The organism is Gemmatimonadaceae bacterium, assembly GCA_016720905.1.
In the GTDB taxonomy this organism is placed as follows: Bacteria; Gemmatimonadota; Gemmatimonadetes; order Gemmatimonadales; family Gemmatimonadaceae; genus Gemmatimonas.
Window position 1 is genome coordinate 1 of the sequence record JADKJT010000005.1, and the last position, 56,541, is coordinate 56,541.

Annotated in this window: 57 protein-coding genes (1 of these 57 only partly in view); 34 read left to right on the top strand and 23 right to left on the bottom strand. The window is 65.0% G+C overall.

The annotated features are described in order from the left end of the window. Both IPP90_06080 and IPP90_06085 read right to left on the bottom strand, forming a co-directional pair. The coding region (locus IPP90_06080; protein ID MBL0170290.1) for a hypothetical protein at window positions 1-585 on the bottom strand (585 nt) is incomplete at its 3' end. A 152-nt stretch (window positions 586-737) separates the two neighbouring features. Further along, a complete protein-coding gene (locus IPP90_06085) occupies window positions 738-2,129 on the bottom strand; it encodes a nitronate monooxygenase (protein MBL0170291.1) in 1,392 nt (463 codons plus the stop codon). Between the two features lie 257 nt (window positions 2,130-2,386). On the opposite strand from IPP90_06085, the gene IPP90_06090 reads away from it, so the two are divergent. From IPP90_06090 to IPP90_06115, 6 genes are read left to right on the top strand one after another with little or no spacing between them, the layout of a single operon-like run. Beyond that, window positions 2,387-3,250 carry a hypothetical protein gene (locus tag IPP90_06090; protein ID MBL0170292.1) on the top strand — a complete coding sequence of 288 codons (864 nt, stop codon included), beginning with the start codon at window positions 2,387-2,389 and terminating at the stop codon, window positions 3,248-3,250. A 32-nt stretch (window positions 3,251-3,282) separates the two neighbouring features. Then, entirely contained in the window at window positions 3,283-4,104 is an 822-nt protein-coding gene (locus tag IPP90_06095) for a methyltransferase domain-containing protein (protein ID MBL0170293.1), read from the top strand. Window positions 4,105-4,131: 27 nt separating this feature from the next. Further along, window positions 4,132-4,557 carry a nuclear transport factor 2 family protein gene (locus IPP90_06100; GenBank protein MBL0170294.1) on the top strand — a complete coding sequence of 142 codons (426 nt, stop codon included), beginning with the start codon at window positions 4,132-4,134 and terminating at the stop codon, window positions 4,555-4,557. Between the two features lie 37 nt (window positions 4,558-4,594). After that, window positions 4,595-6,382, top strand: coding sequence for a hypothetical protein (locus tag IPP90_06105; protein MBL0170295.1), 1,788 nt, complete (start codon window positions 4,595-4,597; stop codon window positions 6,380-6,382). Window positions 6,383-6,384: 2 nt separating this feature from the next. Beyond that, window positions 6,385-6,762: a hypothetical protein gene (locus tag IPP90_06110; GenBank protein ID MBL0170296.1), complete on the top strand. Its 378-nt coding sequence runs from the start codon at window positions 6,385-6,387 to the stop codon at window positions 6,760-6,762. A gap of 46 nt (window positions 6,763-6,808) precedes the next feature. Then, on the top strand, window positions 6,809-7,198 hold the full coding sequence (locus IPP90_06115; protein ID MBL0170297.1) for a nuclear transport factor 2 family protein: 390 nt from the start codon (window positions 6,809-6,811) through the stop codon (window positions 7,196-7,198). 2 nt (window positions 7,199-7,200) lie between these two features. Here IPP90_06115 and IPP90_06120 read toward each other — a convergent pair whose 3' ends face one another. From IPP90_06120 to IPP90_06130, 3 genes are all read right to left on the bottom strand, one after another. Next, complete coding sequence (locus IPP90_06120; protein MBL0170298.1) at window positions 7,201-7,764, bottom strand: fasciclin domain-containing protein; 564 nt, start codon at window positions 7,762-7,764, stop codon at window positions 7,201-7,203. A 104-nt stretch (window positions 7,765-7,868) separates the two neighbouring features. Beyond that, window positions 7,869-8,120, bottom strand: a complete 252-nt coding sequence (locus IPP90_06125) for a helix-turn-helix transcriptional regulator (GenBank protein ID MBL0170299.1) — start codon at window positions 8,118-8,120, stop codon at window positions 7,869-7,871. 2 nt (window positions 8,121-8,122) lie between these two features. Next, window positions 8,123-8,680 carry a hypothetical protein gene (locus IPP90_06130; GenBank protein MBL0170300.1) on the bottom strand — a complete coding sequence of 186 codons (558 nt, stop codon included), beginning with the start codon at window positions 8,678-8,680 and terminating at the stop codon, window positions 8,123-8,125. 150 nt (window positions 8,681-8,830) lie between these two features. Between IPP90_06130 and IPP90_06135 the strand changes: the two genes are divergently transcribed. The 4 genes from IPP90_06135 (at window position 8,831) to IPP90_06150 (ending at window position 12,521) form a co-directional block, all read left to right on the top strand. Continuing rightward, complete coding sequence (locus IPP90_06135; GenBank protein MBL0170301.1) at window positions 8,831-9,109, top strand: DUF3303 family protein; 279 nt, start codon at window positions 8,831-8,833, stop codon at window positions 9,107-9,109. A gap of 4 nt (window positions 9,110-9,113) precedes the next feature. Next, on the top strand, window positions 9,114-10,526 hold the full coding sequence (locus IPP90_06140; GenBank protein MBL0170302.1) for an amidohydrolase family protein: 1,413 nt from the start codon (window positions 9,114-9,116) through the stop codon (window positions 10,524-10,526). A 158-nt stretch (window positions 10,527-10,684) separates the two neighbouring features. Continuing rightward, window positions 10,685-11,350 carry a nitroreductase family protein gene (locus tag IPP90_06145; protein MBL0170303.1) on the top strand — a complete coding sequence of 222 codons (666 nt, stop codon included), beginning with the start codon at window positions 10,685-10,687 and terminating at the stop codon, window positions 11,348-11,350. A 25-nt stretch (window positions 11,351-11,375) separates the two neighbouring features. After that, a complete protein-coding gene (locus tag IPP90_06150) occupies window positions 11,376-12,521 on the top strand; it encodes a hypothetical protein (protein ID MBL0170304.1) in 1,146 nt (381 codons plus the stop codon). Here the strand turns inward: IPP90_06150 and IPP90_06155 are convergent. Together IPP90_06155 and IPP90_06160 are read right to left on the bottom strand one after the other, a co-directional pair. Then, window positions 12,512-14,923: an ABC transporter permease gene (locus IPP90_06155; GenBank protein ID MBL0170305.1), complete on the bottom strand. Its 2,412-nt coding sequence runs from the start codon at window positions 14,921-14,923 to the stop codon at window positions 12,512-12,514. The two genes, IPP90_06150 and IPP90_06155, sit on opposite strands and share 10 nt — an antisense overlap. Then, window positions 14,916-15,626 (bottom strand): ABC transporter ATP-binding protein, encoded by a 711-nt coding sequence (locus IPP90_06160; GenBank protein MBL0170306.1) that lies wholly within the window; start codon window positions 15,624-15,626, stop codon window positions 14,916-14,918. Before IPP90_06160 ends, IPP90_06155 begins: the two co-directional genes overlap by 8 nt. 171 nt (window positions 15,627-15,797) lie before the next feature. On the opposite strand from IPP90_06160, the gene IPP90_06165 reads away from it, so the two are divergent. The 5 genes from IPP90_06165 (at window position 15,798) to IPP90_06185 (ending at window position 21,544) form a co-directional block, all read left to right on the top strand. Continuing rightward, window positions 15,798-16,421, top strand: a complete 624-nt coding sequence (locus IPP90_06165) for a hypothetical protein (GenBank protein ID MBL0170307.1) — start codon at window positions 15,798-15,800, stop codon at window positions 16,419-16,421. 65 nt (window positions 16,422-16,486) lie between these two features. Then, window positions 16,487-17,530 carry a histidine kinase gene (locus IPP90_06170; GenBank protein ID MBL0170308.1) on the top strand — a complete coding sequence of 348 codons (1,044 nt, stop codon included), beginning with the start codon at window positions 16,487-16,489 and terminating at the stop codon, window positions 17,528-17,530. Continuing rightward, complete coding sequence (locus IPP90_06175; protein ID MBL0170309.1) at window positions 17,527-18,276, top strand: response regulator transcription factor; 750 nt, start codon at window positions 17,527-17,529, stop codon at window positions 18,274-18,276. The genes IPP90_06170 and IPP90_06175 overlap by 4 nt, the downstream gene beginning before the upstream one ends. A 161-nt stretch (window positions 18,277-18,437) precedes the next feature. Beyond that, window positions 18,438-19,013, top strand: coding sequence for a sigma-70 family RNA polymerase sigma factor (locus IPP90_06180; protein MBL0170310.1), 576 nt, complete (start codon window positions 18,438-18,440; stop codon window positions 19,011-19,013). Continuing rightward, a complete protein-coding gene (locus IPP90_06185) occupies window positions 19,010-21,544 on the top strand; it encodes a serine/threonine protein kinase (protein ID MBL0170311.1) in 2,535 nt (844 codons plus the stop codon). Before IPP90_06180 ends, IPP90_06185 begins: the two co-directional genes overlap by 4 nt. Here IPP90_06185 and IPP90_06190 read toward each other — a convergent pair. The 6 genes from IPP90_06190 to IPP90_06215 form a co-directional block, all read right to left on the bottom strand. Then, window positions 21,524-23,245: an FG-GAP repeat protein gene (locus IPP90_06190; protein ID MBL0170312.1), complete on the bottom strand. Its 1,722-nt coding sequence runs from the start codon at window positions 23,243-23,245 to the stop codon at window positions 21,524-21,526. The two genes, IPP90_06185 and IPP90_06190, sit on opposite strands and share 21 nt — an antisense overlap. A 167-nt stretch (window positions 23,246-23,412) precedes the next feature. Continuing rightward, window positions 23,413-24,372, bottom strand: coding sequence for a carbon-nitrogen hydrolase family protein (locus tag IPP90_06195; GenBank protein MBL0170313.1), 960 nt, complete (start codon window positions 24,370-24,372; stop codon window positions 23,413-23,415). Window positions 24,373-24,430: 58 nt separating this feature from the next. Continuing rightward, window positions 24,431-25,594 (bottom strand): HlyD family efflux transporter periplasmic adaptor subunit, encoded by a 1,164-nt coding sequence (locus IPP90_06200; protein ID MBL0170314.1) that lies wholly within the window; start codon window positions 25,592-25,594, stop codon window positions 24,431-24,433. A 12-nt stretch (window positions 25,595-25,606) separates the two neighbouring features. Further along, window positions 25,607-27,979 (bottom strand): FtsX-like permease family protein, encoded by a 2,373-nt coding sequence (locus IPP90_06205; GenBank protein ID MBL0170315.1) that lies wholly within the window; start codon window positions 27,977-27,979, stop codon window positions 25,607-25,609. Window positions 27,980-27,986: 7 nt separating this feature from the next. Then, a complete protein-coding gene (locus IPP90_06210) occupies window positions 27,987-28,733 on the bottom strand; it encodes an ABC transporter ATP-binding protein (GenBank protein MBL0170316.1) in 747 nt (248 codons plus the stop codon). A 23-nt stretch (window positions 28,734-28,756) separates the two neighbouring features. Next, on the bottom strand, window positions 28,757-30,049 hold the full coding sequence (locus IPP90_06215) for a universal stress protein (GenBank protein MBL0170317.1): 1,293 nt from the start codon (window positions 30,047-30,049) through the stop codon (window positions 28,757-28,759). A 185-nt stretch (window positions 30,050-30,234) separates the two neighbouring features. Between IPP90_06215 and IPP90_06220 the strand changes: the two genes are divergently transcribed. Next, window positions 30,235-30,732, top strand: a complete 498-nt coding sequence (locus tag IPP90_06220; GenBank protein ID MBL0170318.1) for a hypothetical protein — start codon at window positions 30,235-30,237, stop codon at window positions 30,730-30,732. Window positions 30,733-30,741: 9 nt separating this feature from the next. Here IPP90_06220 and IPP90_06225 read toward each other — a convergent pair whose 3' ends face one another. Together IPP90_06225 and IPP90_06230 are read right to left on the bottom strand one after the other, a co-directional pair. Continuing rightward, the gene (locus IPP90_06225) at window positions 30,742-31,179 is read right to left on the bottom strand and encodes a CBS domain-containing protein (GenBank protein ID MBL0170319.1); all 438 of its coding nucleotides are present in this window, start codon (window positions 31,177-31,179) and stop codon (window positions 30,742-30,744) included. Window positions 31,180-31,284: 105 nt separating this feature from the next. Further along, a complete protein-coding gene (locus IPP90_06230) occupies window positions 31,285-32,547 on the bottom strand; it encodes a serine hydrolase (protein MBL0170320.1) in 1,263 nt (420 codons plus the stop codon). A 94-nt stretch (window positions 32,548-32,641) separates the two neighbouring features. Between IPP90_06230 and solA the strand changes: the two genes are divergently transcribed. Then, window positions 32,642-33,775, top strand: a complete 1,134-nt coding sequence (gene solA / locus IPP90_06235) for an N-methyl-L-tryptophan oxidase (protein MBL0170321.1) — start codon at window positions 32,642-32,644, stop codon at window positions 33,773-33,775. Window positions 33,776-33,808: 33 nt separating this feature from the next. Here solA and IPP90_06240 read toward each other — a convergent pair whose 3' ends face one another. After that, entirely contained in the window at window positions 33,809-33,970 is a 162-nt protein-coding gene (locus IPP90_06240) for a hypothetical protein (GenBank protein MBL0170322.1), read from the bottom strand. A gap of 121 nt (window positions 33,971-34,091) precedes the next feature. On the opposite strand from IPP90_06240, the gene IPP90_06245 reads away from it, so the two are divergent. The 3 genes from IPP90_06245 to IPP90_06255 all read left to right on the top strand — a co-directional run bounded on the left by IPP90_06245 (window position 34,092) and on the right by IPP90_06255 (window position 37,104). Beyond that, the gene (locus tag IPP90_06245; protein MBL0170323.1) at window positions 34,092-34,499 is read left to right on the top strand and encodes a hypothetical protein; all 408 of its coding nucleotides are present in this window, start codon (window positions 34,092-34,094) and stop codon (window positions 34,497-34,499) included. A gap of 80 nt (window positions 34,500-34,579) precedes the next feature. Next, window positions 34,580-36,562 (top strand): multicopper oxidase domain-containing protein, encoded by a 1,983-nt coding sequence (locus IPP90_06250; GenBank protein ID MBL0170324.1) that lies wholly within the window; start codon window positions 34,580-34,582, stop codon window positions 36,560-36,562. Window positions 36,563-36,573: 11 nt separating this feature from the next. Next, the gene (locus IPP90_06255) at window positions 36,574-37,104 is read left to right on the top strand and encodes a nuclear transport factor 2 family protein (protein MBL0170325.1); all 531 of its coding nucleotides are present in this window, start codon (window positions 36,574-36,576) and stop codon (window positions 37,102-37,104) included. 9 nt (window positions 37,105-37,113) lie between these two features. On the opposite strand, the gene IPP90_06260 is transcribed toward IPP90_06255, so the two are convergent. Next, on the bottom strand, window positions 37,114-38,241 hold the full coding sequence (locus IPP90_06260; GenBank protein ID MBL0170326.1) for a DUF4185 domain-containing protein: 1,128 nt from the start codon (window positions 38,239-38,241) through the stop codon (window positions 37,114-37,116). Window positions 38,242-38,337: 96 nt separating this feature from the next. On the opposite strand from IPP90_06260, the gene IPP90_06265 reads away from it, so the two are divergent. Further along, window positions 38,338-39,489, top strand: a complete 1,152-nt coding sequence (locus IPP90_06265) for a beta-lactamase family protein (GenBank protein ID MBL0170327.1) — start codon at window positions 38,338-38,340, stop codon at window positions 39,487-39,489. 100 nt (window positions 39,490-39,589) lie between these two features. Here IPP90_06265 and IPP90_06270 read toward each other — a convergent pair whose 3' ends face one another. Together IPP90_06270 and IPP90_06275 are read right to left on the bottom strand one after the other, a co-directional pair. Next, a complete protein-coding gene (locus tag IPP90_06270; GenBank protein MBL0170328.1) occupies window positions 39,590-42,187 on the bottom strand; it encodes a protein kinase in 2,598 nt (865 codons plus the stop codon). A 76-nt stretch (window positions 42,188-42,263) separates the two neighbouring features. Continuing rightward, a complete protein-coding gene (locus IPP90_06275; GenBank protein ID MBL0170329.1) occupies window positions 42,264-42,713 on the bottom strand; it encodes an acyl-CoA thioesterase in 450 nt (149 codons plus the stop codon). Between the two features lie 48 nt (window positions 42,714-42,761). Between IPP90_06275 and IPP90_06280 the strand changes: the two genes are divergently transcribed. From IPP90_06280 to IPP90_06320, 9 genes are all read left to right on the top strand, one after another. Further along, window positions 42,762-43,040: a DUF1905 domain-containing protein gene (locus IPP90_06280; GenBank protein ID MBL0170330.1), complete on the top strand. Its 279-nt coding sequence runs from the start codon at window positions 42,762-42,764 to the stop codon at window positions 43,038-43,040. A gap of 2 nt (window positions 43,041-43,042) precedes the next feature. After that, window positions 43,043-43,600 carry a GNAT family N-acetyltransferase gene (locus IPP90_06285; GenBank protein MBL0170331.1) on the top strand — a complete coding sequence of 186 codons (558 nt, stop codon included), beginning with the start codon at window positions 43,043-43,045 and terminating at the stop codon, window positions 43,598-43,600. A 54-nt stretch (window positions 43,601-43,654) separates the two neighbouring features. Further along, entirely contained in the window at window positions 43,655-44,230 is a 576-nt protein-coding gene (locus IPP90_06290) for a DUF1211 domain-containing protein (protein ID MBL0170332.1), read from the top strand. Beyond that, window positions 44,227-44,976 carry a hypothetical protein gene (locus tag IPP90_06295; protein ID MBL0170333.1) on the top strand — a complete coding sequence of 250 codons (750 nt, stop codon included), beginning with the start codon at window positions 44,227-44,229 and terminating at the stop codon, window positions 44,974-44,976. The genes IPP90_06290 and IPP90_06295 overlap by 4 nt, the downstream gene beginning before the upstream one ends. Continuing rightward, entirely contained in the window at window positions 44,973-45,416 is a 444-nt protein-coding gene (locus tag IPP90_06300; GenBank protein ID MBL0170334.1) for a DUF393 domain-containing protein, read from the top strand. Before IPP90_06295 ends, IPP90_06300 begins: the two co-directional genes overlap by 4 nt. 81 nt (window positions 45,417-45,497) lie before the next feature. Continuing rightward, window positions 45,498-46,148 (top strand): YidC/Oxa1 family membrane protein insertase, encoded by a 651-nt coding sequence (locus tag IPP90_06305; GenBank protein ID MBL0170335.1) that lies wholly within the window; start codon window positions 45,498-45,500, stop codon window positions 46,146-46,148. A 65-nt stretch (window positions 46,149-46,213) separates the two neighbouring features. Continuing rightward, window positions 46,214-46,741 carry an SRPBCC family protein gene (locus IPP90_06310; GenBank protein MBL0170336.1) on the top strand — a complete coding sequence of 176 codons (528 nt, stop codon included), beginning with the start codon at window positions 46,214-46,216 and terminating at the stop codon, window positions 46,739-46,741. Window positions 46,742-46,770: 29 nt separating this feature from the next. After that, complete coding sequence (locus IPP90_06315) at window positions 46,771-47,322, top strand: CbrC family protein (protein MBL0170337.1); 552 nt, start codon at window positions 46,771-46,773, stop codon at window positions 47,320-47,322. A 166-nt stretch (window positions 47,323-47,488) separates the two neighbouring features. After that, complete coding sequence (locus IPP90_06320; protein ID MBL0170338.1) at window positions 47,489-47,983, top strand: hypothetical protein; 495 nt, start codon at window positions 47,489-47,491, stop codon at window positions 47,981-47,983. A gap of 9 nt (window positions 47,984-47,992) precedes the next feature. On the opposite strand, the gene IPP90_06325 is transcribed toward IPP90_06320, so the two are convergent. The 4 genes from IPP90_06325 to IPP90_06340 all read right to left on the bottom strand — a co-directional run bounded on the left by IPP90_06325 (window position 47,993) and on the right by IPP90_06340 (window position 52,327). Then, window positions 47,993-48,412 (bottom strand): group II truncated hemoglobin, encoded by a 420-nt coding sequence (locus IPP90_06325; GenBank protein ID MBL0170339.1) that lies wholly within the window; start codon window positions 48,410-48,412, stop codon window positions 47,993-47,995. A 38-nt stretch (window positions 48,413-48,450) separates the two neighbouring features. Beyond that, the gene (locus IPP90_06330; protein MBL0170340.1) at window positions 48,451-48,960 is read right to left on the bottom strand and encodes a PorT family protein; all 510 of its coding nucleotides are present in this window, start codon (window positions 48,958-48,960) and stop codon (window positions 48,451-48,453) included. Window positions 48,961-49,173: 213 nt separating this feature from the next. Further along, the gene (locus tag IPP90_06335) at window positions 49,174-49,467 is read right to left on the bottom strand and encodes an Hsp20/alpha crystallin family protein (protein ID MBL0170341.1); all 294 of its coding nucleotides are present in this window, start codon (window positions 49,465-49,467) and stop codon (window positions 49,174-49,176) included. After that, entirely contained in the window at window positions 49,436-52,327 is a 2,892-nt protein-coding gene (locus IPP90_06340) for a M28 family peptidase (GenBank protein ID MBL0170342.1), read from the bottom strand. Before IPP90_06340 ends, IPP90_06335 begins: the two co-directional genes overlap by 32 nt. A 218-nt stretch (window positions 52,328-52,545) precedes the next feature. On the opposite strand from IPP90_06340, the gene IPP90_06345 reads away from it, so the two are divergent. The 4 genes in view from IPP90_06345 to IPP90_06360 are tightly spaced (at most 13 nt apart) and all read left to right on the top strand, a layout consistent with a single transcriptional unit that may run on beyond the window. Then, window positions 52,546-54,264 (top strand): GMC family oxidoreductase, encoded by a 1,719-nt coding sequence (locus IPP90_06345; GenBank protein ID MBL0170343.1) that lies wholly within the window; start codon window positions 52,546-52,548, stop codon window positions 54,262-54,264. Then, complete coding sequence (locus tag IPP90_06350) at window positions 54,264-54,989, top strand: gluconate 2-dehydrogenase subunit 3 family protein (GenBank protein MBL0170344.1); 726 nt, start codon at window positions 54,264-54,266, stop codon at window positions 54,987-54,989. Before IPP90_06345 ends, IPP90_06350 begins: the two co-directional genes overlap by 1 nt. Before the next feature lie 13 nt (window positions 54,990-55,002). Next, on the top strand, window positions 55,003-56,283 hold the full coding sequence (locus tag IPP90_06355; protein ID MBL0170345.1) for an MFS transporter: 1,281 nt from the start codon (window positions 55,003-55,005) through the stop codon (window positions 56,281-56,283). Beyond that, window positions 56,283-56,541, top strand: the 5' portion of a protein-coding gene (locus IPP90_06360; protein MBL0170346.1) for a hypothetical protein. Its footprint extends 560 nt past the window's final position; the window shows 259 of its 819 coding nt (coding positions 1-259); it begins with the start codon at window positions 56,283-56,285; its stop codon lies off the right edge, out of view. Before IPP90_06355 ends, IPP90_06360 begins: the two co-directional genes overlap by 1 nt.

The window sequence follows — 56,541 nt, forward strand, 5'->3', positions numbered from 1 at the left end:
GTATTCCACGGCGGAGAACGTGAAATCGTCCAGCGCAAAGTTGAATACCTGGCTATCGCCGCCGATGACTACGCTGGTGATGTTCTGCGCGCCGCTGACAAACCCGAAAAACTGGTTGCCCGTGGATAGCGCGATCTGATTGGTATAGCTGCCGCCCACATAATTGATGGTGATGTCGAAAAACGTGCCCATCAACTGATTGGTCAGGAAACCGAAGCCTGAGACCGGGCCAGCAAAGGTCGCGGTGAGCGGACCGACCGTATTGCGATTGTAGAGGCCGTCCAGAAAGCCGCCGGTGAAGTTCCCGCCCGCGTCGATCACCAGCGGACCGCCCGATACCGAATACGTGACCCCAGCCTTGATGTCGCCGGGGGCGATTGGAGTCCCCGAGCCGGGGGTGTACGCCGACAGGGAGTTGAGCGTGGACCCCAGATCGAAGTGGTAGTCGCTGGTGAAGTCTTCAATGGTGACCGGACCCACCGCACCGAGGAATGCCAGGTTGGTGTTGTACACGGTGATCTGCGCCTGCAGCGATACGCTGGACAGGACGACGGCGGCGAACGCCACGACGAGACGGCGGAACATGACGGGACCTCTGTGCGACAGCACGGGCGGAGTGACACAAATATTCTCGCGCCGATCTTGGCCCGGACGGATGAGTGCCGCAAGGCCCGCATGCAAGTCGAGCTCGCCATCTACCATGGCGAGCTCGACCGTGACCACTAACTACGCCGTCTTCAGACCGAGACGGCGACCTCGCGGGTCAGGTACGCCAGTACGTCGGCCGCGCCGTAGTGCGTCCGGCCTTCCAGAAACCGCGCCAGATTCACCACATCGTCACCGCTGGTGATAATGGAGGGTTCCTGCCATCCGTTTTCGCGCGCCTGCGGCATGCCGATACCGGCCACCAGGGCGTTGCAGAGGCACTGCCGATCGACCGCATCTTCAGACGTACCGCCCTTCTTGATATACGTGTCGACAGGTTCGGATGAACACCGATAGTCCAGCCGCCCGTCAGCACGCCGATACGTCTCGCGCAGATACCCCAGATCGCAGCACCGCTCGCGCGGCTGAAAGATCGGTGCCTTCTCATCGACAATCACGATCTTGAACGGATAGCCGGTCGGCGAGGCGCGCGCGTCTGTTCGAATGTGCAGGGAGTGGTTCAACGCGCCCGCAATCACGCGACGCTTGATGTCGGCGGTGAACCCCGATTCGTCGGTGTAGGCGAAGAGCGTGCCCACCTGCACGCCGGCGGCACCTTCCGACAACGCATGCTCTAGCGCTTCGGGTGACCCACCACCACCCGCGAGATAGAACGGCAGACCGATCTCACGCATCGCGGAGAGATCGACAATGTCGCGCTCACCATAAATCGGCTCGCCATTGTCATTGAGCTTCATCGGACCGCGCGGCGGCGCATTGTGCCCGCCGGCCGTTGGACCTTCCACGATGAATCCATCCACGCGGCCGTTGGACTTCCGCGCCAGCGTCAGGGCCAGGGTTGCGGCGGAAACGATCGGGAAGAAACGGGGGCGGACGAGCGATGCGGTGGCGTCGGGGAACCGCGTGCGCGGATCAAACGTCAGGAACGACGTTTCGCCGGACAGCTGACCGACCACATCCAGCTTGATTGACGCGGTCTCGTGGTTGGCCATCGCATCCAGCGCCCCGGGGATTTCGCGGGGAATGCCGGCACCCATCAGTACCACATGCACGCCAGCCATCATCGCGCCGTACAGCGCCGGCAACGTGGGCATCTGGATCTTGGTGAGCAGGTTGATGCCCACCAGACCGTCGTGTCCTTCCTTGGCCAGCGTCACTTCGACATAAGAACCCAGCATCGTGATCTGATCACGCAGTGCCGTGACGGTCTGCTTATACATGGGCAGCAGGCGATACGGCTGATCCGCTGAGCGCCCTTCAGGTTCGAAAAAGCGCTTCATCACATAGGCCACGACGTCAGGCATCGGGAAGCTCTGCATCGCGCGCCGCACATGACCGCCGGGATCGCCGTCCTGCAATCGACGTACGAGGACCACATCGAGGGCCGTGCCTGAGACGACGCCCAGATGCCCTGCCTGCGAGACGGCGCGCGCCAGTTTCCAGTTGGAGACGGCGACGCCCATACCGCCTTGGATGATGCGCGGGAGGCGAGCGAAATCGCTCATAAAGGCCCTTGGGATGGAGCGACCGCCAACGGAGCGGTCGTGAAGCTACGCGGACACATCGTGGGTCACTGGCGTTTCGGCCAATCTCAAATATAACCGAAAAACCGTACTGGGCAGTTTTCGGTCGATTTTCGCTGGCCTTGCGCCCCGACCTTCTACCATCAACCTTATGCGGGATATGGTCTTAAGACCCCCTCGACGATCCGGAAATGCTCATGCTTGCGGCACGTTCTCGTGTAGTTCGGCGCGCCGTCGGCGTGGCCGCATTGTCGTTGGTCGCCGTGCACGCGCCGGCTCAGGGTAGACCGCTCGGCGTGTGGCGTGTCGAGCGCGGCGTGAGCGCTCCCTGGGTGCGTCAAGGTGTCGACCGCGCCGATACCAAGGCGTGGGTTGGCCGCACGGTGCGATTTGAGGCGAGCCGCGTGCGTGGCCCCGGCGTGCTGAACTGTGGTCGTGCCCGGTTCGAGTCGGCGTCGCAGCCGGCCGAGGGGTTGTTTCAAGGAGGATTGCCCGCCCCGGCTCGATCAGCGGCTGAACAACTGGGCATCGTGCGATTCCCTGTTCCCGGCGTACTGCTCACCTGCGATGCCGGATCGTTCGACTTTCATCGGGTGGATGGCACCACGATGCTGATCGCCGTGGACAACGTCATCTGGACCTTGTCGCGGTCGGCCGGTGCACTCTTGCCGGCCACCTCACCCAGTGGTGTCGTGCAAGTATTTCTGGAACGCCATTTTGCCGGCGACATGGGGTTTGACACGGCCAGCGTGGCGGACAAGCAAGGCTGGCTCACCGCCTCATTGCGCGCGGCGATCGCCGCGTACCTTGCGCGCCCCGGTTCACCCAATGAGGTGCCGGTGATCGATGGCGACCCGTTCACCGATTCGCAGGAGTATCCGACGCGTTTTGCCGTGAGTCCTGCCGTGGTGCGCGGATCGTCGGCGACCGTCGCCGTGCGTTTCGGCGATGGCTATCGCGACCGCACCATTCGGTATGCGCTGCGAAGCACCGGCGCCACATGGCGAATCGACGATGTGCACTACGAAGCCGGCTCGACCCTGCGCGCCTTACTGCGCTGAATGGCAAGCAGGACGATGCAGTAGTTTGCGGCATGAGCACACCGAATCCTGATCAGGTTCCTGAAAACTGGGGCGCCATCGCGGCCGACTATGAACAGTCGTTCGAGGCGCTGAGCACGCAGTTCGCCGCGCACGCGCTGGAACTGCTGCGGCTTTCGCGCGGTGATCGCGTAATAGATGTGGCGGCGGGCACGGGCGCGTTCAGTTTGCTGGCGGCCCGCGCCGGTGCGGACGTGCTGGCCACCGATTTTGCCCCCGGCATGGTGACGCGCCTGCGCGCACGCATCGCGGAACGACGACTGTCGAATATCACCGCCGAAGTCATGAACGGCGAAGCGTTGGGCGTCCCTGATGCCTCGTTCGATGCCAGCGTCTCGGTGCTCGGACTGATCTTCTTTCCGGATATCGCCAAGGGGTTGGACGAGTTGCGGCGCGTGCTCCGTCCTGGTGGTCGCGCCGCGGTGGTCTGTTGGAGCGATCCGGCCAAGCTGGAACTGATGACGGGCGTCATGCGCGCCATACGGACCGTAGCCCCGGGATTCGAACCGCCGCCAACGGCGCCGGTCTGGGCACGCCTGGCCGGGGCCCCCGCGCTGCGCGAACAGATGCAGCGGGCGGGATTCCATCGCGTGGAGATCACGGAATCCACCCGTACGCTGCGGGTGGAGTCGCCCGAGACGTTCTGGACGAATTTCACCAGGTCGGCGCCGCCATTGGCGTATCTGTTCGCGCAGTTGGGTCCCGAGCAGACGGCGGCAGCAGGACGCGCCTATCTGGACGCGCTTCGGGCGCAGACCAGCGACGGGGTGCCGGCCGTGCGGGTCGAGGCGTGCATCGGAATCGGCCACGTATAGCACGTTCCCCTCTCATCCACACCGACCATGAGCCAGCCGCTTGTTCCCCCGTTCACGCTGGAAACGGCCACCGCCAAAGTGCAGGCGGCGCAAGACGCCTGGAATAGCCGCGATCCGCAGCGCGTGTCCATGGCCTACACCGAAGACTCGGAATGGCGCAACCGCTCGGAATTCCTGCGTGGACGTGAGCAGATTCGCGCCTTCCTGACGCGTAAGTGGGAGCGAGAACTGGACTATCGACTCAAGAAGGACCTGTGGGCCTTCACGGACAACCGGTTGGCCGTGCGCTTCGAATACGAATGGCATGACGCGAACGGTCAGTGGTGGCGCTCGTATGGCAACGAGAATTGGGAGTTCACGCCGGAGGGTCTCATGGCGCGTCGCTTTGCCAGTATCAACGACCTTGCCATACACGAACACGAGCGCCGCATTCACGAACCGCTGCGACGCTGAACCTCGCGGGCAGCCGATCGCGCCGTAGATTGGCCGCATGACTTGGATACTGTCGCTCGTCGTCGCCGCGCTCTCCGCCGCGACGGGCCTCGTCCTGGCGGGTTTCATCGCCAGTCTGGCCACCAGTTGGTATCGCATCTCGTCGTTTGAAGGCGGCGCCGGCTACTTCGTCATCGTCATCGCCATCGGTGGCGCACTCGTTGGTGGCGTGGTCGGTCTGGTGGTGGCGCGCGCCGTCGCCGCCGGGACGAATCCGGGTTTCCTCAAGGCGATGGGATTGGCCCTTGGCGCCGTGACGCTGATTGCGGTGACGATTGGCGGCGTGGCACGCATGCGGGCCGACGTGGCGCCTGAGGCCGACGGAGACGGACTGTTGATGGCGGTGGAGTTTCGCTGGCCTGCCGCAGACACCGTCAGTCCGGCTTCGTATGCGGGAGCGGGCTGGACGCGACTGGGTACCAGTGAAGGCCGGGTGACGCGAAAGAGCGAGGATGGCCCGCTGTTCGTCGACCTGGCTCGGTACGAAGATGGACACTGGGTCGTGCCCGGTGCGGCGCGCCTCTTCACCACCCGCGGCGACCGCGTGCTTGACGTGGGCATTGGCGAGAAGCGATTCGGCGGCTTTCTCCTGTCGTCCAAGGGCAATTCCAACGCGCCGGACACCGCGTGGAGCGCGTGGTTCCCGCACGCGAAGCCGGGCGCCCCCCCACTCCCCGATCAGTTCTCGTATCGCTTTCGCGTGATGCGCGCGACGGAGCCGGTGCGTACTGATGCCGTGGGACCATTCACCATCGAGACGCTGGCGGGAAGTTTCTCGCACAGCGGGGTCGACGAGCCGGTCAGCGCGCACTCGACGTTTCGTCTGGCCTATCGAGGCCAACCCATGCCGTCGTATCAGGCGGTCGGCGCCGTGGCGGTCGTTGGTGGTGCGCGTACGGCACTGCTGGTGCAGTCCACCAATGACGCTGGTGACGCGCACTGTGTGATGCTCACCGAGGATGGATCGACCGTGCGGTCGCAACCGATCGGCACGTGTTACGGTGACATCACTGGCGAACCACTGACGGCGGATGCCACGGTGTATCACGCGGCGCGTACGCGCCATTCCGTGAGCGGTTGGGTGGACCGCGCCACGTTGGCGACGCCGGGACTCTATCTGGTCAATAACACCGTCCTCGATACGCGAACGCTGTCATTCCAGGAGTTGGTTGACGACCCCGACGCGAGACGCATGGGCAGCATCCCGCCGGTGTCGCTCGCACCCGACGAACGGAGCTTTGTCTGGTTCTCCATGGACGGGTCCGATCATCCGCCCATGGTGGGTGTCACCGAATGGAAGACGGGTGCCTCGTACACGTTTCCGATTGATGCGAGCCGGATGCGTATTCGCGATCGCGATGATGTCGATCCGCAGTGGGTAGCGCATCACTTTTCCTGGGTGCGTGGCGCAGATGGCGCCGATCGGTTGGTGGAGCGTCCGCACTTTGTCCCGCTGCCGTACCGCGGGCTGTTCCTGCGCGGCGGCCCGGGCGACATCACGCAGTACACGCTCTCACCCGGCGGCAGCGCTCTCCGCAAGGCGATGGTGGACGTGTTGATCGCGACACTGGGCGCGCGGCGGGAGCCCGACGAATTGGACGGCTTCTATATCGTGCTCACGATCGACGGCAAGACCGTGAAAGGGACGATCGGCGGCGGCGTGTCGTTCTCGATGGGGAAGGGCGAGGGCGACCCGGTGCTGATGACGAAAGTGGCATCGACGCTGGATGCCGCCGTGGCCACCGGGAAGTTCGATGCGCTGTTTGTGACGGACAAGGAAGAGTGATGGTGGCGCGGCGTCCAGCAGCGATTGCCACTCTGCTCGCTGGCCTCGTCGCGTGCGGGGATGCCATACAACCACGCGCCACCGAAGCGTGGACGGCGGACCTCGTGGTCACGCGTCAGGTGCTGTTCATGACGCTCACGCGGGAGTCGTCAACCGTGAAAGGCACTGGCAGTCTCACCGCGCTGTTGGTGCCCGGCAGCGGCGACCCGCTCACCATTGCCGGCACGCGACGTGGTGACACGCTCGATATCACCTACCGTCGCGCTGACGGCGGATCATTTCGATTCGTGGGTTCGTACGTTGCCAACAATGCCGGCCTTCAGGGTTCAGTCAACGGCGGCGAATTCACCAATCTCCGAGTGTCATTCCGAAAACGCTGATGCGTGCAGGCTGCGACAGGCGGTTCTCACCTTTTCCCGAAGGCCCATGAGTATCGAAACCGTCAGCGCGTGGCATCACCTGGTGGCGTCACGGGATCCGGCCGCACTGGAGAGGCTGCTGGCCGACGACGTCGTGTTTCACTCGCCCATCGTGCATACGCCGCAAGTGGGCAAGGTTGTCGCCACGCGCTACCTGACCGCCGCCTTCCACGTGTTCTTCAACGAGACATTCCGCTACGTGCGCGAACTCGTTGGCACGCGTGATGCCGTGCTGGAATTCCAGGTCGACATCGACGGCATCACCGTCAACGGCGTGGACATGATTCGCTGGAACGAGGACGGCCGCATCGTGGATTTCAAGGTGATGGTGCGACCCCTCAAAGCCATCACCTTGATCCACGAGCGAATGGCGGCGCTGCTGCAGCGGCCGCGGTAACGCTATTTCTTGGCGGTCGGCACGATGACCCCGTCGATCACATGCACCCACCCGTTGGACGCGCGCACCGAAGCCACAATCTTGGCGCCGCCGAAGTAGGTATCCGCCCCCTGCTTCGTGATCGCGGCCGTGGTGCCATCGACCATCATCAGGTCGCCCGCCGGCAGGTCTTCCACGGCGAGCGCCGACGTGATCACGTGATGATAGAGAATGTTGACCAGCGTCGCCTTGTTTTCGGGTTTCACGAGCGTCTCGACCGTGCCCTTGGGCAACTTGTCGAACGCGCCGTTGGTGGGCGCGAACACGGTGAACGGACCGGCGTTGGCGAGGGCGTTCACAAGGTTCGCCGCCTGCAACGCCGCCACCAGTGTCGTGTGGTCTTTCGACCCGACCGCCACCTTGACGACGTCGGGCATGGATTCGTTGTCCTGCACGGACGCCTGTCCACCCACTGCCGGTGTCGCGTCACTGGACGCCGCAGCGGCTGGCGTATCACCGCCCTTGGGAGCGCACGCGACAACGATTGCGATCAGCGCGGAGTACGCGAGCCATCGGGTCGGAATCATCGGGCCGGACCTCTTCTGAAGGAATACCTGAAAGTTGTATCTGGTATCCAACATTGTGGGGTGCGCTGGACCCGGTCGCAGTCGGGTATTCCCTGCCAGCGGTGTCAGGCGTTTCTCTGTACGCCAGGCATCTGATCGTCGCGGGCATCGTCCAGCGTGAAGATCGCCTCCACGGTCGTGCCGAACACCTTGGCGATCTGAAGGGCCAGCAGCAGCGACGGCACATAGCGGCCCTGTTCGAGCATCATGATGGTCTGTCGTGTGCATCCGACGCGATCGGCCAGCGCCTGCTGCGTCATCTCGTCGTGCGCGAAGCGCAGTCGTCGAATGTCGTTGCGTATCGTGGCTTTGGGCATGGCTACTGCCTCCGGTAGCCGAGCATGACACCGGCAAGTTGCGCCAGCACGTTCACCATCAGGCACGACCAGAAGATGAGGTAGAGGTACACCGACGGAACCAGGTGCGTGCTTTGGTACGCTTCGGTGAGCCCGATCATCCAGACGGCCAACGTGACGAGCATGGCCGGTCCCGTTCCAGCGGGCGCCGTAGCGAGAATGGCGCGGTCGCGCTCATCGAGGGTGCCATCGTCCCGCGTCATCCACATGGACACGCGCCCCATATAGACGGTGAACACCGCCAAGGCAGCAATCAACAGGCCGGTCACGGTGAGTCGCACCGAGTCATTGTCCCAGAATACCTGCGCGCCGTGGGTGGCGACAACGCCCGCCGCGACGACGGTGATGAGCGATGCAAGCAGCAGCGTGTTCCGCGCCGATCGCTGGAGCGCGGTGGTTGGCATCGATTCGCCAGGTGCCAGCTGGAGTGGCGGCATGCGACGCTGCGCTCGACGAACCGTGAAGAAGACGACCCCAAACGCTGCCCCGACCGCGATAATGCCCAACAGAATGACGTTCATAAACCCACCGGAAGAAGGTTAAGGGAGAAGTAATATATTTCTTACATATTGTCAAGCATTTCTTATAACAGGAGCTAGCTCGGGCCGATTGGGTGGTGCATGATCCCCGCAGTCACCCTCTGCCACCCCTTTCGCGACGGTCCCTGATCAATGCGTTTCCTGATAGTCGAGCATTTTCGCGAGGGGAATCCACGCCCGGTGTACCAGCGGTTCGCTGAGCGAGGGCGCCTGGCGCCGGTCGGGCTCGGGTACGTGGCGAGTTGGGTGACCACCGATCTCACGCGGTGCTATCAGGTCATGGAGTGCGACGACTCGGCGTTGTTGGAGGAGTGGATGTCGCAGTGGCGGGACCTGGTGGAGTTCGAGGTGTTTCCGGTGCTCACGTCACCGGAGGCGGCCGACGCCGTCGCCGCACTGGATGCGGCGTAGGCCCATGCGAATCCGCACCGTTGCGATCCGGGCCATGGTGGTGGCGTGTCTGCCATTGGCTCACATATCAGGGCAGCGACCAGCGGTCGATCTGCTCATCACCAATGCCCGTGTGATCGACGTCGAGACCGGAGCCATCACGGCCGGCCGCACGATCGCCATTCGTGGAGACACCATCGTTGCTGTCGGAGATGTACGCGGCGCGGCGGGCTACCGCGCGAAACAGACCATAAACGCGCGCGGGCGATACGTGATCCCCGGTTTGTGGGACATGCACATGCACTTCGGTGGTGGCCCGGCGCTGATTGCCGAGAATCGCGCGCTGATGCCGCTGTTCATCGCGCATGGCATCGTCGCGGTGCGCGACGCGGCGGGCGACCTGTCGGAGAGCGTGCTGGCGTGGCGCGACTCGGTCGCGCACGGCACGATCACTGGCCCGACCATCTTCACGTCGGGTCCGAAAATCGAAGGGATCAACTCTATTTGGCCGGGCGACCAGGAAGTGGACACCAAGGCCGGCGTAGACAGCGCGCTCGACAAACTGCAGGCCATGCGCGTGGACTTCGTGAAGCTCACGGACAATACGCTCAAGCCCGATCTGTTCCGCTATGCGCTGGGCGAGATTCGCCAGCGTGGACTCAAGAGTTCGGCGCACATCCCTGTTGCCGTGCCGGTGCGCGAGGCCGTGGAATTGGGATTGAGTTCCATCGAACATCTGTCGTACGCAGTGCGTGCGGGCAGTGAGCGGCCCGGCCAACCACCGGCGCGTGACATGATTGCCGCGTTCGATTCGGCGACCGCCATGGCCACGTACCGACTGATGGCGCAACAGGGCACCGCCATCACGCCCACCCTGAATATCAGCCGCACGTTGGCCTGGCTGGATACCGACACGCATGCCAACGATGAGTACCTCAAGTACATCGGTCCGGGTTTGCGTGCCACCTATCAAGGTCGCGTTGATCGGGCCGCCACCGCCGATGCGGCCGCGATCGCACGTCGTCACCAGATGTTCGATTTCACCAGCGCGCGCCTGCCCATGCTGGCGCAGGCCGGCGTGATGATCCTGGCCGGCACCGACGCCGGGTTTCTCAACTCGTTCGACTACCCCGGCGTTGGGCTGCATGACGAATTGCAGTTGCTGGTCGAGTCGGGATTGACGCCGCTGCAGGCGCTGCAGGGCGCAACTATCAATGGCGCGCGATTTCTCAACCGCACCGCTCGGCACGGGACCATTGCCCGCGGCCACGCGGCCGATCTGGTGCTCCTCGACCGCAATCCGTTGCGGGACATCAGGGCCACGCGGGCGATCTCCGGCGTGGTGTTGCGGGGGGAGTATCACAGTCGGGCGGCACTCGATGCCATGCTCCGCGCCACCGCCGAGCAGGTGGCGCGGATGCTGACTCCGGTGCCCTAGAGTTTTCGGACGATTCCGATTTCGCGCGGTTCACGGGATTGCGTTGGCGCCGACCGGAATAGCGGCGGGCCAGGCCAGGCCGGGCATTGACCGGACCATCATGAGGCGACTGTTTACGGGTGTCGTTGGTTGTTTCCGTCAACTGCAGGACCGCCGCCATGCCTGAGCATCCGTTCGTTCCGCTGGAGTTCGAGCGCGTCTCGCTCGACGAGTCACAGTCGCGCGCCCACGCGTTTTACGAGCGCATGAAGCTCCGTCGCACTACTCGCCATTTCTCCAGCGAGCCCGTGCCGCGGCAGCTCATCGAGTACGCGATTCGCACCGCCGGCACGGCGCCCAGCGGGGCGCACCAGCAGCCGTGGACCTTCGTGGCCGTGTCCGATCCGGCGCTCAAGGCGGAGATTCGTCGCGCGGCGGAGGAGGAAGAGCGCGAGTTCTACAGTGGCCGCGCGCCGGCGGAATGGCTGGAAGCGTTGGCGCCGCTGGGCACCGATCAGCACAAGCCGCATCTCGTTGACGCGTCGTGGCTGGTGGTGCTGTTTCGTCAATCGTATGGGATGCAGCCGGATGGCAGCAAGCGTACCTACTACTACACGCAGGAGTCGTGCGGTATCGCGGCCGGGTTGTTCATCGCGGCCGTGCACAAGATGGGACTGGTGACGCTCACGCACACGCCCAACCCGATGGCGTTTCTGTCCGAATTGCTGGGTCGGCCCGCGAACGAGAAGGCCATGCTGGTGATGCCGGTGGGGTATCCCGCAACAGATGCGAAAGTGCCGGATATCGTTCGGAAGCCGCTCGACGAAATCTGCGTGTGGAAGTAGGGACACGGTCCACCCGCAAGAAGGCGTGCTGGTGATTCGTACGCGCTGGCGGGCCGTGGCCCTCGCGGTAGGGCTGAGTGTAAGTGGCTTTGGAGCGAACGCGCAGGCAGACCCTGCACGCCTCGACACGACACACTTGACCACCAATGCCCGTGCCGTGTATCGCACCTGGCAGGCCTACCTGGCATCCCGCGTGGGCCGGTTCTCGGCCACCGCCAGAACACCATCACCGTACTGGTCAGCCGCAGAGCAAACGCGTTGGCCCGTGTACGATCTGGCCGACTTCTATCTCGACGACGCGGCGGTTCCGGAAATTGTCGCTGTTGAACCGGTCCGCGAAGGCGCGCGCGATGCCTATCGCATCACCACGCGCTTTCACACCGGCAATCAGGCGTCACGCAGTGCCACCTGGTGGACGGCGATGACGGTGACCGTGTTCGCGGCGCGAGAAGGCGGTGCGTGGAAACTTTCCAACGCACTGCCGCGCCTGACCGCCAAATGGCATCGCGACACCGTTGGTCCTATCACCTATGTGTACGCACCAGACTACCCCTACGATCACGCACGGGCGAAACGCGCGGTCGCTTTCACCGACTCACTGGCCGCCGCCTTCGGCGTGCCGACGCTTGCGCCGCTCACGTACTTCCTCACGCCAACGGTCGATGAGGTATACCGGATCATGGGCCTCGAATCGGATGTGAAGTTCGGACCGACTGGCGGAGCGGCGCAGCCGGTGAATCGTATGCTGTTCTCGGGAAACCCCGCGCTGGGAGAGGAGTACCGCCATGAATTGGTGCATCTCGTTCTGGCCCCTCTGGTCACGGGGAATACGAGCTATTTGGTCTCCGAAGGTGTCCCCACGTGGATTGGCGGCACCGCTGGTGCCACTTTCTCCGCATCCGTTCGATCGCTCGCCGATTTCTTGAAACAACGCCCCACGGTATCGCTCGATGCGATCATGTCCGGTTCGTTCTCCAATGCCCAGTTCTATCCCGCCGGAGCGGTGCTCGTTGACATGGTGTTCCGACAGGGTGGCGTCGCGGCGGTGAAGGAACTCTTCAACAGCGACGGACGCGGCGGCGACACGAAGAGCATTGTCGCCCGGCTGCTGAAACGCCCCTGGCCGGACGTCGCCCGCATCTGGCGCGCACGCGTGATGACCTACTCGTAGGCGAGAGCCGCGCGCGTCGTAATCCGCGTTGCCCGCCACGCCGGCCACGCGCAGGCAACAACCGACACGACCAACACCACGCCCAGCCACTGCACCACGCCGGCCACATCAGGCATCCAGGTCACCGCCAGCGGCAGCATGATGCGCCCAAACGCTCGGCCCAGTACCACGCTCATGGGCAGCGACAGCGGGATGGCCAACGCCCAACCGAGCAGCGCAATTACCAGTCCTTCGATTTGCACCATGGTCATAATTGCGCCATGGCGCGCGCCAATGGCGCGCAACACACCGATCTCTCGCGTACGTTCCAGAACGGCCATGCCCATAGTGGACGCGAGCGCGAGTCCGCCCACGACGATCATCAGTTGACCCATGATGCCCAGAAACCCGGCCACCATCAACAGGTGATCTTCAGTGACCTTGCGCGACTCGACCATCATCTGGCCGGTTTGTACCGGGTAGCCGCTCTGCGCGAGCGCGGCACGGAGCCGTTGCATGAGGTCCAGTTGTGATGCCGGGCCGCGCAACGACGACGCCACGACCATGCGATCGACCCGACCGCCGGCGGTGATTGCCGCGATGGTCGCCCGCGGCGCATAGGACGCGGGCGACGGGCCGGATTCCACGATACCGACCACGTGCCACGGCTGCGTTCGACCGGCAATCACGAGATTCACCGTCGCGCCAACGCGCATGGACGGCTCATCGCCCGACAGGCGACGATTCACCACGATCGCGCGTTCGTCGCTGTCGTTGAGCCATCGTCCCGCTGTGATATCGTGCTTGAGCATGGCGGTGCCAGGCGTCGGCGCGCTGACGGGAAACGCATTGCCCGGCAGGCCGTCGCCGCGGTCCAGTGTCGCGCGCGCTGCACTCCACGCTTCTGCGTCACCCACGCCGCCGATGGCACGCACAACCGCTTCGAGCGAGTCGGCCGGCCAGGCGTTGGCCGTGCGTAACGCCATGTCGTACCGTTGCGTGTCAAACAGCAGCCCCACCGCGCCGCGCACCGAGGTGCGCAGGTTGAGCGCGCCAATGTACACCGCGCCGCCCATCGCCAGCGTCAGCAGCGTCAATGACATGCGCAGTCGCTTGCGAAACGCGTTGCGTAACGAGAGCAGCAGCGGTCGCGCCATGCCACCCATTGCATCGAGGCGCTTGCCGAAGTCGCCCAATGCGGCGCGCGAGCCCGTGGCCGTGATGCCAACGTCCCGAAGCGCTTCTCCCACCGAAATTCGACAACCGCGTGAAACCGGAATTGCCGCCGCGGCCACGGGGAAGATCAACCCGACTGCCAGCTGAACGAGAAACGCCGAGGACGGAATCGCGAACCCCTTCGTGCTGAAATTCAGCAGGTCGGCGGTGAAGTCGGCATACCAGCGTCCGACAAATGCCGCCAGCGGAATGGCAATGGCGCAGGCTACGAGTCCAAGGAGAAACGCCAGCAGCAGATACATCTGTGCGATCTGTCGAGGTGTCGCACCAATCGCTTTCATCACGCCAATTTCGCGCACCTGTCCGGTGAGCATGGCGCCAATGAGATTGACCACCAGAATGCCACTGAGCAGCAGCGCGATCGCGCCGAACGCGCCTTGCGTGAACAACAGCGAGTCGATTTGCGCGGCGTGGATGTGTCGTCCGGGCACCGGAACGTCCACCGCGGTTACGGTGCGTCCATTGCGCTGAAGCAGTTGCTGCACCTGCTGTGCCACGCGACGAATGCCGTCGCGATCGAGCGTGCTGTCACGCACCACGAACTGCAGTTCGTTGAACGTCGCGGATAGGCCGAGGGAGCGCAGCGACGACGGCGACGCGAAGGTGTACACCACGTGCTCCATCCAGCCCGGCGCGAGACCGACATCCCGCGCGATGCCAGTGATGGCCATCGTGATCGGCGCGTTGTCGCCCACCTGAACCAGCAGTGAGTCACCAATGGAGGCGCCCGCATAATCCACCGACGAACGTTCGATCACGAGTTCGCCGTCGCGCGGAGGCCACTGGCCCGCTTCGCTCAGCACCTTGCCAATCGCGCTGCTCTCAAAGTCGTCGAGCGCGAACACCACCAATGATCGCGGAGACGCCGCACCGGCCACCCGCACGCCACCATTCACGGTGCGGCGCGCCTGGACTGCGGCAATGCCCGTCATGGCCCGTACTTGTGCCACGATCGCCGCGCTGACCGAGTCGACACGCAGCGTCGCTGACGCCGGCCGACTGGCACGATACTCCTCTCGCGTGACCTGACGCATAAGCGACCAGGTGTCCAGCACGGAACCCGCGCCAGCCAACCCAACCACCATGGCCAGCACCACCAGTGCCGTACGCGATGGATGCAGTTGCAGGTCGCGCAGCACCTTTCGCCACCGCGGACTCAATGCCCGCTCAACCATTCGACTAAACATGCTCAGCCAGCAATCGACCATCGGCCAGTGTCAGCACGCGGGTGGCATGCTGAATGGCTCGGTGCTCGTGGGTGACCATGACAATCGTCTGCCCATCGCGCGCGAGCTGCGCGAGGATCGCCAACATGGCGTCAGAGGTCCGCGAGTCGAGATTGCCCGTGGGCTCGTCGGCCAGCAACAGCGCTGGTGCGTTGGCCAACGCCCGCGCCACCGCCACGCGCTGTTGCTGACCACCAGACAGCGTGGACGGCAGCTTGTCGCACTGATCGGCCACGCCCAACCGATCGAGCAGTGACTCGGCGCGAGCCCGTCGTGCTCTCGGCGCAAATGTACCGCAGAAGTCCATGGGCAGCATCACGTTCTCGGCGGCCGTCAGCGTGGGCAGCAATTGAAAGAACTGGAACACGATGCCGACGGCGCGTCCGCGCCATGGTGACAGTTCGTGTTCGGCCAGCGCATGCACCGGCGTGCCGTCGATGATGACTTCGCCGTGTGTCGGCCGGTCGATCCCGGCGAGGAGCGAAAGCAGGGTAGACTTGCCACTGCCAGACTCGCCAACGACGGCCACGAACTCGCCGGCCTTGATGGACAGCGAGACGTCGTCGAGCGCGGTGAAGGGACCGGCGGGGGTGTCGTATTGTCGGGAGACGCCACGCAGTGAGAGCAGCGGCGAGTCGGTGTGGGTGGCGGTGGTGTTAGTCATGCGGAGGACGATACGGTGGGCCACCGCGCCGTCGCTACCGTGTGCGTTGCCGTTCAACCGCCTCGTGCGACCGTTCAGCGAATCGTACCTGTTCGTGCCCCGGTCGCCGCGTCATGGTTCACTCGTCCAGTCAGTCACCTGCTGACCCATCGCGATCAACCCGGAGTTTTCATGACCCATACCACACTCGCCCGCCGTCGCCCAACGTCTCACGCCCTGGTCGCGATGTTCGCGCTGCTACTGCCTGCCGTCGCGATTGCGCAGCACAGCGGTACGGCCGCACCGCCGCCGCCGATTGCACCCAAGGAAGGCGTGCAATTCGATTTTCTGGTTGGCCAGTGGGAGCTCGTTGGCCAGCCACAGGCGACCACGCTGGCCCAGCGGCTGCACGGCGTCGGGAAACTTCCCGGCACCTGGAAAGCATGGCGGGCACTCGACGGCTGGGGCATCGAGGACGAACTGCGTCTCACCGATGCCTCCGGCAATCCGCTGCTGCTGGCGCACACCGTACGCTACTTCGACTCGGCCGCTCGTCGGTGGAGTCTCTCCGCTGTGGACGTCTACAAGGGCATTGTGTCGTCGTCTGCCGCTGAATGGAAAGGCGGGGAGATGATCGTGACGGGGAGCGGCAAGGATGCTGAGGGGAAGGCCTACATTTCGCGGGCCACATTTTCCAAGATCACGCCGACGAGCTTCACGTACCGGCTCGATCGCTCGTATGACAACGGGACGAAATGGACCGAAGGTGTCACGCGAATCGATGCCAAGCGCGTGGCCGCCGCCGCACCGCGCTAAGCCGCCTTCGGACGACGATGTCGATGGCCCCTGCCGCTTCGTCAACACCGCGTGCACGTTGGTGGATGCCGAAGATCTGGGTCTGGCTGCAGCTGGTGATTGGATGGCTCCCAGTGTGGGCACTCTACTCCACGCTTATCGTCACCGCGCATCCCGGCACGACGGTGCATTCGGCCGTGTTCGCCGGGATGCGCGCCGTGGCCTGCGCGGCGGTCTTGGGACTCGGCGTGAACCGGCTCACGCAGCGCTTTCCGTGGCCGGTGCCCATGCACCCGCGTTTCATCGCGCTTCATGTGGCTGCCGCGCCACTCTATGCCATTGCCTGGATGGTACTGGCCGCACTGCTTGAATCGACCCTGCTGACGGTGCACTCGGGTGGTCTGCAACTGGCCATGCGGGCACCATTGGTGCCGTTCCTCGTCATGGGCGTGTGGTTCTACGTTATGGTGGCGGGTGTGACCTATGCGTCGCAAGCGGCGCAGCGTGCGGCAATTGCCGAAGCGCTGGCGGTGACGTCCCGAATGGCCACGCTACGGTCGCAACTCAATCCGCATTTCCTATTCAATGCACTCCATACAGTGGTGCAGCTCATTCCGCTTGAGCCACATCGCGCAACACAGGCAACGGAGCAGCTGGCGGGACTCCTACGCACCAGCCTGGAGGAAGACCGCGACCTCATTCGGCTTGACGACGAGTGGGCGTTTGTCGAGCGCTACCTCGCTTTGGAGCGTCTCCGATTTGGTGATCGGCTGCAGGTCACGATGGACATGGCTGACGATGCGCGTGACGCACTGATTCCATCATTTGCGCTTCAGACGCTGGTTGAGAATGCCGTACGCCATGGTGCGGCACCGCAGGTCGAGGCCACGTCGCTGCACATTCAAGCGCGCGTCGATGGCACCACACTTACCGTCGTCGTGCATGACACGGGGGTCGGTGCCGACTCGACAGCGCTCGCGAACGGCGGTACCGGGCTGGCGCGCTTGCGAGACCGATTGCGCGTGCTGTTCGCCGATCGCGGCGTCCTGCGTGTCGACACGCGGTCAGGGCACGGCTTCACAGCCACCATTGCGGTTCCGCGAAACGCCAACGCCGAGCGCGACTCGTGACCGTCGAGCATCGCGTCACCGCGTTGATAGCCGACGACGAACCTCTGGCCCGCGCCGGTATGCGGGCCATGCTGGCGCCCATCGAATGGATCACCTGCGTCGGCGAGGCGGCCAATGGTCCCGCGGCCCTCGACGCGATCGACACGCTACGCCCGGAACTGGTGTTCCTCGATATCCAGATGCCTGGAATGCTGGGCACCGAGGTCGCGCGACGAGCCACGCATGATCCGTATGTGATTTTCACGACGGCGTGGGCGCAACACGCCGCCGAGGCGTTTGAACTGGGTGCGCTGGATTACCTGCTCAAGCCATTCGGCGCCGACCGATTGGCATTAACACTCGAACGGGTTCGCGCCTCGATGAGTGAACCCGTGGTGGCGCCGGCACTGGATCGTTATCGAGAAACGTCGCGCGGCGGACCGATCAGTCGCGTGTTCGTGCGCTCAGGTCGCGCCATCATTCCCGTTGCCGTCGACAGCGTGTCATGGTTTGAGGCGGACGGTGATTACGTCGCGGTGCATGTGGGGCGCGCCCGTCATCTGGTGCATGTGGCACTGTCACGCCTCGAGACAAGACTGGATCCAGCGCGATTCGCGCGCATTCACCGCACGTCGATTGTCAACCTCGACCATGTGAAGGCGTTCAAGCGCTTGGGCAAGGGACGACTGGTGGCCGAATTGACCGACGGGACGCTACTCGATGTGAGCCGCAGCAAGGCCCGGGAACTCCGCGCCCTGGGCGAATAGCGCGCGGCCGGCGGGTGGGCGTCCGGTGGATGCGACGCGTCGTGAGCCAGTTCGGCGCCACCCGTCGCCTGTGTGAGTGCCGCCATGACAGACCCAACACGACTTGCCGACGGAACGTGCTGCGCCGTAGCATTGGCGCATCATGAACTCGTTCCGATCACATGTCTGACGCCGCACACCAGTCGCCGATCACCGCCCTGCTGTCGGACGTGCAGGGTGGCGTGCCGGGCGCCGCTGACCGACTCGCCCGCGCCGTCATGGCGGACGTCCGGCGACTGGCGGAGCGTGCCATGCGACACGAAGCGCCCGGGCACACGCTGCAGCCCACGGAACTGGCCGACGAAACACTGTTGCGCTTGCTGGGCATGACGCAGATCACCTGGCAGAATCGCGCGCAGTTCTTCGCGGTGGCCGCGCAGACCATTCGCCGGGTGCTGGTCGACCACGCGCGGTTCCGTCGTCGCCTCAAGCGCGATCATGGCGTGCGCGTCACCCTGGACGATGCCATGGCCATCGCCGCCGGCGGTGATGTGGATGTGCTGTCCCTGGAGGACGCATTGGTCCGGCTGGACACGCTGGCGCCGCGACAGGCGCGAGTGGTGGAACTGCGATTCTTTGGCGGGCTCGACATTGAGGAAACCGCGCGGGTCCTGGACCTTTCGCCAGCCACCGTGAAGCGCGATTGGACGTTTGCCCGCGCGTTCCTGCTCCGCGCGCTCACTGAAGATCCCGCGTGACGGATATCGGCGACGAACTGACGGCGCGCCGTTTCGAACGACTGGAGTCGCTCTTTGCCGAAGCGCTCGAGCTGGCGCCAGCGGCGCGTGACGCGCTGGTGTTATCGCAAACGCAAGGCGATGCGGTGCTGGCGCGCGAGCTGCGCGCCCTGCTGCTGGCGCATGAACGATCCGAGTCGCTGAGCGGCATCGCCCAGCCCATGCCATTCGACGCCGAGACCGGCGCCGGGACGAGACTGGGCGCGTTTGTCGTGGGACGTCGCATTGGCATGGGGGGCATGGGCGCGGTGCACGAAGGCACGCGCGCCGATGCGCAGTATCAGCAGCGCGTGGCCGTCAAGTTTCTGCGACGGAGCGCTGACGACGCGATGGCGGTCGCGCGGTTTCGCGCCGAGCAGCAGTTCCTGGCGTCGCTGCAACACCCGAACATCGCCGCGCTGCTGGACGGCGGCGTCACGCCAACGGGCACGCCGTACTTCGTGATGGAGTATGTCGATGGGGCACCGCTCACGACGTGGTGTGATGAGCGTGTGCTCCGCGTACGTGAACGATTGCTGCTGTTCCGGCAAGTGTGCCTGGCGGTGCGCGCCGCGCACCAGCGGTTGGTGGTGCATCGGGATCTCAAGCCCGGCAACATCTTCGTGACGGCAGACGGGACGGTCAAGCTGCTGGACTTTGGCATCGCCAAATTGCTGGACGAATCGGATACGGAGTTGCGGGTGGATGTGCCGATCACGGCCATTGGGCAGCAGGCATTCACGCCGGAGTATGCGGCCCCCGAGCAAATCTGGGGCGAAGCCGTTGACACCCGGGCGGATATCTACGCGCTTGGGGTGGTGCTGTATGAGTTGCTGGCGGGCCGACGTCCGTTGGCGTTCACCAGCGCGTCGCCGATGACCATGGCGCAGCAGATCCGGACTGCGACCGTGCCTCGATTGGGCGATGCCATGGACTCCGATCGGTGGCGCGTGTTGGGGGAACGCTCGCCAGAGCGGGCGCGTCGTCGGCTGGCCGGTGATCTGGACGCCATCGCCGGTGTGGCACTGCGCATCGAGCCGGCGCGCCGCTACGCCTCGGTGGATGCATTGCTGGACGATCTGGATCGCTATCTGGACGGTCGTCCCGTCGCGGCACGTCCCGATGGCGCCTGGTATCGGGTGCGCAAGTTTGTCGCGCGACATGCGCTGGAGACGGTGGCCGGAAGTGTGGCGCTGGCCTCGCTGGTAACCGGTGTGGTGGTGTCTCAGCGGCAGGCGCGCCGCGCCGAGTCGGAAAACGCGCGGGCGCGCGAGGTCACCGCGTTCCTGACCACGATGCTGGGCGCGTCCAATCCCGAGTCGTTTGGCAAGGACATCACCATGCGCACCGTGCTCGACTCTGCGGCGCGTCGACTCGATGCGCAGCAGCTCTCCCCGTCGTTGGACGCGGAAGTGCGCAGCATTGTCGGTGGCACTTACCTGGCGCTTGGCGAATTTGCCGAAGCGGAACGACAATTCGTGCGAACGCTGGCCGAACGTCGACGCTCGGCGCCTGGCGGTGACTACGAGACGGCCGTGACGCTCAGTCAGCTCAGCCTTGTGCACGAGAACAGCGGTCGGTATGAGAAGGCTGATTCACTCTTGCTGCAGGCCGAGCAGCTCTACGAGCAGTTCCCACACCCGGACGCCCTGCAGGAGGTGGCGGCCTTCGAGAATCGCGGACGCGTCTTGTTTCGGCTGGGACGCAACGCCGAGGCACTGACGGTGCTGCGTCGGGCATTTGCCGTCAGTCGCGAGCGCGGCAAGGCGGACGATCCCGCCATGGCAACCACCTATATCAATGCCGCGGCAATCACCAGCGATATGGGTGAGAACGTCGAAGCCGATAGTTTGGCGAAGCGCGGTTACGAAATTGCGCGACGTGCCCATGGGGACGACTTCCCACTGGTGTGGTCAGCGCTGGCCGTGCGATCGGGCACCCTTGAACGACTGGGGAAAATGGACGAGGCCGAGTCGATGCTGCGCGCGGTGCTCGCCGCGCGGAAGCGCATTCTGGGTGAGACGCACTCTGACTATGCGTTCACCATGTTCAACCTGGCGGACCATCTGTTGCGGAAGGGTCAATGGGCCGAGGCGGCCGACCTCTCACGTCGAGTGCTGGCCTTGCGAGGCACAACGATAGACGATACGCACCCCGCGATCGCGGTGAGCATGCAGTATCTCGGTCGAGCCCTCGGACACCTGGATTCGCTGTCAGCCGGCGAGCGCTGGTTGCGTGCAAGTCTGGCGCTGCGCACCAGAAACCTCCCGCCGGGCCATTGGCTGCTGGCCTCAAGCGAGAGCGCACTGGGTGAGCATCTGGTGCTGGCGCACAAGTTCCCCGAGGCGGAGCGTTTGCTGCTGAACGCCGAGGCGAAACTCGTGGCGAGCCAAGGCGAGAAATCGCCAGTGGTGCGAGATGCGCGAGGGCGAATCGTCGCGCTGTACGTGGCCTGGGGGAAAGCACGCGAAGCGGAGAAGTGGCGGACGACGTTAGCGTCCGGGTCTCCCTGAAATCACCCACATCCGTCCGCTGCGAAACCCCCTCACGTTGCTCCACGACGACGTGATCAGAAAGTCGATGGTGCCGTCACCATCGACATCACCAATGCCCGTCGCGTCGAACCCCAGCGTTTCGCCGGCGATGCGTCCGGTGATCGTGCGCATCACCGTGCCGTCTTTGCCGGAATACAGATAGACTTTCCCTCCCGACTGGGCGACGCGCGAATACTGCCACGCGCCGATCAGCAGGTCAGCGTACCCGTCATGATTGACATCGCCCACGTCGGCCGAGCCAATGCCGAAGCCGTCGCCTGCGTGTTCACCGGAGAGTGTGAAGAACGGTCGGCCGTCCGAGCCGGAGCGCACGTAGACGCGTCCCGTTGACGGACCCTTGCCGGCGTCAGAGAAATCGGCGGCATACACGTCCAGGACCCCATCGCCATCCACGTCGCCCACGAGTGAGGTGAACATGGCACCGAGCGCGCCACCGGTCTCGTCGGCATCGATCCTGAATTGCTCGGCGTGCGTGGTGGCGTCGTACACATATACGCGACCGGCCGCCGGCGAGGTCCCACGCGTGGCACCGGATCCAGGCGCCCCCACCAACAGAGGTGTCGCGCGCCGGTTCTTGGAGCCCGCGACGATGCTTCCGAATGCGTCACCGGCCTTTTCACCATCCAGCGTGAACAACAGCGTGCCGTCCTTGCCCGAGAAGACATACGCGCGCCCTGCGCCAGCGCCCTTGGCACTGTTGTTGGGCGCACCGACAATGACATCGGCCATGCCATCGCCATTCACGTCGCCCGCGCCCGCGGCGCTGCTCCCGAATCGTTCGGCGGTGTCGCGACCGGCGAGCGTCTGCAGCACATGGCCGTCGCGTCCAGAATACACGTACGCCCGGTTGCTGCCCGGGGCACCAGCAATCGCGTCGCCGGCGCCGTCACCATTCACATCGCCGGCGCCTTCCAACCCAAGTCCGAGATTCTCACCCGCGGCACCCGTCTGCATCCACAGGAGCCTGCCATGGCGGCCTGAATAGACGTACACGCGACCCGGGCCGATGGGTTGTCCGTTCGCCCCAAAGGTGGGTGCCGACGCAACGATGTCGGTGACCTTGTCGCCATCCACATCGCCGATGCCGCGGGCAATCCAGCTGAACTGATCGCCCTTGGTTTCGCCGGTGAATTCGCGCAACACCTTCACGGGCTCGACAAAGGGATTGGTGAAGTCGGCCGGCGAAAACATCAGGGCGGCGAATCGTGCGTCGCGTTGCAGTGCCTCGAAGTCCTTGGCGTTGCGCGCCAGTTCCATGTCGAACACACCGGTTTTCTTGAGCCGGTCGAGCTGCTGCAATGCGTTGTCTGCCTTGCCCTGCACGGCGTAGATCGCGGCCGCATTGAATATGGCCTGCAACTGCTGTGGCGGCGGCTGTGTGATGGCCAGAAACGTGGCCAGCGCCTTGTCGAGATCGCCCTTCTGTCGGTAGGCGTTGCCGAGCACCACGCGACCGAGGAGCGCTTGCGGCTGCCGTCGGAAAAAGTCTTCGAGGGTGGCGATGGCGCTGTCGGGCTGTCCGGCACGGAGCGAGGCCTGCGCTTTGGCAATCTCGGCGGGCACGCCGCTGCCCTGCGCGGCCGCGGTGTGCACGGAGAGGCCCAGCAAGGCGCTGAGCGTGCCAAGCTGCCAGCGAGTCACTTTCGATGTTGCGCGCATGGGCGATTCGAGAGGTGGGATGCTTGATGCGCCAGAACGATTGAACCGCCAAGTTCGCCAAGTGCGCGAAGTTGACATCGAACGAGCAAACCGAACTATGCAAGGTGGAACTTTGCGCACTTGGCGACCTTCGCGGTTCAAATTGCTCACCGCCCAGCCCCGAGCCGTCAATCCACCAACCGTACGATCGATTGCCGTTCGCGATTCACCGTCAGTTGAAACACATCCGGCCGTCCATAGTGCCCCGCCACGTCGAAGTTCTGCCGCTCCTCCCGTACCCGCCGATGTTCGATGTCGGCCAGGATCAGGCGCTCCTCGTTGGCCACCGGCTCGATGAGCCAGGATCCATCAGGCCCCGCCAGGCACGATCCGCCCTCGGCCATCACTTCAGGCAGGCGTTCGCGCAGCAGCGCTGCGTGCGGCATGGAGTCGGTCACGTCGGACCGCCGCAGCAGGCCGCTCACGGACATCACATACGAACGGCTCTCCCGCGCGATGAATCGCGTGATGTGTTCCGTATTGCGGACACTGCCCGGCCAGATGCCGATGTGCAGGTCTTCGCCTTGTGCATACAACGACGCGCGGGCCAACGGCATCCAGTTCTCCCAGCAGTTCAGTGCCCCCACCGTGAACGGGCCAAGCGCATGCGTCCGGAGGCCGTGTCCATCGCCGCCGGCCCAACTGAGGCGCTCCTCGTACGTGGGCATGAGCTTGCGATGCACCGACTGAATGGTGCCGGTGGCATCGATGTACACCAGACTGGCGAACAGACTGTGCCCACCACGGTCGGCCGGGCGCTCCATACAGCCTACAATGACTGCGATCCCGCGGGCTCGGGCCGCGTCGCACACGCTCGCCAGATGTCCCGTTTCGATCTGTACCGCCTGATCGAGATAGCGCGCATGGAGCACCTTCTGCACCGCGGAGTCGAAGCGCGCGCCGTCGGTCCACTCGATCCAGAACGGATAGCCAGGGACGAGCGCCTCGCCAAAGGACACCAGCTGCGCCCCGTTATCGGCCGCTTGATGGATGAACGCAACCACCTTGGCCACGGTGGCGGTTCGGTCAAGCCAGATGGGGGCAATCTGGGCGCCCGCAATGCGCAGAGTATCAGAGTTGGCAGTCATGACCCATCATCTGCCACCTGGGGCGCGAGTGGTCAAGGGCGCAGCCACTGCCGAGCCTTCATCGCGGTCGCACGCGGAGTCCATCCGCGATCAGATCACCCGGGTATACCACGACGCGGTCACCGTCAGCGAGTCCTTCGCGCACTTCCACCACGTTATCACCTCGCTCTCCCACCTTCACCGCGCGACGTCGAGCGCGACCGCCGGTGACGACATAGGTGAACCACTGCTCACCGTCACGGACGAGCGCGCCAGCGGGGATTCGCACCACGCGGGGTGACTCCCACACCGTGACGCGGGCGTGCACGCGATACTGGTCGCCCACATGGGCCTCAGTGGCCGGGGCCGTGGCGATGATATTCACCCGCTGTTCCTCGACTCCCAGCGCCGAGACCTTCGTAAAGGCCGACGGTTCCACGCGGCTCACTCGGCCGCGCAGCGTGTCGTCGCGCTCCCCGAATGTCAGGGACACCGCTGCGCCCACTCGTACGCGCCCCGCGTCCGACGTGAGGAGCGGAATGACGACCTCAAGATCACGCGGGTCTCCAACCTCCGTCAACAGCGCGCCCGGAGCCACGACGCGTTCGTGTTCTTCGAACACACGCAGCACGGTGCCACCCACGGGTGCCACGATGCGCATGGCGTTGCGAGTTCCTCCGAAGGGGGCAACGACCGCGCGAGCGCTTTCCATCTCGTATGTCGCGGCCCTCGCTCTGAGGCGGGCACCGTCGAATTCGCTTTGACGCCCTGTGACGGCATCACGCGCGCGCTCGAGATCCTGGGGTGACATGCCACCCGCCTCGACCATGTGTTGCGCGCGCGCAAGCCCACGGGACGCTTCGTCAAGCGCCGCGCGGGCTGCCGTGACCCGGGTTTCCGCTTCGCGTTGTGCCGCCTCGGCGGCACCAAGCCGTGCCCGGGCCTGATCCTGCGCCGACGCATCCAACGGCGCCGGAAAGAGGGAGCCCAGCGCGTCGCCCGCACGCACAGCATCCCCGGCGCGGAGCGCCGACGGTACCCAACGGCCGCCCACCGGTGCGCTCACGTCGGCGTGTCCGCGCACCCGCGTGGTGCCGTCTTCGTCAACCGATACGCGCAACGCGCCGACGGTCACTGTGCCCATGTCCACATCGGTCGCCTTGGTACGTGACAAGGCGATCCAGGCGCCGCCGCCGATCAGCGCTGTGCCGACGATCCACCGCCACCTGCGCGTGATGTTCATGGCAATCGCCTCTTATTCACGGGTCTTGAGGACAGCGACGAGATCGAGTTGATCGAGCCGCCGTCGTACGAGTACGGCGGAACCCAGTCCGGCCACGACCAGCAGAAGCGCCGAACTCAGGAACGTGCGGGGATGGATCACGAAGGGCAGCCGAAAGAGCTCTGAGCTGAAGCCCGAGACCAAGAGCCAGCAGAACATCGCGCCAATCAGGTAGCCGACCGGCACGGCGGCGAATCCCAGCGCGAGCTGTTCGCCAAACAGCATGCGCGCCACCTCGCTGCGGGTAAAGCCGAGCACACGCAGACTGGCAAGCTCCCGACCACGTTCCGACAGCGCGATGCGGGCGGTGTTGTACACGACACCCACCGCCAGCGCGCCAGCGAACAGGAGCAGGGTGAACAGGGTCACGTTGAAGCTGTCGGCCATCATCTTGTCGAAGTTGGCGACGACCGCCGCACGCGCACCGACACCCGCAACGCCGGGAAAGCGCTTGAGGCGCGCGTACGCGGTATCCTGCCACTCTGCCTCCACGGACATTACCGCGCCGTCCAGCACGTCACCCTCGCCAACGAATCGCCGCAGCTCGTCGGTCGGGAGGTAGGCGTTGGTGCCCACCAGGTCATTCAGCAGCGCACCAATTCGCATGGGCGCGGCATGGCGACGGCCGGTCAGCGCTTCAACACGCACGGTATCACCGACGTGGACGTCGAGCAGCGTTGCCAGGGAGCGGGAGATCAACAGGCCATCGCCGGGCAACTCCACCCGCCGACCGTGCGCATCGACAACGGGTCGGAGCCTGGCACCGCCGTCGACCGCGACGAGGCCGAGCTGTCGAGTGTGTTGTTCATGTTGAACACGAACCGCAGCCGCGCGCGTGGCCTCGACGCGCGTAACGCCGGGAAGATGCGACAGTTCGCGCAACGCGTTCTCGCCGCGCGGACCGGTGAACGTCACGGCGATGTCCTCGCGCTGCGCGTATTCAAACTGCACATCCCGCAGCGTGCGAATGGCGTCGAACTGGAACGCCCCCACCATCATCACGGCGACGCCGAGCGCCATGCCCAGCACGCCCAACGCAGCGCGGAGCGGACGGCGTTCAATGGCGCGAAGGGTCATACGGCCAACCGGCGACAGCCAGCGATCGAGATGCATCGACTCGGCAAGGCCCGCCCGGTAACGGGCTGGCGCTTCGGGGCGCATGGCATCGGCGGCCGGCAGGCGGAGCACGCGGCGAACGGCGCTCACCGCGCCGAACAGCGCCGCCAACACGCTGATGCCGACGCCGATCACGATCACCGAGAGGTGCGGTTGGAACGGTGCGTTCGGAATGCGATAGTAGCGCGCATACAACCCGGCCATCTGTCCGGCCAGCCACAGGCCGAGCACGCTCCCGGAGAGCGCACCCGCCAACACCGGTCCCAACGCGATGAGGGCGTAGTGGCGCGCCAACTCCCAGGCCGTCAGCCCGAACGCCTTGAGCATGCCGATCTGTTCACGTTGTGAGGCCACAATGCGTGACAGCACGATGTTCAGCAGGAAGGCGGCCACGCCAAGAAAGATTGCGGGGGCTGCCGTGGCCATCGCCCGCGCCTGTTTGATTTCGTCAGAGAGAAAGCGATGGGACATCTGCAGCGAACGCCCGTACGCGCCGAGCGTGCCATACCGCGCCAGCAGCACGTCGAGACGCGCGATGACCTCTGACGCCGAGGCGCCTTTGGCGAGCGCAATGGCCGCTTGATTCCACGCTCCTTGCATGCCGAAGGCCGCGCGTGCCGCATCCTCGGCAATCCACACGATGCCATAACGCTGGTTGTCGGGGAAGAGATCCGTAGGACGCATCTCCAGCACGAACTCCGGCGACAGCGCCGTCCCCACGATGTGCAGTTGTCGCCAGCGGCCGTTCACCACCGCGCCCAGTGAGTCGCCGGGCGCGAGGGCGTTGGCGTTCGCAAATCCCTCGCTGATGACGACGTCATCGTCATGGCCCGTGGCGAGGGCGCGCCCTCGACGAATCGTGATCAGGTCGAGCGCCGGTACTCGCGAAGTCGGAAGCCCGACGATCAACCCCGTGGCCGGTTCGGGAAGCCCCGGAACGTCGAGGATCACTTCTCCGGACACCCGCACCTCGACGGCCGTGACCCCCGGCATCGCGGCGATCTCCCGCAGGACGGAGACGGGCGCGCGCTTCACGTTGACCCAGAGGTCGGCAAACCGCGAATCGCGATAGTACGCCTGTTGCGCATTCGTCAGATGCGGCACCATCGAGCGCATGGACACGAAGCTGGCGACGCCGCACAACACGACTACGGCAATCGCCAGCGCCGGACCCCTGAGGTGCCATACATCTCGGATCGCCTTGCGATCGAGCGGACGGAGAAAGCGCATGGACGATCTACCACGCCAGCGTCGACGGATCAGCCGGCGTCGCGTTTTGCACCACCTCGACGATCCGTCCGCTACGCATCTTCAGCACGCGATCGGCCATGGCCGCGATCCCCACGTTGTGGGTGATGACGACCGTGGTCGTGCCCAGCTCGCGATTCGCGCGGCGGAGCGCGTCGAGCACCAGCTTGCCGGTTTCGAAATCGAGCGCGCCTGTGGGTTCGTCGCACAGCAGCACGTCGGGGCGCTTGGCGACCGCCCGCGCAATGGCGACGCGCTGTTGCTCGCCACCTGACAGCTGGGCGGGAAAGAAATGGAGTCGCTCGCCGAGGCCGACGAGCCGCAGTGCTTCGGCCGGATCCTGTGCCGCGCGATGGTGTGGATCCTCCGTCGTCAGGTCGGTGACCAGTTGAACGTTTTCCAGCGCGGTCAAACTGGGAATGAGGTTGTAGAACTGAAAGACAAACCCCACGTGCTCGCGCCGGTATTGCGTGAGGTCGCGCTCGGTCGCTCCGGTGAGGACGTGATCGCGGAAGGTGACCGTGCCGCCGGACGGCACGTCGAGTCCGCCGAGCACGTTGAGCAACGTGGACTTGCCACTACCCGATGGACCGAGGATGACGACGAACTCTCCGCCAAACAAGTCGAGATCGATGCTGCGCAGCGCGACGACCTCGATGTCGCCGGATCCATACACCTTGTCGAGGCCCTGTGCGTGGAAAAGCACCTCCCCGCGATCGGCAAACGAGCGGCGGATTTCGCTGTCGACCGCGACGCGGGTCACTCGAGTGCCACGAGGGTGTATCCGGTGCCGTGTACCAGTCGCAGCACCCGATCGTGTCCAGCTCCGTCAATCGAGAGATCGATCTCGGAGACGCCGGTCACACTGTGGGTCAGGTGGGCGCCAGCCAGCTGCGACGCCCCGAACATGAGCGATGCGACACGCGCATGGGGGTCATACGTGGCGCCAACGAAGGTGAGCGCGTGCCCGAGCACCTGGGCGCCAAGTTCTGGCTGATGAATCGACACGGTACACGGGTGGCCCCGGTGTCGGTCACTGAATGCGCTCAGCTCGGCGTCCCGTGCCCCAGTGGCAAAGATCCGTGTGTGACCCGGATCGAGTGCCCGGGCGTTCGATGCCGAGGTCGTGCGCGCCGACCCGGGCACGCACAAGACGGAGCACGGCGCGCCGCGCACCAGCACGCTGGCCACGCTCCCCAGCAACAGGCGCCGCACAAACCCGTAACCATGTGTCGCCGACACGATCAGGTCGGCGCGCACCGACTCGGCATACCGCAGCAGTTCGTCCGCCGCATTGCCGGTGAGCAGCGCCTCCTCAAACTGCAGTTCCCGACCGTCCAGCAGTTCACGGATCTCGACAAAGCGATGACGCGCCTGCTCGCGAAACGCGACGGCGCGTTCGCGAAGTATCGGATCGGTCTTTTCGAATTCCGGTCCGACATTCACCAGGTGAACCGTCGCGTCCGGCGCGATCAGGGAGACGGCGACGCGCGCCGCATACACGCTGTACTCGCTGAGGTCAGTGGCAATCACGACGCGGCGCGGGAGCCACGTCAGTCCGGGCTCCACCGCGAGAATCGGTCGATCGCCCAGCTGCAACATGCGAAGGATGGTCTCCCCGCCCAGCAAGCGCCCAATCGCCCCGTGGTGTCCGCGCCCTGCCAGCACCACGCGCGCGTCGACTGTGGCCCCGTAGTCGACAATCTCCCGTGTCGACTCGCCACCCCGAACGATAACCGGCCACCCGGCATTCGATGATACCAGGCGATCCAACTGGGCGCGCACGGCCACTTCGCGATCAAGACGCGGCCCGTCGTCGGGTTCGGACGGCATGGGCATCCCGTCAAACGCATACATCGACGTGGCGAACGGCCCCAGGACACTGATGATGTGGACATCCGCATGTGTCTGAGCCGCCACCACCTGCGCGAGGGGAAAGGCCGCATCCGAATCCGGCGATGTGTCCGTCGCGATCAGAATCGGACCGGTGGGCAGCGCTGTCGCTCCGTACTTGACGAATGCGCCACTTGAGGATTGAACGGTTTCAGTCATTGCGAACTCCCGAAAGAACCGGTGGACCGGATGGCCCCACAGTGTCTGATGAGAATGTCGACATTGTTCGAACCGGAGTATCGGGGACTGCCTGACGGGGGATAGTGCAGGCGGTTGTGAGGGAGCCGCCGACAATGGTCGGCGCGCCAGCGGCTAGCGTGCAGGCACCGCCCTCCGAGGTTCCCATGCGTGCGATCTCCACTGGTATTGCGCTGATTGCCGGTCTGTTGGCGACACCGCTCACGGCCCAGCCCATCCTGTCAATCGGCACGCGGGTGCGCGTCTGGATGCCGGACTCGGTCCTTCCCATTGGCATGAGGGATGGTGGCGGGATTCGCGTCGGGACCGTCTCCGCGATGGACGCGAGTGTGCTGCAGCTCCGCTCGGATGCCACGGCGCCGCTTCGACTGCCTCTGGCGACATTGACGCGTCTTGAGGTCAGCGCCGGACGATCGTCGCATCGAACGGCCGGTGCCGTCGTCGGCGGTTTGCTCAGCGGTGCGGCGTTCGTGGGACTCGCCTGCGGATTCACCGACGGATCGTGTGCCGTGAATTCCGGCAATGTCGGAGGCTTTCTCGCGTATTACGCGATTGGCGCCATTCCTGGTGTGTTCATTGGTCGCGCGATCGGCGGACACCTGACCGGCGAAGAGCGTTGGCGCGAGGTGTGGCGGAAACCCTGAATCCCAGGCCTACGCCATCCGCGGAGAGAGTGCGGCGTCCGGCAATTGCTCTACGATGCCCAGCAAATCGGCTTCGGTCACAATGCCGACCAGGTGGCCGTCCTCAAGCACGGGAAGGCACCCGATCTTGAGCGAGCGCATCAGGTGGGCTGCACGCTGTACCCGTTCAGATGGTCCGATCGTCGCGGCGGGACGATGCATCAATTGCCGCACCTCACTGGCCGCCAGATGTTGGGCGCGCTCGACCTCGGATACCCTGATCTGGAGCGACGAGATGGCGGCGGCCATCAAGTCCCGGTGGCTGACAATGCCCACCAGTCGGCCGTCCGCCTCAACCACCGGCACGTGACGGACGTGTGCCCACTTCATGATCTCGTCGACGGCGCGCAAGTGCTTGTCGGCCCTGATGGTGAACACCTTCCGCGACATCACGTCTCTCACCAGCATGTGAAACCCTCCGCAGTCAGTCAGCACAGGGGACGCCAAACCACGCCTGCATACTGTGCCCGTACGCCCGAACGGCCCATCAGGTGTTTCCGGACACCTGCACGTTCACCGTCTCCGCACAGACTCGACCACCGCGTCGAAAAACGACCAGTCGTCGATCACCGCGCCGCCGGTTGGCTTGGGTTGCGCACTCTGCACCACAATCACGACCTGCGCCGCCGGATTGATGTACAGGAACTGACCGTGGATCCCCTCCGCTGCGAACGCGCGGTCGGCCAATCGCGACGAGGTCGTGCCCGTCCACCACAGGTACCCGTAGTCCAACGCCTTCCCGCCACGCAGTGTCTTCGGACTGCCCGCCTCGGCCACCCAGCCGGCGGGCAGGATCGACCGGCCGTTCACTACGCCATCTCCCAACACGAACAATCCGAAGCGACCGAAGTCGCGCAAGGTGGCACTCAAGCCACTGCCGCCAATCTCCACGCCATCGGGGGCGTCCAGCCACCACTTCGCTTCTGATTCCATGCCGAACCGACTCCAGATCTTCTCCGAGAGATAGGTCGCCAAGGGTTCGTTCACGGCTTTCCGCAGAATCTCGGCGGCGACCTGCGTCTCACCCGTGTTATAGGTGTTGGCCGTACCGGGTTCGCTGATCCGCGGCAGCGCGGCCATGAGGACCATCGCCGATCCCGCCTTGAGTGACAGTTGCGCCTCGAGTAAACGTCGTCGATCGGATGCCGGGTCCGTGTACGTCTCATTCCACCGCACACCCGACGCCATCAACAACACGTCGCGGATGCTGACGCCTTCGTACGCGCTGCCCGTCAACACCGGCACATACTGCGTGACCGGGTCCGACAGCGAAGCGATGGCGCCGTCCTTCAACGCGACACCGATAAGGGTGGACGTCACCGACTTGGCCACCGACATGGACATCCATCGGGTGCGCGCGCTGTTGCCAAACTGATAGCGCTCCAGCTTCACACGTCCATCCTTGAGCACGAGCAACCCAGCGACGCGATTCAGTCGCAGGTAGTCGGCCAGATCGTAGTCGTGTCCGTGGTCACGAAAGCGCACCGTGCGCAACGGGGTGGTTGCTGGAGGCAGGCGCAACGGTTGCGTCGCCGGTGCAACCGTGCGGGTCGGCAGCAGTCGGTCAATGTTGCGAAAGGTGTTGACCGCCATCTCCGGCGACAACACGCCGTCGTAGATCTGTCGCAGCGTGCCAATGGGTTCGGCGGCATGCGGATAGGGCGCGGTGCGCGAGCCCACCGGGACCCGCTGTTGTGCGCGCAGTGCGGACGGCAGGAGCAGCAGCGCAACCAGTGTGGCCGCGTGCGACCAGACGATGCGTGGAGGGAACGACATGGTGTTTCTCGCGAAGAGGTGGGGCAACATAGCTGCCGACACGCCGATCCGGCGCAATTGCCTACGACCGGAATCTCATCTAGCCTTGCACGGTATGACGACCTCCTATGATGTGATCGTCGCCGGTCTTGGCGCGATGGGCAGCCTCACGCTGCATCAGCTGGCTCGGCGCGGGCACCGGGTGCTGGGTCTCGACCGTTTCGACCCGCCGCACGCGATGGGTTCTTCCCACGGCCAATCGCGCATCATTCGCGAGGCGTATTTCGAAGACCCGCGCTACGTGCCCCTCGTTCAACGGGCCTACGCATGCTGGGCCGAGCTCGAGGCAGAGCGCGGTGCCACCATCTTCCGGCAAACCGGCGGCTTGATGCTGGGCCCGCCCGATGGCACCCTCGTGCGCGGGGCCCGGCTCAGCGCCGAGCTGCATCGGTTGCCGCACGAGCTGCTCGACGCGAAAGAGGTTGCGCGTCGGTTTCCGGCCTTTCGGCCGGACCCCGAGATGGTCGGAGTCTGGGAACCGCGGGCGGGCGTCCTCCTGCCGGAGATTGCCATCGAGAGTGCTCTCACGGTGGCCCGCCGGAACGGTGCCGAGGTGCATACCGGGGAATCACTGGTGGGCTGGAGCGCCATCGCCGGGGGCGTGGAGGTGGTGACCACGGCCGGCCGTTACACCGCCGCGTCGCTGGTGCTATCCGTCGGCGCCTGGACACGCCAACTGGTTGAGGAACTGGCGCTGCCGCTGGTGGTGCAGCGGAACGTGCTCCTGTGGTTCGCCCCGGTCAGGACGCCGGAACGTTTCACGCCGGACGCCTTCCCGATCTTCATCAGCGAGCACGACCCGGGGCAGATGTGGTATGGGTTCCCCGACCTCGGTGACGGGGTCAAGGTGGCACGTCACCATTTCGGCGGAGCCACGCATCCCGACTCGATCGATCGCGACGTGTCGATGGATGAAGTGGAGGGCGTTCGCGCGATCATCCGTCGCCACATCCCCGACGCCGACGGCATGCTTCGCCAGACGGCGGTATGCATGTACACGAATGCGCCGGATGAGCACTTCGTCATCGGCCGTCATCCGGGACATCCGGCCGTGATCGTGGCCAGCCCGTGCTCAGGTCACGGCTTCAAGTTTGCCAGCGCCATTGGTGAACTGCTGGCGGACCTGGCGACGGATAGGGAGCCGTCGTTTGACCTCTCGCTGTTTGCGCTGGACCGGTTCGGCCGGTAGGCCGACCCTGCGGAGGCCGTTCAGCGGCGGTCGTCAGGTGCCGCGACGTCCACCGTTCTTGGACTTCGTGGGGGCTTTCGCCGGCTGACGGGGGTTGGGCTGGGGCGCCCGCTCGGCGGCTGGCGCGGACTTGGCTCCCGGCAGCGGCTTGGCGCGCGAAAAGTCCGGGATCGCGCTGTGTTTGTTCTTCTTCATAATTGAAAGATAATCCCGGCGGGCGCTTGGCACCTGCCCAAATGGCCAATTGTGCCGTACTCTTGTTCGACTCCCGGTGCTTCGGCCGGGGCGGGCACGACTACTCTCCGGACTGGAAACGATGCGACACGCACTCATGTACGTCGGCGGCTTCGAGCGCAACTTCAAGAACCTGACGACCGCTTCGACGACCTTCGAGGGGAGCGACGGCAAGTCCCACCCGTATCCGGCGTGGCCGACGAGTGCGAATGGCCTCCGCATCAGCTACATGGAAAAGGCGGGCAAGAAGTTCGTGGCCGTGCGCGTGGCCGATGGGACCAGCGACGTGGTCCTCCAGAACGAACTGGTGATGGTCCCGGGCGAGCACTTCGGATTTGGCGTGCACCTCAGTGGCGAGCCCACGAGCATCGAGGACAACATCGCCATCATGAAGATGCTTGAAGACATCATCAAGAAGAACATGGGGCTCAGCACGCAGCTCATGGAGATCCGGGCCCGGTTCAAGGCCGCAGCGACGACGAAAAAATAGGGGCGCTGGTCGCGTCGCTCTGACGGTGCGAAATGGGGGGAGCGCGTGGCCTTGACTTCGGCGAAGAGATAGTCTTCGCCATGCGTCCCTTGCTCCCTGTCGTTCTCGCCGCGTTTGCCATGATGGGCCGACCGGCGACATTCGCCGCGACACCGCGACGCAGTGCACCACTGCCGCTCGCGCAGCTGGAAGACAACCGCCGTGCCGCAGGCGCGCGCATTGCCGACACACTCAGGGTGTCGCTGAGCATACGCGAAGTGCGCTGGCGCCCCGAGGGGTCAGCGGGCGCCGAGCTCAACGCCTTTGCGTTTGTCGAGGATGGCCAGCCGGCCAAGGTCCCGGGGCCGCTGTTGCGGGCTCCCGCGGGCACCAGCATGCACGTTACCCTGCACAATACGCTCAGCGTGCAGCTGGTGGTGTTTGGCCTGCACGATCATGCGGCCAACCAGGGTGTGGACTCGATCACGCTGGCCGCGGGCGGGCGCGCGACCGTGTTGTTTCGGGTGACATCTGCCGGCACGTACTACTACTGGGCACGCGTGCGGCCGGCCGTTCAGCACCCCACCGCACCGGTGCCCGACGACTGGCCGAGTGGGGAAAAGGGCGAAGGTCCGCTGGTGGGCGCGCTGATTGTCGACACGGCAGGCACCGTGCCGCCGCGCGGTGAGCGCATCCTGCTGATCAGTCGCTGGCTCGACGACGACGATGCGCGGGTGCATCACGATCCCGCGTTCAAGATGATGATCAATGGCGCCAGCTGGCCGAATACCGAGCGTTTGCGCTACACCGCCGGCGAAACCGTGCGCTGGCGCGTCATCAATGCCAGTGCCGCGCAACACCCGATGCACCTGCATGGTTTCTATTTCACGGTGACGTCGCGTGGCGATGGGAACCTCGACTCGCTCTACACGCCATCGCAACAACGGCGCGTGGTGACGGAGATGCTCCCGGGGAACGGCACGATGTCGCTCACGTGGGTCCCTGAGCGCCCGGGCAATTGGCTATTCCACTGTCATCTCGTGCGGCACATGGCACTGGTGCAGCGCATCGAACCGCGCGCCGGCACGACAGCGGGCGGCCACGCGATGTCGTCCGTCCATCATGCCGAAGAGAACATGGCGGGACTGGTGATGGGGATTCAGGTCGCGCCTCGCGCCGGCGCAGCGGCCGCGCGATCGCTCGCGCTGGCCGCGGGCCGCAACCCCGGAGCGCCGGCCATGCGGTCGCTGCGCGTCGTCGCCACGCAGCGTGCGAACGTGTTTGGCAGCACGCCCGGTCATTCGTTCATCTGGCAGCAGGGTTCCACGACACCGGCGCGTGATTCGATGCAGTTCCCCGGCTCAACGCTCGTGTTGCGTCGCGGCGAACCCACCGCCATTACCGTGGTGAATCGCTTGTCCTCGCCGCTCGCCGTGCACTGGCATGGCATGGAGATCGAAAGCTGGTTTGATGGCGTCGGCGGCTGGAGCGGAGCAGGCCGCAGCGTGCGGCCGCCAATCGCGCCGGGCGATTCGTTTGTCGTGCGACTCACGCCGGCGCGCGCAGGCACGTTCATCTATCATACGCACGATGAGGCGGGGAGCGAACTGTCCACGGGCTTGTACGGCGCGCTGATTGTCGAAGAACCCAACACGCCGCGCGACACCACGCGCGACCACGTGATCGTGATGGGATTGCTGGGCGACGCCACCACGGGGGCGCTGGCCATCAACGGGCGCACCGAGGCCGTACCACTCACACTCACGCCGGGGAAGCACCGGCTGCGTTTTGTCAGCATTCCCGTCGATGAGCAGATCCGCGTGGCGTTCGTGCGTGACTCCGTCGTGCAGCAATGGCGCTCGCTTGCGATCGATGGCGCGGATCTGCCCTCCGGGCAGCAAGCCACGGGCGCTGCCCGGCGCACCGTCAGTGCGGGCCAGACGTTCGATGTGGAAGTGACCATTCCCGGTGGCGCGCCGGCCGACTACGCGCTGCGCTTCACGACGTTCTGGTATCCCACCGATCCGCGGGGTCGAAACGACGCGCCCGTGCTGCGCGTGCCGATTGTCATCCGCCAACCGTGAACCGGGGCCTCATGTCGCGCCCATCACATCGGCAGACCGCCCGTGCCGGACTGATCCTGCTTGTCGCCAGCATCACCCCGCGCCTGTCGGTGAGCGCGCAATCAGTCGGGGCACCGCTCACCGCCGCCGCCGTTCGCGCGGCCCGCGCGCGCTCGAATAATGCCATCGCCGTGCACGACACCGCGACGCTGGTGGCGCTCGCGTCGCCCTCGTACCACTCGGTGAGCTCGCGCAATGTGCACACCGACGGGCGCGCCGAAGTTGGCGCGCAATATGGCGCGCAGTTTGCCGCGCTCCCCGACGTGCGGTACGTGCGCACGCCGCAGGCGGTGCGCGTCTATGCGCCGTGGGCGATGGCCGACGAGCGCGGCACGTGGGTGGGCACCTGGACGGAGCCCGATGGACCGGTCGTCATCCGCGGGAATTACAGCGCTAAATGGCGCCGCATTGACGGCGCCTGGCTGCTTGAGGCGGAGGTGTTCACGCCGTTGTCGTGCCGCGGGTCGTCGTACTGCACCAAAACGCCGGACCAGCCGAAGTAGGCCGCGTCGTCACCGGCTGAAATGCACTGCGGTCATACGAGGCCAGTACAGCGTACGCTGACCGCTTACACTGAGCAGGTCGGCAAACGTGAAGCTGTTCGCCACGTGCGTCACCAGCAGATCGCCACCAGGCCCCGTCAACGTGGGATGCGCCTTGGCCGCATACACGAATGGCTGCGCGGCATCTGACTCCGGTGGACGATACACCGTCATCGGCGCGGTCCACGGCCCGGTGATGGCCGGCGCGGTGCGCAGGCCAATCGTCGTGGCGCCGAATCCATAACTGGCGACGTGCACAAACACGTGGCGCTGCGCGTCCCAGTGGATGGAGCACTCAGCCCCGGCGTCGTCCATCACGGCGGTGGGACCGCTGGTGCCAACGGCGGTCGTTGGTTGCCACCCTGTGGTTGGCCCCGTCCACCACTGCGCCGCTGACAGATTGCCGCTGGCGAGCGCACCGGCCGAGTAACGCACCAGCAGTCCGCGTTTGGTGCCTTGCGTGGGCACCGCCAGCGCCACGACCTGATCGCCATCGCGCACCACCGCCGTGGCGGGAATCGCATCGAAGGGCAACGATGGCCCGTCCACCATGCGCACGTGCCACGCGCCGGGTTCGGCGTCGGGATTGTCGATCACCGCCAACGCATATCCGGACACCACGAACCCGAGGCCGATGCCGGGCGTCGACCGCACCGACGTGAGGAATACCACCAACGGTCCTTCCGTCAGTCGAAGACCATGGCCAGGCCAGTACCAGTTGGTGCCGACACCAGGGAAAAACGCGGTTGGTGATGATGCGTTGGTCTGATTCCACGCGAACGCCATGGTCGCGGTGACCGGATCATTCCCCGTTTGCACGGCGATGGTATTGCGCGGCAGCCGGGCCGTGCTGCGCACTGGTGGTTCACCGGCCGACACGAAGGAGTCGCCAAACAACCAGAGTGTGCGGCCCGATGACAGCGGAATGGTGAGTGCGGCGTCGCCACCCAACCACCGACGGTCCTGTCGGAAGAGCGTATCCGCGGCGGCGTAGGCGCGGCCCACGGCCGTCAGCGCCACCGGCGGCGCGATCGTGGTGGACGAGTCGCACGCGCTTGCCGTGATCCCCAGCAGGGCAATACCGCCTCGACGTCGCATACATGGTCCAGGGGCTGAGGTCCTGCCGAAACGAAGTGCGATTCGTCGCGTACGGCAAGGACGTGAGTCGTCGTCGCCTCTTTGTCGGGAGTGTTCATGCCTGGATCATCCCGCGCGGCTCGTCTGATCGCGGCAGTCGGTGCGTTCGGTGTCAGCAGTTGCGTCGCCCATCGGTCTGGCGGTGCGCCACTCGATGGCCAGCGTGCCCATGATCCTGCGGCAGCGGCGTCGCTGGCTCAACAGGTGGAGGCGCTTCGCGTCGCGCAGCGCATCCCGGGACTCGCGATGGTCGTGTTGCGAGACACCACGGTCGTGTTGGCGCGCGGCTTCGGTTATGCGAATGTCGAGCAACAACGACCGGTGACACCCGAGACGCCGTTCAACATTGCGTCGGTCAGCAAACCCATCTCCGCCGTGGTGGCACTCCGGCTGGTGCAGGATGGGCGGCTGGACCTCGACCGGCCGATGCGCCGTTATGAAACCTTCGCCGAGTTTTGCGAGGAGGCGCGTGCAAACGGCGGTATTTTTTTCGGGGACTATGCGTGCACCGGCGACGCACTCACCTTGCGGCATGTGCTGTCGATGACCGCGAATGGCCAACCGGGCACACGATTCTGGTACAATCCGCCGTCGTACTCGTGGGCCTCGCGTCCGATGGCTGAGGTCACGGGCGTCGCGTTCTCGAGTCTGGTTGACTCGCTCGTGATGCGGCCGGCCGGCATGCGCAACGCGGCGCGTGTCTTTCGGCGCCTGCCGTTGCGTCCTGAACTCGCGGCACTGTTGGCGGCACCGTATCACGTTGACTCGACCGGACAGACGGTGCGGTCCGACCCGCCGCCGTCGCAGGGCGATGGGGCGGCCGGCGGCGTGATTGCCAGTGCGATGGATCTGGCACGTTTCGATATCGCACTGATGAGCGGCCAATTGCTCAATCCCGCGATGCGGGCACAACTCTTTGCGCCGACGCGCACTCCGTCCGGCGCGTCCTTGCCCTATGGACTGGGGTGGTTTCTCGCCGAGCACGAGGCACGTCGGCTGGCGTGGCATACAGGAGTCTGGGAGGGTCAGTACTCGGCACTGTACCTGAAAGTGCTGAGTGACCGGCCCACAGAGCGTGTGACGCTGATTCTCCTGGCCAATAGTGACGCGCTGCAGTGGGCGAGCCGGCTTGATGAGGCCGCGATTGAACGGTCACCGTTTGCGATGGCATTCCTGGCGACCTTTCCCTCTCAATATTCCTCAAGATAACAACTCGGAACCGCAGAGGACGCAGGCGACGCATCGATATCCCGCGCGCGCCCTGCGGTTCAAGGCAGTTCCTCCGCTACACGACTGGGATCAAGCCTTGTTATCGAGCCGGGCGTACCAGCGATTCAAACGGTGCGTAGCCGTGCAGGGCGTCCAGCTCGAAGGCGAAGTGCCACTGCTGCATGTGGCGGCCTTCACTGGTGGACAACTTGAGCAACTGCACGGCCTGGTCGTTGTCGCCGAGCGCACCGACAATGGCGGCGCGCCAGTAGGTGTGGCCGCCAAACAGCCATGGCTGGTGTAGCGCGCCCAGCGAATCGGCAATCATGCGTGCGCGGTTGCGGTTGCCGCGCGCCAACTCGCTGAGCGCGAGGTAGCCCGTCGCGTCCATGTCTTTCGCATTGTGCGCGATCGTCGTGAACCGCGCGACCGCACTGTCAGCGACTCCGCGGGCCAGCATCGTGAGCCCCTCGTAAAACAACCGGGAAGGGCTGGGTGCGGAAGACGGTGCGCGCTTGTACCAGTCGCCGGCCATCGTGAGCAGCCTGCGGCTGGTGGCGGAATCGCCGTGCACCCGAAACTCGAGCGCGCCCAGAAGCACGTCGGACGGCGCCCGCGCATTGGAATCACGGGTGTCGCGCAATAGCGAATCGGCGACGGCGATGGCAGCCGCATCTTGCCGCAATCCTGCCAGCGCGCGGAGCCGTTGCCCACGCACGAACGCGAGATCGGAGAACGCCGATTCCCGCGTCCTCCACAGCTGCAATTCCCGATCGTGAGCACCGGCTTGATGCAGGGCCTCGGCAAATTCACGCACAAAGTTTCGCGTGGCCTGGCCTCCGATCAGCGCGAATGTGGACTCGGCCGCGAGTAACGCGGGGACGGCGAGTCGTGGCTGCAGCAGGTAGTTGGCCGCCTCACCGACCAGATAGAGTGGAACACCGGCAGAGTCCCGGGCGGCAAGCTGCTGGGCCGCTCGCAGTCCGTTCGCGAGGTTGCCTTCCAGTTCGGCGCGTCCAAAATCCTGTTGGGCGCGCTCGGCCGCGGTGAGGCCGCCCGGGAGGCGGTCAACCTTGCGCTGCAGCGTATCCGCGCGCGCGTACTCGCCGGCGTTGAGGTATTGTCGAATGAGGAGACTGTACGCTTGCACATAGCTGCTGTCGATGGCAATCGCGCGCTCGAAAAACGGCCGTGATCCCCGGTTGTCGCCACCCGTGGCGAACCGTTCGAACCCGGCGGCGAACTCCTGATACGCCGCGTACTTGGGTGCGCGAAAGCCTTCAGGGAGCACGCTCAAGTCTCGCCGTCGGCCCAGCGCGCCCAGCAAGCGATCACCCAACGCATCCACGGCGCCAACCGGATCGGCGGTTGAGCCTGCGGAAGGCACCAACGTCTGCACCACGCGACCGGTCTGCACTTCGCTCACCTGCGCCTGCAGCACCAGCGAGTCGCCGCGCAGCACGACGCTGCCTGACACCAGCAAACCCGCATGCGTCGCGTCGGCGAGTCGCTGCAATCGCGTGGCCTGTCCGCCCGTCGTGTCGCGAAGCGCCAGCAAGACGGTATTGGACGGCACGACATCAATGGCCCCATCCTGCGCGATGTTCTGGGCAAGCCGGTCGGAGGCGATCAAGCCGATGTGGTCGAAGCGCGAGTCGCCGGTCAGATTCTCAAAAGGCGCGATGAGCAGCCGTGACGACACGGCGACGCGCGCCGGAGACGTCACACGCCGCGCATACCAGATGGTCGCCGTGGTGACCGCAGTGAGCAGCAGCGTGGCCGCCACCCAGCGCAGTCGGCGGCGACTTGACGGAGTGTTGGGACGCGAGATCGTGGTCGTTGGTGTCGGTGTGGCCAGCACATCGAGTTCACGTACGACTTCGTCGGCACTCTGTGGACGATCGGCCGGACGCTTCTCGAGGCACCGCATGATGAGCGCCGCGAGCGCGGCCGGCACGGCGGGCCGACGAACCGCCACGCCCTCAGGCGCTTCGACCACGTGCGCGGCCAGCAATGCCTGCGTGGTGCGCCCCGCGAATGGCGGTCGACCCGCGAGCATTTCGTAGGCCACTACGCCAAACGCGTACAGATCGGCGCGATGATCGATCGCCGGATCCGCGCTCACCTGTTCGGGTGACATGTACGCGGGCGTGCCGACGGCCACGCCCGCCGCTGTGACCAGGCGGTGTCCCACCGTGGTGGCGTCGATGAGCGCCTTGGCGACACCGAAGTCCGTGACGAGGGCAATCCCACCCGTCAGGAGAATGTTCTCCGGCTTGATGTCACGATGCACAATGCCCTGTTCGTGCGCGTAGGCCAGGGCGCTGGCGATCTCGCGCAGCAACCGCACGGATTCGGCGACGGGAAGCTCCCCGCCGCGCGTGATGCGATCGCGCAGCGATTCGCCGTCGACGAACGGCATGGTGAAGTACGGCAACCCCTCGGCGCTCCCGGTGGTCAGCAGCGGGACGATATGCGGGTGCTGCAATCGCGCGGCCAACGCGATCTCGCGTTGAAAGCGCGCCATCGACACATCCGCGGCCAGTTCCGGCGGCAGCACCTTGATGACGATGCGACGCCGGAGCGCCACTTCGTCGGCGACGAACACGCGCGACATGCCACCGCCGCCGAGTTCGCGCTGGATGGCGAAATTGGCTCCAAGCGCTGTCTCGAGTTGCGCACGTAGGGTTTGGGTCATTCAAGCTCGTCGGGGATGGGCGTCGCGCACCAACAGGAACATGGGACTGGGTGCCTGCCCATGCAACGCGTCCATCCTAGGCGCCTGCAGTCACGTCCGGATCGCCACACGCCCGCCGCCACGCCACCGTCGGCGCAATCAGTCGACGGGTTGTCAGATCGAACAACCCCACCGTGTAGGTGGCCACGACGCACACTGTCCCATCCGGTGTGCGCATCACCTGCACGACGGTGCCGGTCCGGGTGGACGTGGCCGACGTGTACGTCTCGATCACGATTCGCTGCCGCAGGTGCACTTCGCGCCGGAACTGCACCGTGACCGCCACGATCACCGGCGCCTGGCCGCACTCCCGGATGACATCGTACCCGTGGCCGCGCTCGGTGATCATCTGCCAGCGTGCCCGATCGAAGTACTCCATCGTGGCCAGGTTGTTGAGATGCCCCAGCAAATCGATGTCCTGCTCGTCCACCAGCCACTCGGTGGTGTGGATCGGCCAGCCGGGCAACGGCGGTGCAGGTTGACTCATGTCCAGCGGTCCTGTTTGAGGATCAGATGATAGGATAAGTTGGACACCATGGCGCAACCACTTGGCGGCCGCTTCACCGCGACACTTTTTCGCTACCCTGGCAAGGGCGGTTGGACGTTCGCGCCCGTTCCCGATAAGTATGCACCACCGGTGACGCGTGGATGGGGGCGAACCCCCGTGATCGCCACGGTGAATGGGACCACGTGGGAGACCAGCGTCTGGCGTGGCAAGGATGGACGCACGCTGCTGGCCGTTCCGGCGCAGGTGCGCGGGGCACTGGGCGATGGCGACGCCGTGAAGGTCCAACTCACCTTTCGCTCGCTGTAGCCATGGTGCACACCGTCCTCCCGACCCTGCGCACGCGGCGACTGATCCTGCGTCCATTCACGCTTGCCGACGCCCCCGCAGTGCAGCGACTGGCAGGCGCGCCGGAGATTTACAGCACCACGCGCACCATCCCGCATCCGTACGAGGATGGCATGGCCGAGGCGTGGATCTCGTCGCGCGCGGACGCCTTCGCGGCCGGACAGGCTGCGTCGTTTGCCGTCACGCTCGAGGACAATACTCTCGTGGGCGCCACCGGACTGAATCTGGAGCCGGCGGATCATCGGGCGGAACTTGGCTACTGGATCGGCGTTCCGTACTGGGGGCATGGGTATGCCACCGAATCGGCCGAGGCCGTGATGGCCTTCGGTTTCGAGTCGCTGCAACTGCATCGCATTCATGCCTGTTTTCTGCGACGCAATCCGGCGTCGGGCCGCGTGATGGAAAAGCTGGGCATGCAGTACGAGGGAACGCGGCGGCAGCACGAGGTGAAGCTTGGTGTGCACGAGGATCTGGTGCACTACGGTATCTTGCGCACCGATCCGCGCGGACCGACGGCCTGACACGTGTGGTGATCCTGCCTCACGAGAGTTCCCTCCTCAACGCACGAGCCAGACATGGGTAAGGGACGCCTCGAAGCGTTCAGCGACGGTGTGATTGCGATCCTCATCACGATCATGGTGCTGGAGCTCAAAGTGCCGCACGGTGATGATCTGGCGTCGCTGCAACCGCTGGTGCCCGTGCTGCTTGGTTATCTGCTCAGCTTTGTGTACCTCGGCATCTACTGGAACAACCATCACCATATGCGGCACACCGTAACGCGCGTCACGGGGGGCATCCTGTGGGCGAATCTGCACCTGTTGTTCTGGCTGTCGCTCATTCCGTTCACCACCGGTTGGATGGGAGAGAATCACTTTGCCGCGCTGCCAACCGCCATGTACGGCGTGACGCTCCTCATGTGCGGCCTGGCCTACTTCATTCTTGAACAGGTGATCATTGCCGCACAGGGCGAGTCATCGCTGTTGCGCCGCGCGGTGGGCAACGACTGGAAGGGCAAGCTGTCGCTGGTGTGCTATGTCATCGCCATCGCGTGCTCGTATCAGTGGCGCTGGCTTTCCTTATCCATCTTCGTGCTGGTGGCGCTGATCTGGTTCATCCCCGATCGCCGCATCGAACAGCTGGCAAAACCGTGATCAGTTCACGGGAGTCACCGTTCGTGCCGCGCTGCCCGGCCGCTGTGGCGCTTGGTGTCGTTGGCGTCTTGCTGCTGGGTTGCCAGTCGCGCGAGGCGGACGTGGCGGTGTCCACCGACTCGATCGCATCGACATCCGACGCCGGCCCTCGCGCCACCGGACCATCGCGCCTGGCGTTCACGGTCCCTGCGGCGGTAGCCGGACACCTGCAGCATGTGGGCCTCCGACTGAAGTTCATCGCCTGTGGAGGGTCGGGAGACGCGCGGTCGCTGGAGGACAACGCCACCGATGACGCAATGACATTGCTGCGGGCGCTGGATGGTGCGGACAATGGCCTCAACGTCGTGTTGCGCGTGAATGGCGACCGTATTGAGCAGGTTCGGTACGGCGCGGTCGCGGGCGTTGGCTGCGAGCGACTGCCGCCTGATGGAGAACTCGAGGCCCGCGGCAACGAGCCATTCTGGGCGCTGCGAATCGCCGGTGATTCGGCTCGTATCACGACACCGGCCGAGCCCGACGGCGTGCCATACATGGGGGGGCGTTGGGAGCACATTGACAACACCCACTGGACGTATGCGGCGCAGCGAGCCGCCGGTCCCCGGGACACCCTGCATGTAGCCGTTACCGAGGCGCCGTGCACCGACTCCATGTCCGGTGCGCGGTATCCATTCCAGGTGACTGTGACCCGGGTCAGTTTGACACTGTCCGGTTGCGCGCTTGAGGGACGACAGTCGTTTCCTCCGTGAGCGGTGCGTCGGGGGATGCTGCGGCCGAGCCGCCTGTTCTGTTGTACGACGGCGCCTGCGGGCTCTGCGCTGCCAGCGTGCAGTTCGTGCTTAGGCACGAATCGCCGTCGCGTCCGTCGTCGTTGCGTTTTGCGCCACTGCAAGGCGCGTTCGGTGAGGTCGTGCGCGCGCGCCACCCGGACATCCGGTTGATCGACTCGGTCGTGTGGTATGAACCGCTGGCCAATGGCGCATCCCGCGTGCGCGTGCGTAGCGAGGCCGCGCTAGCGCTGCTGACGCAGCTGGGAGGAAAATGGCGGACGCTCGCTGTCCTCGTTCGTCTGGTGCCGCGTCCGCTGCGGGACGCCCTGTATGACGCCATTGCCCGGCGCCGAACGCGGCTGGTGGCACCGGCGTGTCTGCGGCCGCCAGAGCACGCGTGCCATCGATTTCTGGACTAGGCTGACACCGGCCGGCTGAGGGTGCGTAGGGATTCGACCACCGCCTGCACATCAGCGTGTTCACCGGCACCGGAGTCATCCATGTGGGACAGTTTTGTCGAGTTGCTGCGGCTGACGATCTTCAGCGTGGCGCACGTGTGTGGCGGCAGTCTCGGGACTGCGGTGGTGCTGGTATCGGCTGGCCTGCGCCTGGCGTTGTTGCCGCTGACGCTGCGCATGGCGCGACAGGCGCGAGCGCAGCAGGCGCGTATGAGTCAGTTGACGCCGCAACTTGATCGGCTCAAGCGGCGGTTCGCGGATGACCCTGCCGCACTGATGCGGGCCACGCGCGCGCTGTATGCCGACAATGGCGTCCGGCTGCTGTCACCGTCTGCGGTGATCAACATGATGGTCCAGCTTCCGGTGGTTGGCGGGCTCTTCGCGGCGGTGCGCGGCGGCTTGGGCTCACGTGTGCGTTTTCTGTGGATCGTCGACCTGGCGCAGCCAAACCGGTGGCTGCTGGCCCTGGTCACGGTCCTGAGTACCGCAGCGCTGGCGACCATGCCCGCCGCTCCCGGTCAGTCGCGCGCGCCATCGATTGCCTGGCTGCTGTCGATTGGCATGACGATGGCGTTTCTGTGGTCGGCGTCCAGCGCGATTGCCCTCTCGATGGGCGCCAGTTCGATGGTCACCGTGCTGCAGAACTGGCTGGTGTCGCGCGACGCGCGGCGGTCCGGTATTGTAGTGCGGTGACGTCGCAGAATTCCCTATGAACTCCCGTTCGTTGCTTCCCTCCGCTCACCTTTGCCGCTCCTAGCATGCTCAAGAAAATCCTTCTCGGTGTGGTTGTGTTCGTGGTCGCCGTGCTGGGCTACGCCGCTACTCGGCCCGATTCCTTCAGTCTTGAGCGCACCATCAGTATCAGCGCCGCGCCCGAGAAAGTCTTCGCGCACCTCAATGACTTTCACGCCTGGGAGGCCTGGTCGCCGTGGGCCAAGCTCGATCCGGCGATGACGACCACGTATGATGGCGCGACGAGCGGTGTCGGTGCGACCTACGCCTGGAAGGGGAATTCAGACGTCGGGGAAGGGAAGATGGAGATCACCGGCTCCACGCCGGCCACCAGCGTGACCATCAAGCTGGATTTCCTCTCGCCGTTCGAGAGCCACAACACGACGGTATTCACGCTGACTCCCAACGCGAACGGAACGGATGTCACCTGGACCATGTCCGGTCCGTCCACGTACATGACGAAGATCATGACCAGCTTTGTCAGCATGGACAAGATGGTAGGACCTGACTTCGAGCGCGGTTTGCAGCAGTTGAAGACGGTCTCCGAGAAGTAGGCCGTGCGGTCCTCCACGGATTCTCACGCATGACCGGGCTCCCCCACTTCCGTTATCACCCCGATCCGCTGGCCAGCGGCAGCGTCGTCATCTCAGACGCGACATGCGAATGCTGCGGCGAAGCGCGCGGCCACGTGTATACGGGACCGTGCTATGCGGAAACCGAGCTTGAGGACGCCCTGTGTCCCTGGTGCATCGCCGACGGCAGCGCGCACGAGCGCCTTGACGTCACGTTTGTGGACTCTGAGGCCTTTGATGACGACGCGGCCGAGGCGGCCGAGGCGGCACAGTCGTGCATCATGGAGCGCACGCCGGGTTTCCATGCCTGGCAACCGGAGCGATGGCCGTCGTGTTGCGACGAACCGGCCGCATTCGTGGGGCCGTTCGGAATTGCCGAGATCCGCGAGCGATTCCCGAAGATTGAGGGGTCGCTCATGACGTCGATTGTGTACGACCTGGGGGTGAGCGGCGGGGCCGCCCAGCGGCTGCTGGACTCATTGAAACGGGACGAGGCGCCGACGGCATTCGTGTTTCGCTGCCTGCACTGCGACGGGATGCCGGCGTATGTCGACCGGATGTAGGCCGCGCGTTGCCATTGGAGCCATCCTGATCGGGTTCCTGGGTGCGTATGCGCTACCTTTCAGGCATGCCTTGGCTCAACACTCCGTGACGGCACCGGTAACGCTCGACGTTCAGATAACGGTTCTCGAGCCTGATAAGACTCCTGCTGCGGGGATTCCACTGCGCGTGGTTCTCGGCTCGGCTTTGACCTGGCAGGCGGCCGATGAGGGTCAACGGCTCACAACCGACGAGCACGGTCTCTGTCACCTGCACCTGTCGGTGGCGTTGGACGAGCGCCGACACAAGATGCCGACCAACTTCTTTTCGAGTCTGGTGGCGTCACGCGAGCGAACGCGTCACCTGCAAGTCGCGGTCGAGATGGACTATGCCGGGCGGCCGTGGTTGACGGCCATCGACGTCGATCATTTCGAAAACGGCACCAGCACCCAGCTGGACCCGATGCGGGTGTTTGGTCGCGCCGCCAACGGGCGCTTCACCGACGACATCCCGCTGCGTGAAGGCACCCGTCATGCGCGACTGCCGAAGGGCGTGGTGATGCCGGTGCCCGGCTTCGATCTCAGCGGCTTGACGCTCGATCCGGATCCGTCTGTTCCCGGCTCGACGCAGTGGACGCTCCGGATGATTCTCACGCGATGGCCGGCACCGGTTGTGCGCGACTGAGTTCGCGCGTCAGGCCAGCGGCAGGCCGTCGGTAACCGGCTCCGGTTGGTTGCGCATGTGATCGGCCAGCTCGCGCAGTCGTTGCCACAGAAAGGCGCGCGTGTCGTCCGGCATTGCCTGGTGTTCGAGGGCACGCTGCATGCACCACAGCCACTCGTCGCGTTCGCGGGTACCGATAGTGAACGGCAGGTGTCGCTGACGCAAACGCGGATGGCCGTAGCGCTCGACATAGACGGGTGGCCCGCCGGTCCAGCCCATGAGATACAGATACAGCTTCTCGCGTGACTGCTTGAGACTGGCGGCGTGCAGCGCCCGGACGTTGACCGCCTCGGGCGCGCTGTCCATCAGGTCGTAGAAGCGATCGACCAGTTGGCGGACGCCAGCGTCGCCGCCGAGCAACTCGAAATGACTGGGAGGATTGGACGTCATGCGTTCAATCCTAATACAGCGGGATACATCAGGATGTGTCAGCGGCGGCCGAACAGGAGCCCCGCATAGACGGTGAGGGTGCCATTGCGCACGCGCTGTTCGAGTGCGGGGCCGTCGTCCTTGGAAATGTTGGCGAGCCCGACGCCATACCGCGCGCCGCCGGTGACGCCAAGTCCGCCGACATGCAGATCGACGCCGGCCCCGACGGTGGCGCCCCAATCGATGGTCGTGGGCTCAAGGAACGCATCTCGGCTGCAGTCCGACGAGGTGTTGGGCGCGGTGCTGACCGTGACGCTGCAGCCGACCTTGAAGCTGATGCTCGGGCCAACGTAGAAATGCGGGCCCAGCAGTGAGGTGAGGCCGCGGTCGAAACGGAGCAAGAGCGGAATCTCGACGTAGTCGAGCTTGATGTCGGAGGTGCCGCTGTCAAAGTGCAACTCGGCGCCCTTGTTGATGAACAGCAATTCGGGCTGGACCGCCATGCGTCCACTGAGCGGAACCGTGAGCGAGGCGCCGAACATGGTGCCGGTGCGGTTCTTCGCCTGCACGTGTCGAGGCCATGCAACTGCGAGAACGTGCCGCCTGCGACAATGCCGATGCGCTGTGCACGCACCGGCATCGCCACCACCGCTGCCAAGGCAACGGTCATTGTAGTTGCCTGCAACCAATTGACTTTCATTTATGAGCTCCGGAATCGAGGGATGGAAAGTCGGTCATACCCTCAGACACCCGGTGGGTGCCATACTCGGCACGGTCTGATATCAGCCTTTCGTGAGATTGATCTGCCGACCCTTTGCCTGCGGCAACTTCGGCAGGGTGATGGTCAGCACGCCTTTCTCGAACACGGCCTTTACATGCTCGACGTCCACCGTGCGCGGCAGCGCGAACGAGCGCTGGAACGCGCCATAGTACCGTTCGGTCACGTAGTACGCCTTCGCCGGCGGCGCATCGGTGGTTTCCTGCTCCTTCTCCCCGGAAATCGAGAGCACGTTGTTCTCGATGTTCAGCTTGAGGTTCTTCTCCTCAAGTCCGGGCAACTCTGCGGTGAGCACCATCGCGTCGTTGGTCTCGGAGACCTCGACGGCCGGAATCCACGATCCCACGCGGGAGACGTTGGACGCCAAGAACGGGTCGTTCATCATGCTGCGCACGAGTCCGGTAAATCCCTGATCGGCGAGCGTCGGAAACGGGTTGGTGCTGCGAGTAGTGAGGGTTGACATACAGTCTCCTGCGCGCCGTAGCGCGCCCTGAGTGGTACGCGAAGTCTGCGCATACCTCAGGCGTCACACATTCGGCATTTCCCGCAATATTCGTGCGGGAATGACCTACCGCCGCGCCCGTGTTCGCCAGCATCCACGGCGACGTTGCGGTGCCCACGGCAACGAGTCCCTCGAAGTCGAGATTCACCGGAGTCGACGGGCTCTGCGAATAGGCGGCGGCGGTTGCCGCCGAATCCCGCGTATCGGCGGTTGGCGCGGAGAGTGTGTTGGTGCTGGCCACGTCGGTGCCGACCACATCGAAGCGCATGTCGTCAACGAGCAAGGTGTTGGTGGCCTGAAACTGCGCGCCGAAGGAAATGCCGATGGCGTTTGTCGGCACGTCGAGCACGACGGTCACCTGTCGCCAATTGCCATACCCGGACACCGCGCGGCTCTGCATGTTGTCATAGGCCAAGGTCAATCCCGGCCCATCGACGCGCATCCAGATGCCCGAGGACACGGCGTTCGCGACATTGCGCGGCTTGACCCACGCCGTCAGTCGTACCCGCTTTCCGCGATACGTGTCGGCGCGAATGGCCTGGACCAGTACATAGAGGCTGCTGAAGCCCACCTGGAACGCGCTTGACAGGTATGCCGCCGTCGCGCCGCCATGGCGGTCGGTGATGGTCGTGCCGATGCCGGACGTGGAAGCGGTCGCGCCCCAACCCGCCGGCGCGCCGGGGATGACGGTCAGCTCAGGCTGCTTGATCAGCGACTCGTTGAGGCAGCCCGTTGGCGCTACCGCCAGGCACAGCAGTGCGACACCGCGACGCAGTGTCCGTGCCGTCATCGGCAACGCGGATAGGCGGGATCCGCACCGGCGATGGCCGGGCGATCCTTGCGTTGAGCGATGGCCATCATGACATCGTGGATGAATCGCGCGAGGCGCGCGCTGTGCTCGTACTCGATGTACTGCGGTTCGTCGGTCGGCTGGTGGTAATCCAAGGCGTAGCCCAGGGGAGAAGTAGGTGACCGGCACGTCTTTCAGCACGTAGTTGACCTGGTCACTGCGACAGAACCGGTTCATCGGGTTTGCCGTCACATCCCACGACTTGTCGATGGCCATGGTTTCGCTGCGCACCGCGTTGACCGAGTCGATGATGTCTCCGAATTCACGGGACAACCGACGCGAACCCAGCGTCTGGACGGACGTGGGTCCGCCGAATTTCACCTGATCCACCCGTCCCTTGCCCAGCATGTCCATGTTGTGCGCGGCGACAATCGACGTGAGCGGGATGGTGGGATGATCGACAAACCACTTGGACCCCAGCAGTCCGGCTTCTTCGCCCTGATGCGAGACGAAGATGATCGATCGGGCCGGCTTCTCGGTGGCGAAGCGTTCGGCGATTTCCAGCAGCACGGCGGTGCCCGACCCATCGTCGTCGGCGCCGTTCATGATGGAATCGCGACGCGGCGCGCGGATGCTGCGGGCGCGCGCAATCAGCGAGTCAATCTGGCGCTGCTGGTCGGCCGTGGGGGTGCAGGCGGGATCGTTGCTGCCCTGCTTGCGGGTGATCATGTTCACCGCGCGCAACGAGTCGTGATCGACGGCGACGGGGTTCGTGCCGACGTGATCATTGTGTGCGCCCACCAGCACGTATTCCGCAGCGCGCGCCGGATCGGTGCCGGGCAGGATGGCGACGACATTTCGCGCGGGCGTGGGCGACATGCGCCACTCGTAACTCCAGTTGGCGGTGACAGGCTGACCCGCATCGCCAACGGAAAGTTGTTCAACCGACTTGCCAAAGAGCGCAGACGCGGCGGACCTGGAGATGGTGGCGCCGCTCATGGTGCCTGTGTTTGCCACCGGCGTTACGGGCTGCATGCTCAAGCGACCCGTGAAGGCACCGTTGCGCGCGGCCGCGTTCATGTCGTCCAGACCAATCACCAGGACCGCCACCGCGCCAACGCGTTGCGCGCGCAGGTCGCGCAGCGCGCCTCCGGCGCCCCCTCCGGCCGCCGCAGGACGTCGAGCCCCAGCCGGAGTGGCCTCCACCGCCGCGGCCGCGGCCGCGCCAAACTTGTTGGGGACGTCGGCACAGCTGACGAATGACACCGGGGCTCGTCCACCGCCGGCATTGGCGGCGCCAGGTCCGGCCAGAAACACCGCCACCTTCCCGGCGAACGTGGCCGGATCGAGCATCACGGTCGTGTCACCCCACCGCCCGGCAAAGACCGTCGGCGCGCTGCGAAGTTCGGCCTTGCCGGCAAACCCATTGGCGCCGGTTGGCGCCGTCGGGACCCATTCCGACTTGGCGGTCAATGGCTTTCCGGCAACCATCAGCCGGGAGGTGCTGCTGTCGAACCCCAAGGGTCCGTACGGCATCACTTGAAAATAGGTGCCGCTGTCTCCGGCGGGCTTGAGCCCCAGGCGCTTGAACTCGCGCGCGATGTAGTCCGTGCCCTTCTGATTGCCCAATTCTCCCATGCGACGCCCCATCATGGAGTCATCGGCAAACTGGTACAGCCGGGTCCGCAAATCGTTGGCGGTGATTTCGGGCGACGTGGGCCGAGGTGCCCACGTGCGTGGACCTTCATCGGGCCACACCGGCCGCTCGGCCTTGGATTTCCTGGCGTCGACGGTACGGGATTGCGCGGCGAGAGGAGTGGCGACAGAGAGCAGCGCCAGCGCACTGGCGAAAGCAGCACGAATCACGGGTGGGATCCTGGACAACGGAAACGGTGGGAAGCTGAGGTATGCAGAAAGGTACGGCGAAAGCGGGTGAAGCGTTCGGCCTGATGTGCGACCTCCCGGCCGCGTGAATCCGGCGTACATTGGGATCGATTCCTCAAGGAGCTTCCAGCGTGTTCGACAGTCAGAAATCGCAGACCAAGTACGACGTGATCGTCGTGGGATCCGGTGCGGGTGGCGGCATGGCCGCGTATCAGTTGGCCGTGGCGGGTCTCAAGGTGCTCGTCCTCGAAGCGGGTCGGACGTACGATCCCGTGCGCGAGACGCCGATGTTCCAGCTGCCGCGTGATGCCCCGTTGCGCGGTGCGGGCACGCGCGAAAAGCCGTTCGGCTTCTACGATGCGACGGTGGACGGCGGTTGGGACGTACCCGGCGAACCGTACACCAACGCGCCGGGCACTGACTTTCGCTGGTGGCGGGCGCGCATGCTGGGCGGTCGCACCAATCACTGGGGTCGTATTTCGCTGCGCATGGGCGAGTATGATTTCAAGCCCAAGTCGCGCGACGGACTGGGCGCCGACTGGCCACTGACGTATAAGGATCTCGCGCCCTACTACGACAAGACCGAGATGCTGGTTGGCGTGTACGGCGGAGACGATGACCTTGAGAACACGCCCCGTTCGTCACCGGGGGTGCTCATGCCGCCGCCGGCGCCTCGCGCCGTGGAACTGCTGGCCAAGAAGCATGCGACGCCGATGGGAATTCCCGTGATCCCGGCGCATCTGGCCATCATGACGAAGTGGCAGGACGCGAAGACGCTGCCGCAGAAGATCCATCCCACCAACAAGCTGGCGCAGCGCGTGCTGCGCGAGTCGATGTTGAGTCGGCAGGCCTGCTTCTGGGCCACCCCGTGCGGCAACGGTTGCTCCATCAAGGCCAACTTCCAGTCGACGACGGTGCTGTTGCCCCCGGCGTTGGCGACCGGCAACGTGGATATCGTGCCCGATGCGATGGTGCGCGACATCACCGTGGACGCCAAGGGAAAGGCAACGGGTGTGCATTACATCGACAAGAACACGCGGACCGATCGTCATGTGACGGCGCGTATTGTGGTGCTGGCGGCCAGCGCCTGCGAAACGGCGCGCATACTGCTCAACAGCAAGAGCCCGGCCTTCCCGAACGGCCTGTCCAACAGCAGCGGGCTGGTGGGCAAGTACCTCATGGATACCGTTGGTGCCGGGATTGGCGGACAGATTCCCGCGCTGGAGAACTTGCCCGCGCACAACACCGACGGTGCCTCGGGCATGCACATGTACATCCCGTGGTGGTTGTATAAAGAACAACTGGGCGGGAAGCTGGGGTTCGCGCGCGGATACCATGTGGAGTTTGGCGGCGGGCGCGGTATGCCGGGACCCGGCATGTTCAACGGGCTCGAGTCGTTCACGGGCGGATCGTACGGCAAGAAGTTCAAGGAGGACGCGCGTCGCTACTACGGCACCTTCATGTACTTCGACGGCCGCGGCGAGATGATCCCCAATGAAGACAGCTACTGCGAGATCGATCCGGATGTGGTGGACCAGTGGGGGATACCGGTGCTGCGATTCCACTGGAAGTGGTCGGATCACGAGTTGAAGCAAGCGGTGCACATGCAAACCACCTTCGCGCAGATCATCGAGGCGATGGGAGGCAAGGTGCAGGGCACGGTGCAGACCGACGGCAATCGCGCCATCGCCAAGGGCGGTCAGATCATTCACGAAGTCGGCACGTGCCGCATGGGTGAAGACCCGAAGACGTCGGTGCTCAACCCGTACTGCCAGTCATGGGACGTGAAGAACCTGTTCGTCACCGATGGTGCGCCGTTTGTGTCGAACGCTGACAAGAACCCCACGCTGTCGATTCTCGCCATGGCCTGGCGGACGACGGACTATGTGCTGGAACAGATTTCGAAGCGGGAGATCTAATGGAGACGGGAGACGGGAGACGGGAGACGGGAGACGCGCGATCGGCGGATGGTGCGTCGACGGACGGCGTGAATCGACGCGACGCGCTGAAGGTGATGGCGGCGGCGGCGAGTCTGCCGATTCTCGAAGGCATGGCCGGCACGGACGTGGAGGCACAAACGGCGGCACCGGCGGCCACTGTTGCGTCGCAACCAGCGCGACTCTCGTCGGGACCGCGCGGCACGGCCAGTGATCCGGACTTGTTGCGACCCAAGAAGGACTGGCCGCGCAAGTTGTTTGCGTCGGAATTGGTGACGCTGGCCGCGCTGTGCGATGTGATCATTCCCGCCGATGCGAAATCGCCAAGTGCGTCGGCGGTGGGGGTGCCGGCCTACATCAACGAACACGTGAGCGCACCGTATGACGGCAATGCGCGTGACCTGGTACGGGTGCGCGGTGGTGTGTCGTGGCTCAACCTGGAAAGCACGAAGCGATTTGGTCGCACATTTGCCAAGCTCACGAACGCGCAGAAGACGGCCATTTGCGACGACATCTGTTTCTTGCCCAAGGCGAAGCCGGAATTCCAGGCCGGCGCGCGGTTCTTCGACCTGGTGCGCGACCTGTCGGCGACCGCGTTCTACACCACCGATGCCGGCATGAAGGACATCGGGTACGTGGGGAACGTGGCGCTGCCCAAGTGGGATCTCCCTCCGGCGGCCGTGCTGAAGCATCTGGGTCTGCTGTAGCTTGACCCGTTCGTTGATTGAACACGAAGTCCCCGACGCCCCGTCGGCCACGATTCGTTCGGCCCTGCCGACCATCGTGGTGGCGGGGCTCGGCTATTTCGTGGACCTCTTTGATCTGCTGCTGTTCAGCGTGGTGCGTCGTTCGTCGCTGACTGCGCTGGGATCGGGGACCCGACTGCTGGAGGATGGCGCCTGGGTGCAGAACGTGCAGCTGGTGGGCCTGATGATCGGCGGCGTGGCGTGGGGCATGATTGGTGACAAACGCGGTCGACGCACGGTGCTGTTCGGGTCGATTCTGCTGTACAGTGCGGCCACGTTCGCGAACGCGTTTGTCACCAGTGTCGGGCAGTACGCCCTGCTGCGATTTGTGGCGGGCATTGGATTGGCCGGCGAACTGGGAGCGGCGCTCACGCTGGTGTCGGAACTGGTACATCCGAAACAGCGTGGCACGGCGACGGCGCTGGTGGCGATGCTCGGTGTGCTGGGTGCCGTGACCGCGGCGCTGGTTGGTGACCAACTCGACTGGCGCTGGGCCTACGCGGCCGGCGGGGTGATGGGATTCGCGCTGCTCGGACTTCGACTGGGTGTGCGCGAGTCGGCACTCTTCATCCGCGCTTCGGCCCAGCCTCATGCCGCATCGCGCGGTCGGCTGCGCACGGTGTTCGCGACGCCGGAGCGTGTCGGTCGCTATATAAAGGCGATCCTGATTGGCGTCCCCATCTGGTTCGCCGTGCCGATCCTGGTGACGTTTGCCCCGGAAGTGGCCGTTGCCGTGGGGGTGACCGAACCGGTCAGCGCGGGACAGGCCGTGCTCTGGTTCTATGCGTGCACGTCGCTGGGCGATGTGAGCAGCGGTTTGCTCAGCCAGTGGTGGCACAGTCGGCGAGCGGCCGTAGCGGTCTTTCTGGCGATTCTCAGCCTCGCGGTGGTGCTGCTGCTGAGTGGCATGGCACACACCGCGCGTGGATACCTGATGCTGACGGGGGCGTTGGGGTTTGGCAGTGGCTACTGGGCGGTGATGATTACGATGGCCGTTGAACAGTTCGGAACGGACGTGCGCGCCACGGTTGGCACCTCGGTCCCGACGTTTGTGCGGGCCAGCGGCGTGTTGATCACCATGCTGTTCTTGACGCTGCGCGATGCATCGCCTATCAGTGGATTGGGTGAGGGTCGACCGGTGGTTGCCGCGGCGGCCATGGTCGGTGCTTTGAGCATCCTGGCGGCCCTGTGGGCGCTGGCGACGTCGCGCGAGACGTACGCTCGCGATTTGCGGTTTACTGAGGAGTTGGCCTAGTGGGCACGAAGAGTCTGTGGCAACGCATCCGTCGCGTCTGGATCATCACCGGTATCTCCGCGACGGTGGTTTTTGTCGGGTGGTGTGCCATCGCCTACCGCGCGACATCGGAGGCGAAAGCCGCCATGAAGAGCGACGCGCGTGTGCAGGTGGCTCCTGACGTCGGTGTGGTGCGCTTCACGGCCGCTGGTCAACCCGGCAAGGTGCCGGTGGGACTGCTGTTCTTCGCCGGCTCGCTGGTTGATCCGGTGGCCTACG

What these genes read in the sequence shown, in the direction of transcription:
- IPP90_06085 (MBL0170291.1), bottom strand. Translation starts at nt 2,129, where the DNA reads ATGGGCGTCGCCGTCTCCAACTGGAAACTGGCGCGCGCCGTCTCGCAG.
- IPP90_06090 (MBL0170292.1), top strand. Translation starts at nt 2,387, where the DNA reads ATGCTTGCGGCACGTTCTCGTGTAGTTCGGCGCGCCGTCGGCGTGGCC.
- IPP90_06095 (MBL0170293.1), top strand. Translation starts at nt 3,283, where the DNA reads ATGAGCACACCGAATCCTGATCAGGTTCCTGAAAACTGGGGCGCCATC.
- IPP90_06100 (MBL0170294.1), top strand. Translation starts at nt 4,132, where the DNA reads ATGAGCCAGCCGCTTGTTCCCCCGTTCACGCTGGAAACGGCCACCGCC.
- IPP90_06105 (MBL0170295.1), top strand. Translation starts at nt 4,595, where the DNA reads ATGACTTGGATACTGTCGCTCGTCGTCGCCGCGCTCTCCGCCGCGACG.
- IPP90_06115 (MBL0170297.1), top strand. Translation starts at nt 6,809, where the DNA reads ATGAGTATCGAAACCGTCAGCGCGTGGCATCACCTGGTGGCGTCACGG.
- IPP90_06120 (MBL0170298.1), bottom strand. Translation starts at nt 7,764, where the DNA reads ATGATTCCGACCCGATGGCTCGCGTACTCCGCGCTGATCGCAATCGTT.
- IPP90_06125 (MBL0170299.1), bottom strand. Translation starts at nt 8,120, where the DNA reads ATGCCCAAAGCCACGATACGCAACGACATTCGACGACTGCGCTTCGCG.
- IPP90_06130 (MBL0170300.1), bottom strand. Translation starts at nt 8,680, where the DNA reads ATGAACGTCATTCTGTTGGGCATTATCGCGGTCGGGGCAGCGTTTGGG.
- IPP90_06135 (MBL0170301.1), top strand. Translation starts at nt 8,831, where the DNA reads ATGCGTTTCCTGATAGTCGAGCATTTTCGCGAGGGGAATCCACGCCCG.
- IPP90_06140 (MBL0170302.1), top strand. Translation starts at nt 9,114, where the DNA reads ATGCGAATCCGCACCGTTGCGATCCGGGCCATGGTGGTGGCGTGTCTG.
- IPP90_06145 (MBL0170303.1), top strand. Translation starts at nt 10,685, where the DNA reads ATGCCTGAGCATCCGTTCGTTCCGCTGGAGTTCGAGCGCGTCTCGCTC.
- IPP90_06155 (MBL0170305.1), bottom strand. Translation starts at nt 14,923, where the DNA reads ATGTTTAGTCGAATGGTTGAGCGGGCATTGAGTCCGCGGTGGCGAAAG.
- IPP90_06160 (MBL0170306.1), bottom strand. Translation starts at nt 15,626, where the DNA reads ATGACTAACACCACCGCCACCCACACCGACTCGCCGCTGCTCTCACTG.
- IPP90_06165 (MBL0170307.1), top strand. Translation starts at nt 15,798, where the DNA reads ATGACCCATACCACACTCGCCCGCCGTCGCCCAACGTCTCACGCCCTG.
- IPP90_06170 (MBL0170308.1), top strand. Translation starts at nt 16,487, where the DNA reads ATGCCGAAGATCTGGGTCTGGCTGCAGCTGGTGATTGGATGGCTCCCA.
- IPP90_06180 (MBL0170310.1), top strand. Translation starts at nt 18,438, where the DNA reads ATGTCTGACGCCGCACACCAGTCGCCGATCACCGCCCTGCTGTCGGAC.
- IPP90_06190 (MBL0170312.1), bottom strand. Translation starts at nt 23,245, where the DNA reads ATGCGCGCAACATCGAAAGTGACTCGCTGGCAGCTTGGCACGCTCAGC.
- IPP90_06195 (MBL0170313.1), bottom strand. Translation starts at nt 24,372, where the DNA reads ATGACTGCCAACTCTGATACTCTGCGCATTGCGGGCGCCCAGATTGCC.
- IPP90_06200 (MBL0170314.1), bottom strand. Translation starts at nt 25,594, where the DNA reads ATGAACATCACGCGCAGGTGGCGGTGGATCGTCGGCACAGCGCTGATC.
- IPP90_06205 (MBL0170315.1), bottom strand. Translation starts at nt 27,979, where the DNA reads ATGCGCTTTCTCCGTCCGCTCGATCGCAAGGCGATCCGAGATGTATGG.
- IPP90_06215 (MBL0170317.1), bottom strand. Translation starts at nt 30,049, where the DNA reads ATGACTGAAACCGTTCAATCCTCAAGTGGCGCATTCGTCAAGTACGGA.
- IPP90_06220 (MBL0170318.1), top strand. Translation starts at nt 30,235, where the DNA reads ATGCGTGCGATCTCCACTGGTATTGCGCTGATTGCCGGTCTGTTGGCG.
- IPP90_06225 (MBL0170319.1), bottom strand. Translation starts at nt 31,179, where the DNA reads ATGCTGGTGAGAGACGTGATGTCGCGGAAGGTGTTCACCATCAGGGCC.
- IPP90_06230 (MBL0170320.1), bottom strand. Translation starts at nt 32,547, where the DNA reads ATGTCGTTCCCTCCACGCATCGTCTGGTCGCACGCGGCCACACTGGTT.
- solA (MBL0170321.1), top strand. Translation starts at nt 32,642, where the DNA reads ATGACGACCTCCTATGATGTGATCGTCGCCGGTCTTGGCGCGATGGGC.
- IPP90_06240 (MBL0170322.1), bottom strand. Translation starts at nt 33,970, where the DNA reads ATGAAGAAGAACAAACACAGCGCGATCCCGGACTTTTCGCGCGCCAAG.
- IPP90_06245 (MBL0170323.1), top strand. Translation starts at nt 34,092, where the DNA reads ATGCGACACGCACTCATGTACGTCGGCGGCTTCGAGCGCAACTTCAAG.
- IPP90_06250 (MBL0170324.1), top strand. Translation starts at nt 34,580, where the DNA reads ATGCGTCCCTTGCTCCCTGTCGTTCTCGCCGCGTTTGCCATGATGGGC.
- IPP90_06255 (MBL0170325.1), top strand. Translation starts at nt 36,574, where the DNA reads ATGTCGCGCCCATCACATCGGCAGACCGCCCGTGCCGGACTGATCCTG.
- IPP90_06260 (MBL0170326.1), bottom strand. Translation starts at nt 38,241, where the DNA reads ATGCGACGTCGAGGCGGTATTGCCCTGCTGGGGATCACGGCAAGCGCG.
- IPP90_06265 (MBL0170327.1), top strand. Translation starts at nt 38,338, where the DNA reads ATGCCTGGATCATCCCGCGCGGCTCGTCTGATCGCGGCAGTCGGTGCG.
- IPP90_06270 (MBL0170328.1), bottom strand. Translation starts at nt 42,187, where the DNA reads ATGACCCAAACCCTACGTGCGCAACTCGAGACAGCGCTTGGAGCCAAT.
- IPP90_06275 (MBL0170329.1), bottom strand. Translation starts at nt 42,713, where the DNA reads ATGAGTCAACCTGCACCGCCGTTGCCCGGCTGGCCGATCCACACCACC.
- IPP90_06280 (MBL0170330.1), top strand. Translation starts at nt 42,762, where the DNA reads ATGGCGCAACCACTTGGCGGCCGCTTCACCGCGACACTTTTTCGCTAC.
- IPP90_06285 (MBL0170331.1), top strand. Translation starts at nt 43,043, where the DNA reads ATGGTGCACACCGTCCTCCCGACCCTGCGCACGCGGCGACTGATCCTG.
- IPP90_06290 (MBL0170332.1), top strand. Translation starts at nt 43,655, where the DNA reads ATGGGTAAGGGACGCCTCGAAGCGTTCAGCGACGGTGTGATTGCGATC.
- IPP90_06305 (MBL0170335.1), top strand. Translation starts at nt 45,498, where the DNA reads ATGTGGGACAGTTTTGTCGAGTTGCTGCGGCTGACGATCTTCAGCGTG.
- IPP90_06310 (MBL0170336.1), top strand. Translation starts at nt 46,214, where the DNA reads ATGCTCAAGAAAATCCTTCTCGGTGTGGTTGTGTTCGTGGTCGCCGTG.
- IPP90_06315 (MBL0170337.1), top strand. Translation starts at nt 46,771, where the DNA reads ATGACCGGGCTCCCCCACTTCCGTTATCACCCCGATCCGCTGGCCAGC.
- IPP90_06325 (MBL0170339.1), bottom strand. Translation starts at nt 48,412, where the DNA reads ATGACGTCCAATCCTCCCAGTCATTTCGAGTTGCTCGGCGGCGACGCT.
- IPP90_06335 (MBL0170341.1), bottom strand. Translation starts at nt 49,467, where the DNA reads ATGGTGCTCACCGCAGAGTTGCCCGGACTTGAGGAGAAGAACCTCAAG.
- IPP90_06345 (MBL0170343.1), top strand. Translation starts at nt 52,546, where the DNA reads ATGGCCGCGTATCAGTTGGCCGTGGCGGGTCTCAAGGTGCTCGTCCTC.
- IPP90_06350 (MBL0170344.1), top strand. Translation starts at nt 54,264, where the DNA reads ATGGAGACGGGAGACGGGAGACGGGAGACGGGAGACGCGCGATCGGCG.